The 57,326-nt window shown below is 65.8% G+C and carries 45 protein-coding genes (2 of these 45 running past the window's edge); 19 read left to right on the top strand and 26 right to left on the bottom strand.

What is annotated here, in order from left to right:
- A protein-coding gene (locus tag I2H31_RS05270) for a M61 family metallopeptidase (RefSeq protein WP_230687487.1) crosses the window boundary here: on the bottom strand, window positions 1-1,169 show its 5' portion. It extends 652 nt beyond the left edge of the window; the window shows 1,169 of its 1,821 coding nt (coding positions 1-1,169); its start codon is at window positions 1,167-1,169; its stop codon lies off the left edge, out of view.
- 129 nt (window positions 1,170-1,298) lie between these two features.
- Between I2H31_RS05270 and I2H31_RS05275 the strand changes: the two genes are divergently transcribed.
- The 3 genes from I2H31_RS05275 to I2H31_RS05285 all read left to right on the top strand — a co-directional run bounded on the left by I2H31_RS05275 (window position 1,299) and on the right by I2H31_RS05285 (window position 4,052).
- On the top strand, window positions 1,299-2,171 hold the full coding sequence (locus I2H31_RS05275) for a C40 family peptidase (protein WP_196291957.1): 873 nt from the start codon (window positions 1,299-1,301) through the stop codon (window positions 2,169-2,171).
- A 620-nt stretch (window positions 2,172-2,791) separates the two neighbouring features.
- Window positions 2,792-3,232: a DUF2147 domain-containing protein gene (locus tag I2H31_RS05280; RefSeq protein WP_196291958.1), complete on the top strand. Its 441-nt coding sequence runs from the start codon at window positions 2,792-2,794 to the stop codon at window positions 3,230-3,232.
- A 184-nt stretch (window positions 3,233-3,416) separates the two neighbouring features.
- Window positions 3,417-4,052, top strand: a complete 636-nt coding sequence (locus I2H31_RS05285) for a hypothetical protein (protein ID WP_196291959.1) — start codon at window positions 3,417-3,419, stop codon at window positions 4,050-4,052.
- A gap of 81 nt (window positions 4,053-4,133) precedes the next feature.
- Here I2H31_RS05285 and I2H31_RS05290 read toward each other — a convergent pair whose 3' ends face one another.
- Entirely contained in the window at window positions 4,134-6,200 is a 2,067-nt protein-coding gene (locus tag I2H31_RS05290; protein WP_196291960.1) for a M1 family aminopeptidase, read from the bottom strand.
- Between the two features lie 174 nt (window positions 6,201-6,374).
- Here I2H31_RS05290 and I2H31_RS05295 point away from each other — a divergent pair, with 174 nt between their 5' ends.
- Window positions 6,375-8,642, top strand: a complete 2,268-nt coding sequence (locus I2H31_RS05295) for a T9SS type B sorting domain-containing protein (protein ID WP_196291961.1) — start codon at window positions 6,375-6,377, stop codon at window positions 8,640-8,642.
- A 73-nt stretch (window positions 8,643-8,715) separates the two neighbouring features.
- On the opposite strand, the gene I2H31_RS05300 is transcribed toward I2H31_RS05295, so the two are convergent.
- From I2H31_RS05300 to I2H31_RS05315, 4 genes are all read right to left on the bottom strand, one after another.
- Window positions 8,716-9,369: a cytochrome c oxidase subunit 3 gene (locus I2H31_RS05300; protein ID WP_196291962.1), complete on the bottom strand. Its 654-nt coding sequence runs from the start codon at window positions 9,367-9,369 to the stop codon at window positions 8,716-8,718.
- An 86-nt stretch (window positions 9,370-9,455) separates the two neighbouring features.
- On the bottom strand, window positions 9,456-9,794 hold the full coding sequence (locus tag I2H31_RS05305) for a hypothetical protein (protein WP_196291963.1): 339 nt from the start codon (window positions 9,792-9,794) through the stop codon (window positions 9,456-9,458).
- Window positions 9,787-10,035: a hypothetical protein gene (locus I2H31_RS05310; RefSeq protein WP_196291964.1), complete on the bottom strand. Its 249-nt coding sequence runs from the start codon at window positions 10,033-10,035 to the stop codon at window positions 9,787-9,789. The genes I2H31_RS05305 and I2H31_RS05310 overlap by 8 nt, the downstream gene beginning before the upstream one ends.
- 121 nt (window positions 10,036-10,156) lie before the next feature.
- Window positions 10,157-11,527: a M23 family metallopeptidase gene (locus I2H31_RS05315; RefSeq protein ID WP_196291965.1), complete on the bottom strand. Its 1,371-nt coding sequence runs from the start codon at window positions 11,525-11,527 to the stop codon at window positions 10,157-10,159.
- Between the two features lie 118 nt (window positions 11,528-11,645).
- Here I2H31_RS05315 and I2H31_RS05320 point away from each other — a divergent pair, with 118 nt between their 5' ends.
- Both I2H31_RS05320 and I2H31_RS05325 read left to right on the top strand, forming a co-directional pair.
- A complete protein-coding gene (locus I2H31_RS05320; protein WP_196291966.1) occupies window positions 11,646-12,497 on the top strand; it encodes a hydroxymethylglutaryl-CoA lyase in 852 nt (283 codons plus the stop codon).
- Window positions 12,498-12,508: 11 nt separating this feature from the next.
- Entirely contained in the window at window positions 12,509-13,252 is a 744-nt protein-coding gene (locus tag I2H31_RS05325; protein WP_196291967.1) for a (Fe-S)-binding protein, read from the top strand.
- Between the two features lie 446 nt (window positions 13,253-13,698).
- Here I2H31_RS05325 and dapA read toward each other — a convergent pair whose 3' ends face one another.
- Entirely contained in the window at window positions 13,699-14,583 is an 885-nt protein-coding gene (gene dapA, locus I2H31_RS05330; protein WP_196291968.1) for a 4-hydroxy-tetrahydrodipicolinate synthase, read from the bottom strand.
- Window positions 14,584-14,717: 134 nt separating this feature from the next.
- On the opposite strand from dapA, the gene I2H31_RS05335 reads away from it, so the two are divergent.
- The gene (locus tag I2H31_RS05335; protein ID WP_196291969.1) at window positions 14,718-15,641 is read left to right on the top strand and encodes a polysaccharide deacetylase family protein; all 924 of its coding nucleotides are present in this window, start codon (window positions 14,718-14,720) and stop codon (window positions 15,639-15,641) included.
- 81 nt (window positions 15,642-15,722) lie between these two features.
- Here I2H31_RS05335 and I2H31_RS25035 read toward each other — a convergent pair whose 3' ends face one another.
- From I2H31_RS25035 to I2H31_RS05380, 9 genes are all read right to left on the bottom strand, one after another.
- Window positions 15,723-16,364 (bottom strand): IPT/TIG domain-containing protein, encoded by a 642-nt coding sequence (locus I2H31_RS25035; RefSeq protein WP_230687488.1) that lies wholly within the window; start codon window positions 16,362-16,364, stop codon window positions 15,723-15,725.
- A gap of 62 nt (window positions 16,365-16,426) precedes the next feature.
- Window positions 16,427-18,532 carry an NAD-dependent DNA ligase LigA gene (gene ligA / locus I2H31_RS05345; RefSeq protein ID WP_196291970.1) on the bottom strand — a complete coding sequence of 702 codons (2,106 nt, stop codon included), beginning with the start codon at window positions 18,530-18,532 and terminating at the stop codon, window positions 16,427-16,429.
- 184 nt (window positions 18,533-18,716) lie between these two features.
- A complete protein-coding gene (locus I2H31_RS25040) occupies window positions 18,717-19,325 on the bottom strand; it encodes a DUF4920 domain-containing protein (protein WP_230687489.1) in 609 nt (202 codons plus the stop codon).
- Between the two features lie 58 nt (window positions 19,326-19,383).
- Window positions 19,384-20,004, bottom strand: coding sequence for a hypothetical protein (locus I2H31_RS05355; RefSeq protein ID WP_196291971.1), 621 nt, complete (start codon window positions 20,002-20,004; stop codon window positions 19,384-19,386).
- Between the two features lie 144 nt (window positions 20,005-20,148).
- On the bottom strand, window positions 20,149-20,874 hold the full coding sequence (locus I2H31_RS05360; protein WP_196291972.1) for a hypothetical protein: 726 nt from the start codon (window positions 20,872-20,874) through the stop codon (window positions 20,149-20,151).
- A gap of 32 nt (window positions 20,875-20,906) precedes the next feature.
- Window positions 20,907-22,739, bottom strand: coding sequence for a S8 family serine peptidase (locus I2H31_RS05365; RefSeq protein ID WP_196291973.1), 1,833 nt, complete (start codon window positions 22,737-22,739; stop codon window positions 20,907-20,909).
- 47 nt (window positions 22,740-22,786) lie between these two features.
- A complete protein-coding gene (locus I2H31_RS05370; protein ID WP_196291974.1) occupies window positions 22,787-24,217 on the bottom strand; it encodes a M20/M25/M40 family metallo-hydrolase in 1,431 nt (476 codons plus the stop codon).
- 108 nt (window positions 24,218-24,325) lie between these two features.
- Window positions 24,326-24,868 (bottom strand): histidine phosphatase family protein, encoded by a 543-nt coding sequence (locus I2H31_RS05375; RefSeq protein ID WP_196291975.1) that lies wholly within the window; start codon window positions 24,866-24,868, stop codon window positions 24,326-24,328.
- A gap of 15 nt (window positions 24,869-24,883) precedes the next feature.
- Window positions 24,884-25,516 carry a histidine phosphatase family protein gene (locus I2H31_RS05380; protein ID WP_196291976.1) on the bottom strand — a complete coding sequence of 211 codons (633 nt, stop codon included), beginning with the start codon at window positions 25,514-25,516 and terminating at the stop codon, window positions 24,884-24,886.
- Between the two features lie 148 nt (window positions 25,517-25,664).
- Between I2H31_RS05380 and I2H31_RS05385 the strand changes: the two genes are divergently transcribed.
- The 3 genes from I2H31_RS05385 (at window position 25,665) to I2H31_RS05395 (ending at window position 28,103) form a co-directional block, all read left to right on the top strand.
- A complete protein-coding gene (locus I2H31_RS05385; protein WP_196291977.1) occupies window positions 25,665-26,345 on the top strand; it encodes a response regulator transcription factor in 681 nt (226 codons plus the stop codon).
- A 111-nt stretch (window positions 26,346-26,456) separates the two neighbouring features.
- Window positions 26,457-27,836, top strand: coding sequence for a sensor histidine kinase (locus I2H31_RS05390; protein ID WP_196291978.1), 1,380 nt, complete (start codon window positions 26,457-26,459; stop codon window positions 27,834-27,836).
- 36 nt (window positions 27,837-27,872) lie between these two features.
- Entirely contained in the window at window positions 27,873-28,103 is a 231-nt protein-coding gene (locus tag I2H31_RS05395) for a hypothetical protein (protein WP_196291979.1), read from the top strand.
- Between the two features lie 18 nt (window positions 28,104-28,121).
- Here the strand turns inward: I2H31_RS05395 and surE are convergent, their stop codons facing one another.
- Window positions 28,122-28,988: a 5'/3'-nucleotidase SurE gene (gene surE, locus I2H31_RS05400; RefSeq protein WP_196291980.1), complete on the bottom strand. Its 867-nt coding sequence runs from the start codon at window positions 28,986-28,988 to the stop codon at window positions 28,122-28,124.
- A 106-nt stretch (window positions 28,989-29,094) separates the two neighbouring features.
- On the opposite strand from surE, the gene I2H31_RS05405 reads away from it, so the two are divergent.
- Window positions 29,095-30,855 carry a M14 family metallopeptidase gene (locus I2H31_RS05405; protein ID WP_196291981.1) on the top strand — a complete coding sequence of 587 codons (1,761 nt, stop codon included), beginning with the start codon at window positions 29,095-29,097 and terminating at the stop codon, window positions 30,853-30,855.
- 102 nt (window positions 30,856-30,957) lie between these two features.
- On the opposite strand, the gene I2H31_RS05410 is transcribed toward I2H31_RS05405, so the two are convergent.
- On the bottom strand, window positions 30,958-31,452 hold the full coding sequence (locus I2H31_RS05410) for a DUF4112 domain-containing protein (RefSeq protein ID WP_196291982.1): 495 nt from the start codon (window positions 31,450-31,452) through the stop codon (window positions 30,958-30,960).
- A 196-nt stretch (window positions 31,453-31,648) separates the two neighbouring features.
- Between I2H31_RS05410 and I2H31_RS05415 the strand changes: the two genes are divergently transcribed.
- From I2H31_RS05415 to I2H31_RS05425, 3 genes are all read left to right on the top strand, one after another.
- Window positions 31,649-33,403, top strand: coding sequence for a T9SS type A sorting domain-containing protein (locus tag I2H31_RS05415; RefSeq protein ID WP_196291983.1), 1,755 nt, complete (start codon window positions 31,649-31,651; stop codon window positions 33,401-33,403).
- A 500-nt stretch (window positions 33,404-33,903) separates the two neighbouring features.
- Entirely contained in the window at window positions 33,904-35,364 is a 1,461-nt protein-coding gene (locus I2H31_RS05420; protein ID WP_196291984.1) for a tail fiber domain-containing protein, read from the top strand.
- A gap of 167 nt (window positions 35,365-35,531) precedes the next feature.
- A complete protein-coding gene (locus I2H31_RS05425) occupies window positions 35,532-36,011 on the top strand; it encodes a hypothetical protein (protein WP_196291985.1) in 480 nt (159 codons plus the stop codon).
- Between the two features lie 391 nt (window positions 36,012-36,402).
- Here the strand turns inward: I2H31_RS05425 and I2H31_RS05430 are convergent, their stop codons facing one another.
- Together I2H31_RS05430 and I2H31_RS05435 are read right to left on the bottom strand one after the other, a co-directional pair.
- Window positions 36,403-37,338 carry a TPM domain-containing protein gene (locus I2H31_RS05430; protein ID WP_196291986.1) on the bottom strand — a complete coding sequence of 312 codons (936 nt, stop codon included), beginning with the start codon at window positions 37,336-37,338 and terminating at the stop codon, window positions 36,403-36,405.
- A gap of 109 nt (window positions 37,339-37,447) precedes the next feature.
- A complete protein-coding gene (locus tag I2H31_RS05435) occupies window positions 37,448-38,971 on the bottom strand; it encodes a sigma 54-interacting transcriptional regulator (protein WP_196291987.1) in 1,524 nt (507 codons plus the stop codon).
- Between the two features lie 278 nt (window positions 38,972-39,249).
- Between I2H31_RS05435 and I2H31_RS05440 the strand changes: the two genes are divergently transcribed.
- Window positions 39,250-40,863 (top strand): S8 family serine peptidase, encoded by a 1,614-nt coding sequence (locus I2H31_RS05440; RefSeq protein WP_196291988.1) that lies wholly within the window; start codon window positions 39,250-39,252, stop codon window positions 40,861-40,863.
- A 50-nt stretch (window positions 40,864-40,913) separates the two neighbouring features.
- Window positions 40,914-41,129, top strand: a complete 216-nt coding sequence (locus I2H31_RS05445; RefSeq protein ID WP_196291989.1) for a hypothetical protein — start codon at window positions 40,914-40,916, stop codon at window positions 41,127-41,129.
- A gap of 150 nt (window positions 41,130-41,279) precedes the next feature.
- Here the strand turns inward: I2H31_RS05445 and I2H31_RS05450 are convergent, their stop codons facing one another.
- On the bottom strand, window positions 41,280-42,386 hold the full coding sequence (locus I2H31_RS05450) for a vWA domain-containing protein (RefSeq protein ID WP_196291990.1): 1,107 nt from the start codon (window positions 42,384-42,386) through the stop codon (window positions 41,280-41,282).
- A 162-nt stretch (window positions 42,387-42,548) separates the two neighbouring features.
- Between I2H31_RS05450 and I2H31_RS05455 the strand changes: the two genes are divergently transcribed.
- Window positions 42,549-42,830, top strand: a complete 282-nt coding sequence (locus tag I2H31_RS05455; protein WP_196291991.1) for a DUF427 domain-containing protein — start codon at window positions 42,549-42,551, stop codon at window positions 42,828-42,830.
- 83 nt (window positions 42,831-42,913) lie between these two features.
- Window positions 42,914-43,771, top strand: coding sequence for a bifunctional transcriptional activator/DNA repair enzyme AdaA (locus tag I2H31_RS05460; RefSeq protein WP_196291992.1), 858 nt, complete (start codon window positions 42,914-42,916; stop codon window positions 43,769-43,771).
- Between the two features lie 153 nt (window positions 43,772-43,924).
- On the opposite strand, the gene I2H31_RS05465 is transcribed toward I2H31_RS05460, so the two are convergent.
- The 3 genes from I2H31_RS05465 to I2H31_RS05475 form a co-directional block, all read right to left on the bottom strand.
- Window positions 43,925-45,358 (bottom strand): T9SS type A sorting domain-containing protein, encoded by a 1,434-nt coding sequence (locus I2H31_RS05465; RefSeq protein WP_196291993.1) that lies wholly within the window; start codon window positions 45,356-45,358, stop codon window positions 43,925-43,927.
- 42 nt (window positions 45,359-45,400) lie between these two features.
- Complete coding sequence (locus tag I2H31_RS05470) at window positions 45,401-47,413, bottom strand: beta strand repeat-containing protein (protein ID WP_196291994.1); 2,013 nt, start codon at window positions 47,411-47,413, stop codon at window positions 45,401-45,403.
- 138 nt (window positions 47,414-47,551) lie between these two features.
- Complete coding sequence (locus I2H31_RS05475) at window positions 47,552-52,306, bottom strand: IPT/TIG domain-containing protein (protein WP_196291995.1); 4,755 nt, start codon at window positions 52,304-52,306, stop codon at window positions 47,552-47,554.
- Between the two features lie 137 nt (window positions 52,307-52,443).
- Here I2H31_RS05475 and I2H31_RS05480 point away from each other — a divergent pair, with 137 nt between their 5' ends.
- A complete protein-coding gene (locus I2H31_RS05480) occupies window positions 52,444-53,091 on the top strand; it encodes a LuxR C-terminal-related transcriptional regulator (protein WP_196291996.1) in 648 nt (215 codons plus the stop codon).
- Window positions 53,092-53,259: 168 nt separating this feature from the next.
- On the opposite strand, the gene I2H31_RS05485 is transcribed toward I2H31_RS05480, so the two are convergent.
- Window positions 53,260-56,271: a sensor histidine kinase gene (locus I2H31_RS05485; protein ID WP_196291997.1), complete on the bottom strand. Its 3,012-nt coding sequence runs from the start codon at window positions 56,269-56,271 to the stop codon at window positions 53,260-53,262.
- Window positions 56,272-56,542: 271 nt separating this feature from the next.
- Window positions 56,543-57,326: the 3' portion of an acyl-ACP desaturase gene (locus tag I2H31_RS05490; protein WP_196291998.1), read on the bottom strand. 197 nt of this gene lie beyond the right edge of the window; only the last 784 of its 981 coding nucleotides appear in the window; its start codon lies off the right edge, out of view; the stop codon is at window positions 56,543-56,545.

Here is a 57,326-nt window from a genome sequence, read left to right on the forward strand (position 1 = left end):
CGGTAGTACTTAATCCAGGCGTCAAAGCTCGACTCGGCGGCCGACTGGATGCGATTGCCGGGCGTGTTTTCGACCTCGCCGATGGCGTTGGCCAGCTTGCCCAGGTACTCCTCGCGCGAGAGCACGCCCGCCCGCGCCAGGATTTGCTTGGAGTAGTATTCGGTCATGCCCTCGCTCACCCACAGCATATTGGTGTAGTTTTCCTCGTCGTAGTTGAACGGCCCCAGGGCCTTGGGCCGAATGCGCTTCACGTTCCAGAGGTGGAAATACTCGTGCGCTACCAGGCCCAGAAAGGATTTCATGCCCGCGTCGGTGTTGTAAGTGGTGCGGCCCACCTCCAGGGTGGTCGAGTACAGGTGCTCCAGCCCGCCGCCGCCGCGCTCCAGGTTGTGCACGATGAACAGGTAGTGGTCCAGCGGGTTCTGGCCCACCACGCGGTGCGCTTCCTCCACTACCTTCTTCATATCGGCCGCTATTTTGGCGTCGTCGGCCTGATAAGTGCCATACATGGCCACCTGGTGCGGGGTGCCGTTGGCGATGAATTCCAGCACTTTGTGGTTGCCGATTTCCATTGGCGAGTCGGCCAGCTCGTCGTAGCTGGCGGCTCGGTAGGTGAACTTGGCGCCGCCTGCGGCCGGGCGCAGGGCCGTGCTCACGGTGGCCCAGCCGGCGGCGGGCTGCACGGCCACGGTGCTGCCCAGCATCTTGTTGTCGGCCGGGTACATGAACACGCTGCTGCCGTTGAGGTAGCCGTGGTCGGCGTCGATGAACGAGGTGCGCACGCTCAGCTCAAACGCGTACACGCGGTAGCTCACCTGAAAATTAGCTTGCTTGGGGTGGCGCACCCGCCACGTGTTTTTGGAGAGCTTTTCCACCGCCAGGGCTTGCCCGCCGGCCGTGCGGGCCTGGAAGCCCTCCACGTTTTTCGAAAACTCGCGCACCAGGTACGAGCCCGGTGCCCACACCGGCATTTTCACGTCGGTGTACTCGGCCGGGAAGCCGCCCAACTCCATTTTCACTTCAAAATAATGCGTTTGGGGCGCCGGCATCGAGAGACTGTAGCGCAGGGTGGGCGCCGCGGCGGCGGGCGGGGTGGCGGCCACGGCCGGGCCGGCCAGCAACAGGGCCGCCGCGGCCTGGCAAAGCAACAAGGTGGAATTTCTGGGCATGAATACGGTTTGGATGGAAAGACGAGCACAAACGTACGCCGGTCGCCGCGGTTCAACCTACGGGGCGGGCGCACCGTTAGGCTCAATGGTGGCGCTTAGTTGTGCCCCTGGCTTTATCCATTTTACCTTATGCGCATTGTCTGGCTGGTTTTTGTGGGGCTGATTGCGGCCATGGCCCTGGTGTTGCCCCGGCTGAACCGGGCCCCCGGCCCCGCCGCACGCCCGGCCCCGCCCCGCGCCGCGCCCATGGCTCCCTCGTTTGCCGCCTTGCGCGAAGAACCGGCCCCGGCCCTGCTGGCCCGTGCCGACAGCGTGGTGGCCTTCGGGCTGGCGCAGCGGGGCACGCCGTATGTATTTGCCGGCGTGTCGCCCCTCACCGGGTTCGACTGCTCGGGGTTCATCATGTACACGTTTGCGCATTTCGGGGTGGCCGTGCCGCATTCCACGGCCCTGCTCATCGACGTGGGCCAGCCCGTGGCCCGCGAAGAAGCCCAGCCCGGCGACATTGTGGTGTTTACGGGCACGGCCAACCCCAGCACTACGCCCGGACACGCCGGCATCGTCATCTCGCCGCGGGGCGAGAAACCGCTGCGTTTCGTGCACGCCTCGTCCTCGCGCCGCGAGCCCTTCGTGAAGGTGAGCCAGGTGGAAGGCTCCGACTACGAGCGGCGCTTTATGCAGGTGCGCCGCGTGCTGGGCGGCAAGGCGGCGGCGGCGGCCAAAACGCCCGCTGCCAAGCCCTTGGCCGCGCCGCCCGTAGCGCCCTTGCCCACGCGCAAGGTGGCGGTGGAAGCAGCGCCCGAGTTGGCGGCCCTACCGAAGAAGCTGGCCACCCGGAAAGTGGCGGTGCATTCAACGGCCAGGAAGACCATCGCAAAAAAGCCAGCGCCCAGAAAGCCCGCTGCCAAAAAACCAGTGCCGAAGCAGAAGGCACCGGCCGCCAGACCCCAAAGCGCCATCAAAAGCACCCTCACCAGCGCTAAAAAGAATACCAGCCACTGAGCCAGCCCAGTCGGCCCGAACGCAGCGATGCCCGGCCTGCCTCTGCCGTCCCACTAAAGGGCGACTGGGCAAACCGGGCATCTAATCCTTCAAATCTTACCAAGCGGCGAAACTGGGGTACAGTTCCGGCGTCCACTTCTTACAGTAAGACCTGGCCGAATGTGGGAAGCCTTAGGAGCTGCCCCACGAAGCTGTTGTTAGGCGCGTACTGCGGTGAAGCGTACGACATTCGACAGGCATGGCAGGATTTGGTTGGGACTACTAGACATTTTGTACCTCCTTTCTTTACGTTCGACATAACACTTGCTCGCGCGGCCCAGCACCTTAGGGCTGCTTGAGCAAGGCCGTAGCACTCACTACTGAGCGGTAAAGTTAATAGCGGGCCGTAAGGTTCAAAATTTACCGGCTAAATTTTGCAGAAATAGGGGCTTGACAGGGCTTGCAGGCTGATTTACAGTGCTATTTATTTTAGCGCTTATGATGAAGAATTGCCCGCTGCGGGGCCGAATGGAAGTTGGCCGTAAACTTGCCTATTGCCAGGCGCAAACGTGCCCGGCGGGCCCTCCGGAAATTTTTTGCTTACCTTTTCCCTCCAAACCCATCCATTGCCCATTTCAACAATGAAAAAAACACTGCTCCTGCTCGTTGCCCTCGTGTTGGGCCTCACCCGCATGGCGTCGGCCCAAACCATGTCGCCGCTGGGCATTTGGACCAACGCCGAGAAGAAGGCCACGTTTGAGATATACAAGTGCGGCGACAAGCTGTGCGGCAAAATCGTGACCCTGACCGTGCCCAACGACCCGGCCACCGGCAAGCCCAAAACCGACTCGCAGAACCCCGACCCCAAGCTGCGCAGCCGCCCCCGCCTGGGCCTCGTGTTCATGCAGGGCTTCAAGTACGACGACGACAACAAGTGGGACGACGGCAAAATCTACGACCCCGAAAGCGGCAAGACCTACTCCTGCTACATGAAGATGGAAAACGCCAACACCATGGAAGTGAAGGGCTACATCGGCTTCTCGCTCATCGGCAAATCGCAGACCTGGACGCGGGTGAAGTAAGCGCCGCCGCTCAGTTTGCCCCTTACCAACCGCCAAAGCCGGCTTCCTTCGGGGCCGGCTTTTGCATGTGGCACGATATCGGCAAGCGCCGGCCGAAACCGGCCCAGCCGTGGCCCCAACCGTGCCGCGGCCGCCGAAACTATTTGCCCAACCGGGTGTTTCGACACCATTAACCTGCCGCCCCTTGTTCGATTTCCTCCAGAAACTGTTCCGCCCCCGGGCGAAAGCTGCGGGCGCTTGGCGCTCGGTGAAGCTGACGCCGGGCCAGGCCCGGCGCCACGCCCGCTGGGTGGAGCAGCGTGTGTTTCTGAACTGGCTCGGGCCGTACTACAAAGCCTACCACCTGCGCAAAGGCGGCGCCGGCGGCTGCCGCGGCCTGCGCGTGGAGCCGCTGCGGGAACACGGCCGCCAGGGCGTGCTGCTGTTTTTTGACGACAGCATCGGGCCCGGCAACTTCCGGCATTTCTATGAGCACCTCGGCGAGCGGGTGCTGGCCCTGGGCTACCACCGCGCCTGCGCCGACCGCGGCGTGCAACGCCGCGGCGGCCACACCGAAGCCACGCTCAAGCAGCTCTTCAAGCCCAACCCCACCGACTGCCCCAAAACCGGCCACTGCAACCAGCGCTTCGGCCTCATCACCATCGACCTGGTGGCGCTGAACGGCCAGCCCTTCTTCATCCGCCTCGCCACCAACGCCGTGCTTGACCCGTGCTTCACGCCGGCGCGCTCGTTTGAAGAGCTGTTGAAAACCCTGCTGGATGCCCCGCCCGCCGACCCGGCGACCCAGGCCCGCATCGGAGAATACCACGACTCTTTTTAAGATTTATTCGACAGGCATAAAAAAGGAAGCCGGCACTAGTGGCCGGCTTCCTTTTTTATGCCTGTTCAGTCACGTGGTAATTTATTCACGCACAAAGCGGCCCTGCCCCAGCAGCTGGCCGCCGGCTGCAAACAGGCGCAACTGGTAGAGGCCTGACGCCAGCGCGCGGGTATCGAGTTGCGGCTGGGCCGCGGGCACGGCCTGGCGCAGCACCACGCGGCCCGTGGCATCCAGCACCTGCGCGGTGGCAGCCCCAAAGTCGGGCAGTTGGAGTTGGTCGCGGCAGGGGTTGGGGTAGAGCGTGAGCACGGGGGCGGTGGCCGCGTCGCGGGAGGCCAGCAGGGTGTTGTCGCGCACCGGCGCCGGCCCCGGCAAGTCCAGTATCCACTGGTCGGGGTCGACGGCGACGCTGGTCACGGTGCCGCTCACGGTGAGCAGGTAGTTTTCGGTGGGGTTGGCCTGGTGCAGGCGCACGGTCTGGGTGGTGCCGTTCGAGAACGTGAGGCGGTAGTCGACGTCGGTTTCAAAGAACGGCGTGGTGCCCGGAACGGAGGCGGTTTCGGTCACGCGCAGCACGAAGTTGCTGCCGCCCTGGTTCCAGCGGCCGTTGAAGGTGGGGTAGCCGCGGCCCCGGAACCACTGTTGGAAGAAATAGCCCAGCGGCCGGCCGGCTTCGGCCTCGAACACGCGCTGCAGGTCGGCGGTGCGGGCCGTGGAGCCCCGGAACTGGTTTTGGTAGGTGCGCAAGGCCCGGAAGAATTTGGTGTCGTCGTTGAGCAGGTAGCGCAGCATGTGCACCACGCCCGCGCCCTTCTTGTAGGTCAGGTAATAATCGAAAATGCGGTTGACGTTGGTGGTGTCGGCCACGTAAATGCTGCCCGAAGAGGCTTGGGCGTAGGCGTGGGCGTTGTTCATCCAATTGCGGGCGTCGCCCGGCTGGCCGAACGCCTGTAGCGACAGGTACTCGCCGTAGGAGGCAAAGCTTTCGTTCAGCCAGATGTCTTCCCAGCTGGCGCAAGTCACGTTGTCGCCGAACCACTGGTGAAACAGCTCGTGGGCCGTGAGGGTGAACTCGAAGCCGTCCTGCGAGGTCATGGTCTGGTGTTCCATGCCACCGTAGATGGGCACCGTGGTGTGGCCGTACTTCTCGTTGGCAAACGGGTAGAGGCCGGCCAGGGTCGAGTAGTTTTCGATGAAGCCAGCCGTCAGGTTGATGTCGGACTGCCAGTAATTTAAGTAGCTCTGGTTGTAGACGTAGTTGACGATGGGGACGGCCGGCCCGCCCGCGGGGTGGGCCGTGGTGACGTATTCCACAAACGGCGCCACCGTCACCGAAATCAGGTAATAGTCGATGGGGTGGCGCTCCTTCCATTCGTAGCGCACCTTGTTGTTGGCCAGCGGCACGGTGCGCACCAGCACGCCGTTGGAGCCCACTTTGTTGGGCAAGGTGGTAGTTACCCACACGTCCGAAGAGTCGGCTTTGTCGGTGAGTACCTGCTTGCACGGAAACCACTCGTGGGCCGCGAAGGGCTCCGACAAGGACCACGTGATGTTGTAGGCGAAGGAGGGCGCGTTGGTGTAGGTGTCCAGGTGCACGGTATTGGTGTTGCTCAGGGCGTTGCCAATGGCGGCCGAATTGCCGCTGGGGGCCGTGCCGTGGTAGTAGATGCGGGCGTCGGCGAGGGTGCCGGCCGCCACGGGCTGGGCCAGGCCGGCCGTGGCGTCGTTGCCGATGCGGCGCAGCCCGGTGGCGCGGCGCCCGTTCACCACCACCGAGTCGACGAGGAGCGTGGGCGTGCCCGCGGGCGAGCCCACCGGCGCCTGGTACAGCTCAAACGCCAGCGAATCGAGGGCCTGCGCGCCGCGCACCAGCACGCGCATCCACACCATGCCGGCCACGTTCAGCGAGGTATTTTCCATCGCCACGTCCAGCTTGTAGTACTTCACGTCGTAGCGCTCCATTTTGGCGCGGTGGCGAATGGAAGCCGTAGCCGTGCGTGCCGCGACTTTAACGCGGCTGGCGGCGCACAGGCGGCCAGCGTTCAGGTCGAGGGCCGAGCCGGCCGTGCGCTGGGCCGACTGGGCGGCCGCTGGCAGCGTGCCCGCAAAAAGTTGGCTGATTACGAGAGCGTATAGAAATAAACGCATACGGGAAAGGGCGGTAACATTTTAAGTGAAAGGGTGGTTAGCCAACCGGGCGTTGGCCTTCCGAAGGTACGGCAAAGCGGCCCGTTGGCAAACGGCGCGGCTGGGCCGGAAGTTGGTGGAGGCGGCCGTATATTTCGACTTTAATTAGAAATTTTTACGCTTTTCCCGCTACCCATGTCTTTTTGCCTTCGTTTGCGGGGTGCGGCGCGGCTGGTTTTGCTGCTGCTTGTCGGGCTGCTGGCACTGGCCGGCCCGGCCCGGGCCACGCACATCGTGGGCGGCGAGATGGAACTGGTGCACAACTCGGGCGATTCGTACACGCTGCAGCTCAACCTGTATTTTGACGCCGTGCACGGCAGCGCCAGCGCCCTCGACGCCGACCTGACGGCCTCCATTTTCGACAAGGCCAACAACCAGCGAATGGCCAACGTGGTGCTGCCCCTCACCAGCAATACCTTCGTCAACTACACCAACCCCGCCTGCGCCGACGCCACCCTCAGCACCCGCAAGCTGGTTTACAGCAAAGCCATTACCCTCGCGGCCGGCACCTACAACAACCTGCTGGGCTACTACGTGGCGGTGGAGCGCTGCTGCCGCAACAACAGCATCAGCAACATTGTGGGGCCTGGCAACGCGGCCCAGGCCTTTTACCTCGAATTTCCGGCGGTGGTGCGCCGCGGCGCCCCGTTCTACGACTCGACGCCGCGCATCTTCCCGCCCCTGGCCGACTACGCCTGCCGCGGCGAGCTGTTTTACTACGACTTCGGCGGGCAGGATGCCGACGGCGACTCGCTGGTGTACGACCTGGTGACGCCCCTCAATGGCCACGCCAACACCAACACTCCCAAGCCCGCTGCGGCCGAGCCCGCCCCCTACGCGCCCATCACCTGGAACGCGGGGCTGGGCACGCTCAACCAGATTTTGGGCGCGCCCACGCTGAGCATCAACCGCGCCACCGGCCGCCTCACCGTGCGGCCCACCGACCTGGGCCTGTTCGTGTTTGGGGTGCGCTGCTCGGAATACCGGCGGGGCGAAAAAATTGGCGAAGCCCGCCGCGACTTTCAGCTCATGGTCATCAACTGCCCCACCAACAGCAAGCCTAGCCTGGCGCTGCTGCCGGCCCCCACGGGCTCGGTGCGCTACCGCCCGGGCCGCGACACGCTGAAGCTGGTGCCGGGCAGCAACCACTGCGTGCGCCTGCGCTTCACCGACCCCGACCTCAACTCCCGGCTCACGCTCTCGCTCAGCCCGGTGAATTTTTCGGGCTTGCTACCCAGTTTCAGCACGGCGTTCAGCGGCACGGTGCACGGGGTGGGCATGCCCGATACGCTCACGGCCACGCTCTGCTTTCCGGAATGCCTGAACACGCGCGGCAAGGTGTTTCTGCTGGACGTGGTGGTGGGCGACGACGGCTGCAGCCTGCCCCGGCGCGACACCGTGCGGGTGGCTTTCACGGCAGTGCCGCCGCCCAACTCCCCGCCCCTGCTCACCAGCACCGCGGGCCCCGCCCTGCCGCTGCGCGCGCGCATCGGCGACCTGATTAGCTTCGACCTGACCGGCACCGACCCCGACAACGACCCCGTGCAGCTGGAAATGACGGGCGTGGGTTTCAGCCCGCTGGGCCTGGGGGCCACGCTCTCGCAGAGCGCCGCCAGCCCGGGGCAGCGCGGCCGGTTCACCTGGCGCGTCGACTGCCGGGCCGTGGGGCCCGATTCGGTGTTTACTTTTCAGTTTGCGGCGGCCACGCAGCCCTGCAACGGCCAGCAGGCCGCCACGCTGAGCGTGCCCGTGGTGGTGCGCTACAGCAACCGGCCGCCCACCCTCGCCTCCGACCTGCCGGCGCTACAGCCGGGCCAGGACTTGCCGCTGGTGGAACTGCCGCTGGGCCGGCAGTACACGGCGCATTTCACGGGCTTCGACCCCGACCGCGACGGCCTGACGCTGCTGGCCACCGGCAACACCGGAGCCGGCAACGAAGGCGTGGACCTGGGCAGCGTGGGCATGCGCTTCGACGCCCGGAACGGAGCTGGTGCGGCCTCCGGCACGTTTCAATGGGACGTGAGCTGCGCGGCCGCCAACCTGCACCGCGACCTGGTGGTGACGTTTCAGCTCATCGACGCCACGTGCCGGCCCCTGCCCCAGCAGCAGCAGGTGCGCCTGCGGGTGCACAGCCCCGACACCGTGGCCGTGAAGCTCTACAACATCATCACGCCCAACAACGACCGGCAGAACGACGAGTTTCGCCTGCCTGAATTGCCGCCCAACTTCTGCGACTCGCAATTCATCGGCGTCAAGATATTCTCGCGCTGGGGCCAGCAGGTATTCGAGTCCGCTGACCGTGACTTCCGCTGGCCGGGCCAGGGCAGCAGCGGCATCTATTACTACTACATCACCTACACCGACGGCCGCCGGTTTCGGGGCTGGTTGGAGGTGAAGCCATAAGTCGGGATTGTGGCAAGTCGGGCATTACCGTTTTATTCGCGGCCGCTTGCTTGCATTCCCAGCACGTTACACGTTAGTAGAGAAACAGGAAGACGGCAAACAGCATCACCCACAGCACGTCGATAAAGTGCCAGTAGGTACCCAGCAGGCGCAGCTGGCGCCGGTAGTAGGGGTTGCGGATGAAAACCAGCGTGCGCACCGCGTCGCGCCCGTTGTGAATAACGCGCAGCATGAAAGCCAGCAAAAACAGCATGCCGCCGAGCAGGTGCGCCACGTGCAGCGCCGAAATCAGATAGATGAACTGGCCGCTGCTTTTGCTGCCGGGCCCGCCAAACGGCACGCCGTTCGCCAGCAGCTCGCGCCAGCCCAGCACCTGCAGGCCCGCAAACACGCAGCCCAGCAGCAGCGTGGCCCCCAGGCAGCGCCCGAGGCTGGCCAAATCGTCCTGCGCGTAGAGCCGGGGCGCCTGCGCAATGGTGTAGCTACTGAGCACCAGCACGATGGTGCTCAGCGAGAAATAGCGCGGCAGCGGGTGCAGCCCCGTGGGTACGCCGCTCTTCAGCCGGGCCGCCACGTAGGCCACCACCAGCACCACAAACATGACGGCAATGGCCAGCAGCGCCAGGTAAAGCACCATCACCAACGGCGGCATGCGCTCGATGCGGGCAAACGGCGAGGGACGTCGGCGGGCATCTACCCGGTTGTCATGGTTCGGTTCGGAGTTCATTGGGCGCGGGGCCAAGGGGTACATTCTCCAAACTAATCGGGGAAAAATTAGTTGCAAAATGCCCGAATTTGGCCCATCGCACCGCGCTATTTGAAAAACGAGCCGATTTTGCCCAGCACCGCGTTCAGCGTGATTTTGGGGGTGCGCTGCACGCCGAACGTGACGTAGGTTTTGCCGCCCACCCGCAGGTCCAGCACCCAGCCCAGCTGCCGGGCCAGGTCGTTGATTTGCTGCAAGGGGTCGGGACCCGGCGGCTTGGGGGCTTTGGGGGTTCCCGGCGCCTTGGGCGGGCCGGCCGTGAGCTGGTCGAGCACCTGCTGGCTGGGAATGTTCAGGATGAGGTAGGTGCCCGCCGCGGCGAGCTGCAGCGGGTGGCCGTTCCAGGTGATGACCAGCTGGGCATCGATTTCGAGGGCGCTAGGCACCGGGCTCGGCGGGGCTGGCCGGCAATTGGGGCGTGGCGGCACCCGCGGGCTGCTCGCCGCGCGTGCGAATGCGGAGCGAGCCGTTCAGCTTCCAGGTGGCGGCGGGGGCGTTAGGGTTCTGCGGGTTGGGCACTTGCAGCTCCATTTGTTCGAAGGCGCAGCTCAGCTCGACGCCGCCCGACAGCTTGCCGAGCAGGGAAGCGGCCATGTCGGCCCAGTTGGAGGAAGAAGTATCAGGCATGGGGAGGACGGGGGAATGATGGGGCGGCACAGCGCCGCCGGGCCGCAAAGTACGGCCCTGCTCCCGCTAACGCAACGCGCCAAGACGGGTTGTCGGGCTCACCGCCTAACGGACGCTCGCATTACAGCACCGCCCAGCCGGTTTCGCCCAGCGGGCCGCGCACCAAGCTATACGCGTTGGCCTGGCCCAGCACCGTCACCGCTGAATGCGCCGCCAGCGCCCCGATGGCCGGGGCCGCCGCTCCCGGCCCGTTCAGCAGCTCCGTAGCCGCCAGCAAGCTCAGGCGTCGGAGTGGCTTTTCGCGGGCGGCCACCACGGCTTTTGCGGCCACGTAGCCAGTTTGCCCGCCCGGCGTGAGCACCCGCAGCGCGGCTCCCTGCTGCCCCACCACCAGCAGCGGCACTTGCTTGGTGAGATGAGCTGCAGCGGATTTCTGCGTTTTTTTCAACGACGAAGTGGGTTGCAGCCAACTGGCTTCCCGCAGGCGCACAAACTCGCCCCGGCGGTCGGGGCCGGCGGTGGCCACGGCCGGGGCCTCGGCGTGCTGCACGAAAGGAAACGGGTCGACGGCGCCGCGCCCGCCGCGGTAGATGCCGAAGTGCAGGTGCGGCACCGTGGTGCGGGCGTTGCCGGTGTTGCCCACCAGGCCCAGCGTGTCGCCGGGCTGCACGTGCTGCCCAAGCGTTACCAACTGCTTGTCGAGGTGGGCGTAATACAGGTGTTCGTTGTGGGCCACATCGGTCAGCCACACCACACGGCCTCCCAGGGGCGTTTCGCCGGTGCGCGTCACGTAGCCCGCCACGGCGGCCACGGCGGCCGTGCCGCGCGGGGCGAAAATGTCGATGCCCTCGTGCCGGCGGGCGCCCCCGTCGCGGGCCGAGCCCCAGAAGCTGCCCACCGCCGCGTCGGTACGACCTTTCACGGGGAAGACGCTCACGCTGGGCTCGCGGCTCACTTTAAGGGTGTAGCGGCCAGCAGCCAGCAGCTCGGGCTGCACGCGCAGCAGGTGCTGGCCGTCGTTGTCGGCCCGATAGCGGAAGTCCAGCACCAGCGTGTCGGCGCTGATGATGGGCACCGGCACGCGGCCGGGCTCTACTTCAAAGGCGTCCAAAAACACGCGGGCGCTGGCGCCGGGGGCCAGGGCCAGGCTCACGTGCACCTGCTCGCCGGCCCGTACGGCGTAGCGGTAGCTGGCGGCCAGGGGCCGCTCGGGGCGGAAGTAACCGGTTTCGGCAAAGGGCAGGGTTACGACGAGCGAGTCGCGCAGGGCCTGGTCGGCCGCCGCCAACCAGGAGCGGCCCGCGGGCCGGCGGTCAAGGCCGGCTTGGTGCAGCTGGCGGGCGTAGGCTTCGTGCGGCGTGGCTTTCTGGAACAGCGCCTGTAGGGTTTGCTGCTTGCTACAGCCGCTGAGCAGTGAGGCCGCCGTGAGTAGCAAAAGCCAAAAGTAACTGGTGAGCAACCGTGGCGCGGGTTGCTGAGAAACTCTATCCATCTTGAAAAGCATGCCTCCAAACACTGGGCGACGGGTGGTAGTTCGGTATGCATTCCTCCCCGCGGCGCGGCCGGGCTGCTACCTTTGCGCGCCCATCCCGCCCCTCTTTCCTCGTTCCATGAAGCTCATCGAATGCCCGCGCGACGCCATGCAGGGCCTCCCCGATTTCATTCCCACCGCCACCAAAACCGCCTACCTCAACGCCCTGCTGCAAGTGGGTTTTGATACGTTGGATTTCGGTTCGTTTGTGTCGCCCAAAGCCATTCCGCAGCTGCGCGATACGGCCGAAGTGCTGGCCGGGCTCGATTTGAGCCAGACTTCGACCAAGCTTCTCGCCATCGTGGCCAACCTGCGCGGCGCCGAAACCGCGGCCCAGCACCCCGAAATCGCCTATCTGGGCTTCCCGCTGTCGGTGTCGGAAACCTTTCAGCGGCGCAACACCAACCAAACCACCGCCCAGGCCCTGGCCGACGTGGCGGCCATGCACAACCTGTGCGAGCGCACCGGCAAAAAGCTGGTGGCCTACCTCTCCATGGGCTTCGGCAACCCGTATGGCGATGCCTGGAGCCCGGAAATCGTGACCGATTTCACCGAGCACTTGGCGGCGCTGGGCGTGCCCATTGTGGCGCTGTCCGACACGGTGGGCGCCTCCTCGGCCGACACCATCGCGCCCTTGTTTTCGGCCCTGATTCCCGCGTTTCCCAATATTGAGTTCGGAGCCCACCTGCACACCACGCCCACCACCTGGCGCGAGAAAGTGACGGCCGCCTACGACGCCGGCTGCCGCCGTTTCGACGGCGCCATTGGCGGCATCGGCGGCTGCCCCATGGCGGCCGATGAGCTGACGGGCAACATGGCCACGGAGAATCTATTGGCTTTTCTGGCCGAGCGCGGCGTCGATACGGGCTTGGATATGGCGGCGTTTGGGAGCGCGCGGGAAGCGGCCGCCGGGGTGTTTGCCACTCACTAAGACTTGCCCCAATGTCCCTCACCGCCGACATTTTCATCCCCTGCTTCGTCGACCAGCTTTACCCCGCCACGGCCCTGAACATGGTGAAGGTGCTGGAACGGGTGGGCGTAACAGTCAACTACAACCCCGACCAAACCTGCTGCGGCCAGCCGGCCTATAACGCCGGCTACCACGACCAAAGCCGCACGGTAGCCGAGAAATTTCTGCATGACTTCGCCGCCCCGGCGCAAGACGCGGGCCGCTACATCGTCAGCCCCTCAGCCTCCTGCGTGGGCATGGTGCGCAACAGCTACAACGAGCTGTTTGCCGGCACGGCCCAGCAGCCCGCCTGCCGCGCCGTGCAAGGCCGCGTGTACGAGCTGACGGAATTTTTGGTCGATGTGCTCGGCATCGCGGCCATTCCCGGCGCCCGCCTGGCTGGCAAATACACCTACCACGACTCCTGCTCGGCCCTGCGCGAGTGCGGCATCCGGCCGCAGCCGCGCCAGCTGCTCGACGGCGTGGCCGGCCTGGAACGTGTCGAAATGGCTGAGACCACTACCTGCTGCGGTTTCGGTGGCACCTTCGCCGTGAAGTTTGAAGCCATTTCGGTGGCCATGGCCCAGCAAAAAGTGGAGCACGCCCTCGACACCGGCGCCGACTACCTCGTGAGCACCGACGTGAGCTGCCTCATGCACCTGGAGTCCTACATCAAGCGCGAAAAACTGCCCCTCAAGTGCCTGCACGTGGCCGACGTGCTGGCCAGCGGCTGGTGAGGCTGCGGTGAGCAATGGGTGGCGAGCGGCGCAAGCTATTCGCCCCGGCGGGCCGGTGCCGGCCGGCTTCATTGGCGGCCCAACGGCCCCAAGGCCCGCCAATGGCCGGCCCGAACCCGCGCAGTAGCCCAAAATGGCCTCCGCTGTATCGTAACCCACCGGCGTTGTATACAAAGTCGGGTCCTTTGTATACTAACACACCGTGGTTGGGCATAAAGTAGTACCCCGATGTATCGCAACACACCGCGGTTGTACATAAAGTCATACCACTATGTATCGCAACACAGTGCGGTTGTATACAAAGCCGCACCCAGATGTATCATAACCGCACGCGGTTGTATACAAACTACCTGTCTGTGTATCGTAACTGCACGCGGTTGTATACAAACCGTTAATCTGCGTATCGTAACCGCGTCGTGTGGAGCCGTTGGTGCCCCTCCTGAAGCCTACAATTCTTTCCTGATGCGTTCTTTGAGCCCGCCGGTGGCTTCGAGCAGCGGCAGGCGCACGGCCGCGCCGCACACGCCCAGGGCTTCCAGCGCGGCTTTTACGCCCACGGGGTTGCTTTCCTCATACATCAGGGGGTTGAGCGGAAGGAGGCGAAAGAGGCCGTCGCGGGCGGCGGCGAAATCGCCGGCCAGGGCGGCGCGGGTCAGGTCGGCGAAGCGCTTGGGGAAGGCGTTGGCGAGGACGGAGATGACGCCTTCGCCCCCGCAGGCGATGAGGGCGGGCGTGAGCATGTCGTCGCCCGACAGCAGCAAAAAGTCCTGGGGCTTGCGCGCGGCGATGGCGAGGCACTGCTCCATCAGGCCGCTGGCCTCCTTGATGCCGATGATGTTGGGGTGGTGCGCGAGGCGCAGCGTGGTTTCGGCCGTGAGGTTGGAGGCGGTGCGGCCGGGCACGTTGTAGAGGATAAGCGGCACGGGGCTGGCATCGGCCAACCGCTGGTAGTGCGCCACCAGGCCGGCCTGGCTGGGCTTGTTGTAGGCAGGGCTGGCCGAGAGCACGGCGGCAATGCCGTGCAAGTCGGTGGTGCGCAGGGCTTCTTCGGCGGCAGCCGTGTCGTTGCTGCCGATGCCGTAGACCAGCGGCACGCGGCCACTCACGTGCTCCTTGGCAACGCGCAGCAACTCGGTTTTCTCAGCCGCCGCGGTGGTGGGCGACTCGCCGGTGGTGCCGTTCACCACCAGGTAGTTCACGCCGCCCTCAATGCAGAAATCGAGCAGGCGGCGCCAGCCGGCGTAGTCCACGGCCAGCTTGGGCGTGAAGGGGGTGACGAGGGCCACGCCCGTGCCGTGAAAGAGCGGAAGGCGGGAATTTGTGTTGGTCATGCCGGGCATTGGGGAGTAGTTTTGTGCAAAGGTAGGGGCGCGTCGCACGCGCCCGGCCCGCCAGTGCCGGCGGCCACGCCCGTTTTTATGTTACCGCCCAGGTTGGCGGACGCGTGCGACGCGGCCCAGTTGCCATGAAATTTTCTTCCGCTTCCCTCCTGCTGGCCGCCCTCGCCGTGGCCGCTTGTGATTCCAAAACCGCCACCACCGGCGAAACCTCCACCAGCTCCGCCACCGTCGAGGCCGCCAACACCGACCCGGCCGCCGCCGAAACCTCCGGCACCAAAGCCATTGCCGAGGACGAGGCCAACGCCACCCCCGCGCCCGACCCCACCAGCATTCCGGCCGCCAGCGCCGGCAACGCGGCCGCCATTCTGGCCCGGCCGCAGGTGCCCATCCTCTGCTACCACCAGATTCGGGACTGGACGGCCCGCGACTCCAAAGGCGCCAAGGACTACATCGTGCCCATCGCCGCCTTCAAGGCCCAGATTAAGATGCTGGCCGACTCGGGCTACCACACCGTCTCGCCCGACCAGCTCTACGCCTACATGACCACCGGCGCCAAGCTGCCGAGCAAGCCCATCATGCTCACGTTTGACGACACGGATTTGGACCAGTTCACCATCGCGCGGCCCACGCTGGAGCAGTACGGCTACAAGGCCATGTACTTCGTGATGACCGTGAGCCTGGGCCGCCCCCACTACATGACCAAGGCCATGGTGAAGCAGCTGTCGGACGAGGGCAACGTCATCGGCTCGCACACCTGGGACCACCACAACGTGAAGAAGTACCAGGGCAAGGACTGGGAAACCCAAATCGACAAGCCCACCAAAACGCTGGAGGAAATCACGGGCAAGAAAATCAACTACTTCGCCTACCCCTTCGGCCTCTGGAACCCGCAGGCGTTCCCCGAGCTGAAGAAGCGCGGCTTCGTGGCGGCCTTCTCGCTGGCCGAGAAACGCGACCAGAACGACCCGCTGTTCACCATCCGCCGCATCATTGCCAGCGGCTACTGGTCGCCCAAGACGCTGCGGAATAATATCGTGCAAAGCTTCTAAGAACAGGCATTGCCGCGCAAAAAAGCCCGGCGCTGGTTCATCCAGCGCCGGGCTTTTTTGCGCGGCAATGCCTGGGTACGGCTACGGGGTTACGGTAAAATCAACGGGGCTCGATTGGGAAACATATTCCGCATCGGCCTGGCCGAATTCACCCTTCACGTACTTGTAGAGGTACAACGGGCCGGTTTTGGCGCCGGCCGGCACCACCACTTGCAGGGAGGTTGAGCTGGCTGCTGTAGGCGCTACCGGCACAGAAGACCAAAACAGAAGCCGGTTGCCCGCTATCGACGGGTTGAAATTCTTACCGGTGAGGGTGACGACGGTTCCGACGGGCCCGCTTGCCGGTTGAATGGCGGTTATCTGTGGGTAATCTTCCGAGAAAATCTGGGCCTGCCCGCCTTCACGCCCCTGTGATTTAACCATTACCTGCCCGTAAGGCTTGGTCTGGCTGTACACGCCGGCGGGCACGACAATGTCCAACCGCGTAGCTGACGATGCGGTAATAGCCGCCGCTACCCCGTTGATGAGCACCTGGTTGTTGCCGCCGGCGTCAAAATTGTAGCCCTCCAACGCAACGGCCGCCCCAACGGGCGCCACCGCTGGCGTCACTTTGTTCACCATGGGAGGACAATTGCAGTCGGGGGCCTCTTTGGAGCAGCTCACTAGCAAGGCCAGCACGCCAAGACTGGTGAAAGCCCGGGGAATTCTTGTTGGTTTCAACATGGCAGAAAGAGTTGTAATCAGCAGACCTGCTTACCAAAAACCGTGCAGTTTTGCATCGAAAATTACGAGAACAATGACCCTTGTTCCCTCGGTCCCGCCGTAATTGGCGCATCAATGGCAGCATCAGCGGCCGGAGATTCATCAGGGTTCGGCAGCAGCGCCATCAATTCGCTTTCCGAGATGATAGGCACCTTGAAGCCCAGCGCCTTTTCGCGCTTGGCGGGGCCCATGTTGTCGCCAGCCACCAAGTAGCTCAGCTTCTTGCTGATGGAGCCCGTGATTTTGCCGCCATTGGAGATAATGAGCTGCTGCAGCTCGTCGCGGCTGTGGTTCTCAAACACGCCGGAAATGACGAACGTCAGGCCCGCCAGGCGGTCCGACGCGGGCACGGGCGCTTCGCCGGTCACGGCCAGTTGCACGCCGGCCTGGCGCAGGCGCTCGATTAATTCGCGGTTTTCGGCCTGCTGAAACCAGTGGGCCGCGGCCACGGCAATCACGCCGCCCACTTCGGGCACGGCCGCCATTTCTTCGGCCGAGGCGGCCATCAGGGCGTCGATGCTGCGGTAGTGCGCCGCCAGCTTCTGGGCCACGGTTTCGCCCACGTAGCGGATGCCGAGGCCAAACAACACGCGCGGAAACGGCACCTGCTTGCTGGCCTCGATGCCGGCAATGAGGTTGTCGATGCTTTTCTCACCCAGGCGTTCGAGCGTCACCAGCTCGGGCCGGCGGGCGGGCAGGTCGTAGATGTCGGCCACCGTTTTCACCATACCCAAATCGAAGAAGCGGCCCACGGTTTCAGCGCCCAGCCCATCGATGTTCAGGGCTTTGCGCGACACGTAATGCTCCAGCCGCGCCTTGAGCTGGGGCGGGCAGCCGCGCTCGTTGGGGCAGCGGAAGTGGGCCTCGCCCTCGGGCCGCACCAGCGGCGTGCCGCAGGCCGGGCACTCGGTGGGGTACTTGATGGGCGTGGCCTCAGCCGGCCGGGCCGAAAGGTCCACCCCGGTGATTTTGGGGATGATTTCGCCGCCTTTTTCCACGTACACGGTGTCGCCCAGGCGCAGGTCGAGCAGCTCAATCTGGTTGGCGTTGTGCAGGGTGGCGCGCTTCACCACGGTGCCGGCCAGCGGCACGGGCGTCAGCATGGCTACGGGCGTCACGGCCCCGGTGCGGCCCACGTTGTAAATGACTTCGTTGAGGCGCGTGCGCGCCGCCTCCGCCGGGTACTTGTAGGCAATGGCCCAGCGCGGGCTTTTGGCGGTATAGCCCAATTGGTCCTGTTGGCGCAAGTCGTCTACTTTGATGACGATGCCATCGGTAGCCACGGGCAGATCGAAGCGCTTTTTGGCCCAGTAATGCACGAATTCCAGCACTTCCTCAATGCCCGAAGCGCGGCGCCAGGTGTCCGATACCGGCAACCCGTAGCGGCTCAGCGCTTCCAAAGCGGCGCTGTGGCTGGCGAAGTGCCGGCCCGGCGTGAGCAGCGCGTAGGCGTAGAAGCGCAGCTTGCGAGCCGCCACTTGGGTGGAATCCTGCAGCTTGAGGGTGCCGCTGGCGGCATTGCGGGGGTTAGCCAGCAGGGCCTCGCCGTTTTGCTCGCGCTCGGCGTTGAGCTCAGCAAACACGGGCAGGGGCATAAACACCTCGCCGCGCACCTCGAAATCCTGGGGCTGGTCGGGGCCCGGGCGCAGGGCCAGCGGCAGTGTTTTGATGGTCCGCACGTTGGGCGTCACCACGTCGCCGCGAGTACCGTCGCCGCGCGTCACGCCCTGCGTGAGCTGGCCGTGCTCGTAGCTCAGGCTCATGGCCACGCCGTCGAACTTCAGCTCGCAGACGTAGCTGTAGGGCGCGCCTTCCAGCCCGCGCTGCACCCGCTCGTCGAACTCGCGCAGGTCATCCTCGGAGTAGGTATTGCCCAGGCTGAGCATGGGGTAGCGGTGCACCGCCGTCGGAAACTGCTTGGTGATGGTGCCGCCCACCCGGCGCGTGGGCGAGTTGGGCTGGGCCAGGTCGGGGTGCTCGGTTTCGAGCCGTTGCAATTCGGCCAGCAACTGGTCGAACTCCTGGTCCGAGACTTCGGACGTGTCCTGCTGGTAGTAGAGGTAGTTGAGGTGGTGCAGCCGCTCGGTGAGGGCCAGGATGCGTTGCTGAATGTCGGGCGTATCGGGCATGGGATGTCGGGGCGTCAGGATGTCGGAAAGGTGGTGCGAAATAAAACCAGAACGTCATGCCGAGCGCAGCCGAGGCATCTCGCATGCCGAAGTAATCCTGATTAATTGGATTACCATTGCACGCGAGATGCCTCGGCTACGCTCGGCATGACGTTCTGACGATTGCCTTCGAAGGCGGTGTGGTTTAGTTCACCACGCGCACGCCGTCGGCCATAAAGCTTACTTCCTGCTTGGGCTGGGTGATGGCAGCAATTTCCTTCTCGGGCTTGCCGGCGTCGCGCAGGTAGTGCTGCTGGTCGGCCACGCTGGTGGTGGTGCGGTGAGCCCAGCCGCTCACCACCACGTTGTGGCCGCTGAGGTCTTTGGGCACGAAAAACGCGTAATCCTTGAAGCGGACGCGCATTTGCTTGCCGTCGGCGGTGGGCAGCGTCATCCAGCAGCCTTTGGCTTGGCACACGGCCGAGGCCTTGCCCACCAGCTTCACCTGGGCCGAGTCGCGGGAGCCGAGGGCGGTGCTGAGGGCCGTCATCGGCAGGGCGCCGTCGGGGCTGATGGCCGCGCCGTAGGTCTGGCCGGGTGCTACCGGGGCCACGCTGGTGCTGCTGTGGCCCTCTTCGCCTTCCTCCTCAGCCGGCTCCTCGCCCGAGCCTTTGGGTACTTCGGCGTTGTGGCCATTTACTTCTTCCTGCCCCTGCTCCACGGGCAGCACCGGGTTGATGGGGGCCGAAGGCACGAAGCGAATAAAGAGCAGAATGGCAACGAGGACGCCAACGAAGGAGAGGAAGAATTTCATGAGAAACGGCTGAACAGAAAACGTGAATTTACCAGATAAAAAAGCGGCACCCAGCCAATTACTGGCTGATGATGACGGCTTTGCCAAGCTTGCGGGCGAAGGCAATGCGGTGCTCAGCCCCGCCGGCGCCCACGAAGTCGAAGCCCACGGTAGCGGGGTCTTCGCGCAGGGCGGCCCAGGTTTTGGTGTCCATTTCGGCGGGCTGCTCGGCCCCGGCCGCCACGGCCGGCTGAATGAAATGGCCGTCGGCGAAGAAGCTGTTCATGCCTTGCAGAATGGCAATTTCCTGGTCGCGCACGCTGGCGGCCTGCGGGTCGCTCAGCGCTTTCTCGGTGAGCAGGGCCCGCGCCGGCAGCACCTCGTGGCGCAGGGTGTCGCCCTTGCTGTTCGTCACGATGAGGTGAGCCTGGGCGGTGAGCACGCGCGGCCCGCGCAGCTCCAGAATGAAATTATCCGGGGCGCTGGGGTCCGAAAACGCGTGCGTGGTGCTCACGGTATTGAGCACGGTTTTGTTGGTCATGCGCACCCGCGAGCCGGCGGGCGGCGGGGTGTAGGTGCTGCGCGGGTCGACTTTGGAGCTGCTCACTTCCCGCTCGGTGCTGACGCACGACGAAAGCTGGAGCGCGCAACCGGCCGCCACGGCGAGTAAAGTAACTGATTTAGACAAGTAAGTTTTCATGTAGATATACCGGCACAAGGCCGCCGGAGGCACGAAGGTAAGGCAGGAAAACGAGGCCGGAGCCATGCGGCACCGCCGGGCAGGGCCGCCCGGCCCCATTTTTACGACAAACCGAAACCTTAGGATTTACCGGCCTTCCCCGGACTAGAACAGCCCGATTTCCAGGCCCAGCACCCAGCGCGGCAGTTCGGGCCAGGCATAGCCCGCGGCAAAGGCCGGCGACCAGCGCCGCCGCGCCGTGAAAGCGTAGCGGTCGAGGCCCAGGCGGGCGCCCGCCGTGCCCATCCAGCGGCGCAGGTACGGCAGGCCACGCTCCGTCACTTCCACCGAGCCGATGCCAGGGCCGGGTTCTTCTTCGGTGCTGTGGCTGGTGGCCGCCACCCAGCCGCCGCCGGCCAGCACGTCGAGGTAGCGGCCCACGGAATTGCCGCGGCGGCCGGCATTCAGCCGCAGGCTGATTTCGGAGTAGAGCTGGTGCCAGGCCAGGCTTTCCTGGCGGTGCAGCTGGGGCGTGGGCACGGTTTTCTGGTCGTTTTGGGCCAGCTCCAGGTGCTGGTAGGCATAGCCCAGGTCCAGATTCAGGGCCAGGCTTTGGGTGAAGCGCCTTTTGAGCCGGCCGCCCACCCGCAACTCGCCCGAGCGCAGGCCGTAGCGCACGGGAGCCCCCGCGCCCGCCCCTCCCGCCAGCAGGCCATAGCCCAGGTAGGCGTGCCCGAAATAGCGCCGGTTGGGCCCAAACGTGGTTTTGATGGTATCGTCGGCCACGTTGGCCTGCACCAGCACCTGCTGGGCCCGGGCCGGAAGCCCAGCCGCCAGCAGCAATACACCCAGCACCAAACCGCCGTGGAGGAATTTACGGCCGGTTTTCATGGCGAATTGGGTCAGTTTCATTCGGGCCTGGCTCATTCGGAGTAGCTGGCGGTATAGCCTTTGAAGTGCACCCGCAGCACATCGCCGCCCCGCAGCAGCCGGCGCGGCACCTGCACCACCAGGCGCTGCGTCACGGCGCGGGTTTCGTAGCGGTGCAGCACGCCGCGGTGGTCGGCAAGGTTCCAGTAGAGGTAGGCGGGGTAGTTGGGCTCGGGCAGGGGCGCCAGCGGCGCGGTGCCCGGCGGCAGGGGCTGCTCGCGGCCCACGCGGGGCGTGTTGGGTTCGGCGGGCGCTTTGCCCTCGTCGGCCAGCTCGGTGGGCAGCACCGTGCCGCTTTGCTCGGCCATGAGCGGCAGCACCTCGGCCGGGCGCACGGCGGCCTCGGGCCGAATCACCACGGCCACTAGGCTGTCGTGCGGCACAAAATCGAACGTCGGGCCCACCGCAGCCGCTCCCGGGGCTGCCTTGAAGCGGGCGTAGCGCGGCCGCCCGTAGCCGTGGGCGTAATCAAAATACGGGTACAGCTCGGCCGATTTTTGCAGGGCCTGAAACAGCTGCATGGCGGTGAGCTGCCGCTGCTGCTGCCACATGCAGGCCGCGAACCCGGCCAGCAGCGGCGACGAAAACGACGTGCCTTCCAGCCGCTCGTAGTCGTCGGAAGTGGTGGTGAGCACGATGCCGAAAGCGGCCACGTTGGGCTTGGGCCGGCGGTCGGCAGTGGGGCCATAGGAACTGAAATCGACGTGCAGACCGGTTTCCGGGTCGAGGCCGCCCACGGCCAGCACCGAGTCGGCATCGGCCGGCGTGCCGATGCGCACCCAGTCGTTGTCGCCGTCGTTGCCGGCGGCGCTCACCACCAGCAGGCCCTTGCGGGCCGCCAGGTTGGCCGCCCGCGCAATGAGGCTGCGGCGCCCGTCCATCTGCTCCGGAAAATAGCGCTGCTCGGTGTAGGCCAGGGACGAGTTGATGAGGTCGGCCCCGAGGCGGTCGGCCCATTCCACCGCGGCCAGCCAGGCTTCCTCCTCAGCGTAGCGCTCGCGGTGCAGCTGCTCGGTGCGGGCCAGCAGGAACTCGGCGGCGGGCGCCAGTCCCAGGGCCGGGCCCAGCAAGCCGTTCAGGCCCGGCAGCCGCCCGGCCAGGCAGCCCATCACCTCGGTGCCGTGGCTGCCGCCGATGAACACGTTGTCGCCGTGGCGCAGGAAGTCGTGGGTGGCGATGATGCGCTTGTCGGCTATCAATTCCCGAAAAGCAGGATGCGTGGGCAGCCCGCGAAAGCCCACGTCGAACACGGCAATGCGCAGGCCGCGACCGTCGAGGCCGGCGGCGCGCAAGGCCGGGCCATCAAGGTGAGCCGTTTGGCGGCGGGCCAGCAAGTAGTCGTTGGCCGACAACCCTTTGCGCGGGGGAGAGCCCGCTTCCGCAGCAGCGTCGTCGGCCGCGGCCGAAAACCGCGCCGCCTGCGCTTCCCGGAACGGCCACGGCGTGACGGCGCGCACGCCGGGCAGTTCCTGCAAGGCCCGCGCCTGCCGGGCCGTGGCGCGGCAAGCCACGGCGTTGAACCACCGGCTTACCAGCGTCACGGTGTCGACGCGGGCGGCCACGGCGGCCACGTAATCGGGCCGCACCGGCAGGTCGGTGGCGTCGTAGGCGGGCAGGTGCTGGCGGGCGCGGCGGGCACGAGCGGCAGCGGAGAAGTACTGGTCGGGGTCGAAATTCACGCCGTTTTTGTCGCGCAGCGTCACCCAATAGCGGGCCGTGAGTTCGGCGCCTATCCCCTGCCCAAAGGCCGAATTAGCAAATGCCGGCCCCAGGCCCAGGGCCACCCACAGGCAGAGCCGCAGCTTATTGAAAGGGCTTTTGTTCACAACTGAATTCACGTTTTCGAGGCACCCCGGGGCCGGGCGCCGGGGGCTTACAGCCCGTATTTGCTCAACAGATAAATCAGCGAGGCCATGCTGGCGCCCCCCAGCTCCAGCTCGCGCCGGTTCACTTTGTCGAAGGTGTCGGCGGCGGTGTGGTGAATGTCGAAGTAGCGCTGTGAGTCGCACTTGTAGCCGATGAGGGCTTTGGGGTGGACAGTGGCTTGCAGGGGCTCGATGTCGGTACCGCTGTGGCCGGCCTGAATGTCGTCGACGCCGTAGGGCTGGAGCAGCGGGGCCCATTTCGCCACTTTGGCGAGGGTGGCGGCGTCGGCTTCGAGGTTGAAGCCGCGAGGTGTGAAGCCGCCGCCGTCCGACTCGATGGCCGCAACGTGGGTTTCCTTGTTTTGGGCGGCTAGGCGGGCGTATTCGGTGCCGCCGCGGGCGCCGTTTTCTTCGTTCATAAACAGCACCGCGCGGATGGTGCGCTCGGGCTTGAAGCCGGCCGCGCGCAGCAGGCGCAGGGCCTCAATGCTTTGCACGCAGCCCGTACCGTCGTCGTGCGCGCCCTGGGCCAGGTCCCAGGAATCGAGGTGGCCGCCCACGGTGATGATTTCCTGCGGGAATTTGCTGCCCCGGATTTCGCCCACCACGTTGTAGCTCTTCTCGTCGGGCAGGGTGGTGCATTCCATCTCCAGCTCAAACTGCAGCTCCGGGCTGGCCTTGAGCAGCTGGCTGAGCTGGTCGGCGGCCATGGTGCTGAGGGCCGCGCCGGGAATGGTGGCCGGCCGCATGGTGCCGGTGTGCGGGTTGTCGTCGCGGGCGCTGGTCATGGAGCGCACCAGGGCGCCCACGGCCCCGCGTTTGGCCGCTTCGGCCGCGCCCAGGGCGCGCTGGTCCACGGCCCCGCCGTAGGCGGCGCCCGGCTCAATCAGGGCGTCGTTGAAGGGACGGTTGTAGAACACGAATTTGCCTTTCACGGCCTCGTCGGGCAGGTTTTTCAGCTCCTCGAAGCTGTGCACTTCCACCACGCCGGCCTTCAGCTTGCCGCCGGTGCCCACCGAGCCGCCCAGCGCGCACACCGCCACCCTGATTTCCTTGCCCTTGTTGCCCACGATTTCGCCCTTCTCCTTGCCGCCGCGCACCCAGTGCGGCACCATCACCTCCTGCAGGTACACGCGGTCGAAGCCGGCTTTTTCCATGGTGGCCTTGCCCCAGTCCACGGCCTGCTGGGCCTGGGGCGAGCCGGAAAGGCGCGGCCCGATGGTGTTGGTGAGGTAGCGCAGGTTTTCGTAGCTCTCGCCGCGCAGCAGGGCCTCGTCGAAGAGCTTGCGCAAAGCCAGCGAGTCGGTTTTGTCGGCTTTGGCCGGGGCGGCGGCCGGCGCGGGTTTGGCCTTGCGGCGAACCTGGGCCTGAGCGGCGGGCGCGCTCAACGCCAACACCACCACGGCGCTGGCCAACAATCGGGGAACGGAATTCAGCATAAGATAACAACCGAAAGCGCCCGCCAGTGGGGCCGGGCCGGGGCGAAAGTACGGCAGCGGCCCCGCGCGGGGTGCGTCGGCGGCCGTTTTGCCCGGTCGGCGCCTGGGCTACTGGCCGTATTTGCTCACGGTCACCGCCGGCGCCGCGCCGTCGGCCATGCTCACTTTGAAGAGGTAGTTGTATTCGCTTTCGGCGATATCGGCCACTGGCCGGGCGACGCCCAAGGCTTCAATCTGCGGCAGCAGGGTGTTGGAATGGCCCACCACCACCACCGTTCTCCCGGCGTACTGCGTCCGGATGAGGGCGGCCAGGGTGACGGGCTGCAGGGCGTCGTACAACTGCGGCACCACGCCGGTGGCCGCAGCCAACGGGGCCAGGGTGGCCCGCGTGCGCTTGAAGTCGGTGGTGAACAGGGCCGCGGGGGTCGTGCCCGCCAGCACTTTGCTTAACTCCTGCGCCCGCGCTTCGCCCGCAACTGACAGCGTAGGGTCGGCGGGGTTGGAGGCGTTGTCCTTTTCGGCGTGGCGCACGAGGTACACGGTGGTCACGGGCACGGGCGGAGTGGGCGGCACGTATTTCTTGGAAGAACAGCCGGATAGGGCCAGGGCGCTGCTCAGAAACAACGCGGCCAGCAGTCGTAAGGCGGTCATGGCCGGAAGCGGGCGCTATTTGTTGGGGGCCGCGGGCGTCATCGGGGCCATGGCGGCCGGGGCGGCTTTGGCCTTGTTCAGGGGCTTCCGCTCGGCGCCGTAGCCACGGGTTTCCACGGTGGGCGACACGCCGTCGGCCACGCGCACCGTGAACAGGTAGTCGTACTCGTTTTCGCCGATTTCGTCGACCGGCGGCACCGCCCCGAAGTCATCGATTAGCGAGAGCAGGGTGTTGGAATGGCCCACCACCACCACCGACTTGCCGGCGTACTGCTTCAGGATGAGGTCGGCCAGGTCGCGGCCGCGGCGCGGGTCGTACTCCTGCGGCTCCAGCTTGGTGGCGGCGGCCAGCGGCGCCAGCGTGGTGCGCGTGCGCGTGGTGTTGGTGGTGAAGAGGGCGGCCGGGTGGCGCTTCTCCAGGGTCTGGCGCAGGGCCAGGGCCCGTGCCTGGCCCGCGGCCGAGAGCGTGGGGTCGGCGGGGTTGGACGTGGAATCTTTTTCGGCGTGACGCACGATGTACACCGTCGTGACGACGGGCTTCTCTTTGGTCTTGACCTTGACTTTGGTCTGGGCCGAGGCGGAACGGCTGGCGAACGCCGCGAAAACGGCGAGCAACAGGAAGATACGGAACGGAAAACGTGCAGTCATAGCCAAAATACGAGAAGGTAAAAGTTGCCCGAGCAAATTACGCCACAATCCCGAAACGGCCGCGGCCGGCCGGCTTCATGCGGCCTTCAGGCGGCCGTGCCGTATGTTGCACCCGCGTAATTCATTAATGGCTTCACCGCCCCGCCCCATGCACGTTCTGCTCATCGAAGACGAAAAAAGCCTGCACCAGGAAATGCGGCAATTCCTGCTCCAGGCCCAGTACCTGGTCGATTCGGCCTACACCTACGCGGAAGCTTCCGAGAAGCTCTACGTGAGCAGCTACGATTTCGTGCTGCTCGACCTGGGCCTGCCCGGCGGCGACGGCCTGGACCTGCTCAAAGAAGCCCGCCTCAACGAAAACCAGGAGGCCTCCTTCATCATCCTCACCGCCCGCGGCGCCCTCGACGACCGCATTCGCGGCCTCGACCTCGGCGCCGACGACTACCTGCCCAAGCCCTTTTCGCTGCTGGAGCTCACCAGCCGGATGCAGGCCATCACGCGCCGCAAGTTCAACCTCAAGCGGCCCGAAATCACCTTCGGCCAGGGCTTTAGCATGGACCCCAACGCCCGGCTGGTGCGCCACAACGGCCAGGAAGTGCCCCTCACCAAGAAGGAGTTCGACCTGCTGCACTACCTGCTGCTGCACCGCGGCCGGGTGCTCACGCGCCTGCAGCTCGGCGAGCACCTGTGGGGCAACGTGCTGGAAGACGACTCCGACTCGAACTACATCGACGTACACATCAAGAACGTGCGCAAAAAGCTGGCCCAGTTCGGCCCCGCCGACTTCCTAGAAACGGTGCGCGGCATCGGCTACCGCGCGGCGGAGTGATTTTCATTTAACATTTATCAATTAACATCTAACAGCCGTGCTGGCGGCTTTCTAAAAAGCCGGTCAAGCTCCAGCCGAGTGTTAAATGATAAATGTTAATTGTTAAATGAAATGAGACTCGAAGCCAAGCTGGCCTTCTCCAATGCCATTTCCAAGCTGCTGCTAGTGCTGCTCGGGGCCCTGGTGATTCCGCCCATCGTGCAGCGGGTGGCCGTGGCGCACACCGATTTCCGCCTGCGCGACCAGCAGCGCCGGGTGCTGGCCCTCATCGCCCGCGACGGCCTCGTGGCCTTCGAACGCGGCGAGCGGGCCGAAACCTACGCCGACTACAACATCTTCAAGCAGGAATACATCACCCTGACGCCGCTGCCGGCCGGGGCCGCGCTGCCGCCCGAGCGCATTTTTGAGGAGCCCCGGCAGGTCGACCAGCAGGTAGAAGACTTCCGGATTCTCAGCTTTGCCCGCCCGCCCGGCGGGGCCGCCTACCGCGCCTTTCGGGTCGAAATAGGGTCTTCGCTGGAGACGGTGGAGCTGCTCACGGCCACGCTGCGGCAGCTGGCGCTGTGGGTGCTGGTGGCGGCCTCGCTGCTCACGGTGGTGTCGGATGCGGCGGTGGCGCACTACCTGCTGGCGCCCCTGCGGGAGCTGATAGTGCGCAAGCTGCGCGGCATTCGTCAGCCGTCGGATTTCAACTTTCAACCCGTTGATACCGATACCACTGATTTCCGCCGGCTCGACGACCGGTTGAACTCGCTGATGCGGCAGGTACAGTCGGCGTTTGCCAAGGAACGGGAATTTATGAGCAACGTCAGCCACGAGCTGCTCACGCCGGTCAGCATCCTGCAGTCGCGCTTCGAGAATATGCTGCAGGACCCCACCCTGCCCGAGGCGCACGCCCAGCAGATTGTGGAATCGCAGCGCACGCTCTACCGCCTGCGCAACACGGTGCGCACCCTGCTGCTCATCGCCAACATCGAAAACGAGCAGTACCTGCGCGACGCCCCCGTGCGCCTGTCGGCTGCCGTGGCCGACGTGGCCGAGGAGCTGGACGACCGCCGGCAGCAGCGCGACATTTCCCTCGAAGTCGACATCCAGGGCGACGACGTGCGGCCCCACGCCAACGCCAGCCTGATGCACACGCTGCTGCGCAACCTGCTCAGCAACGCCATCAAATACAACCACGAGGGCGGCCGCATCCGGGTGCTGGGCCGCCCGGCCGAGCGCGGCGGCTACACCCTGCGCGTGGAGGACACCGGCCCCGGCATTGCCGCCGACCACCTGCCGTTTTTGTTCGACCGGTTCCGGCGCTTCCACGCCAACGCGCCGAACTCGCCGGAGGGCTACGGCCTGGGGCTGCCCATCGCCAAAACCATTGCCGCCTTCCACGGCGCCACCCTGGAGGCCGAGTCGACGGTGGGCCAGGGCACGGCGTTCGTGCTGCATTTTGGCGCCGAGACGGGCACGGCGGCCGGGTTCATTCCGCCTTCATAGGCCGGAAAGTAACTTCGGGGAGTAATTAAAGTCTCCGTGCGTACTCTGCTGAAAATCTTGATTTCGGGCCTGCTGCTGGTGCTGGCCGTGGCGGTAGGGGCCGAAGTGGTGGCCCTGCGCCGCCTCAGCTCTCTGGCGGACGCCACCGCCGGCACATCGGCGCCTACCGTGGTGGTGCGCAAGGCCGCGCACGTGCCCGCGCCGACCAAATCGGTGCGCTCGCTGCCGGTGGGCAAGCGCGGCGCCCGGCGCCATTCCGGTTCCTAGCTTCGGGCCGCGGCGCGCCTACTCCTGCGCCGCCACGCCGTAGTCTTCCGACGCAATGGGCTGGGGCGGGGCCTGTACTTCAGAGGCTTCGGGCAGCGGCAGCTGCCAGTTCTGGCTGAGCTGGGCCAGGCCGTGAGCGGCGGTGAGGTCGAATTTGCAGGGCACTACGGAAACGTAGTTGTGGGCCAGGGCCCACTCGTCGGTGTCGGTGCCGTGGTCGAGGTTGACGAACGAACCGATGAGCCAGTAGTACGGGCGCTGGTAGGGGTCGAGGCGGCAGTCGAACTCTTCCTGCCACTTGGCACGGGCCTGGCGGGCCAGGCGCAGGCCGGCAATGGGCGTAGCGGAGTTTTTGGGGATGTTCACGTTCAGGGCCGTGCCGGCGGGAATGCCGTGGGCCAGGGCGTGGCGGCACACCTGGCTTACCCATTCGGCCACGTGCGAGAAATCGGCCTGCGGGCCGTACTCGCAGAGCGAGAAGCCGATGGCGGGCAGGCCTTCAATGGCCGCTTCAATGGCCGCCGACATGGTGCCGGAGTACAGCACGTTCACCGAGGCGTTGGAGCCGTGGTTGATGCCGGACACCACGAGGTCGGGGGTGCGGCCTTTCAGCACATAGTGCTTGGCAATTTTGACGCAGTCGGCCGGGGTACCGGAGCACTCGTAGGCCTCCACGTCGGGCCCGAACACCGGATTTTTGCTCAGGCGCAGCGCGTGGCCGATGGTGATGGCGTGCCCCATGCCCGACTGCGGCGAATCGGGCGCCACCACCACGACTTCGGCGCCCAGAGCCTGCACGATTTCGACCAGGTTACGAATGCCGGGGGCGGTGATGCCGTCGTCGTTGGAAACCAAAATGAGCGGGCGGGCGGGGGCGTCAGACATGCAGCAGCAAATGGGTGAATTTGGCCAAAGGTACGGCGCCTCCGGGGCGGGGTTCGGGTTTTGGTGTGAATTTGCGGCCATGTTTACCATTCTGCTCGCTTCGCTGATGTCCCTCGCCCCCACCCCCCCGCCAGCCGCCTGGCGCACCCCGTTTGAAAACGACCCCGCCGGCAACACCACGGCCACCTACGCCGAGTGCATCGCCTACTACCAAAAGCTGGCCGCGGCCTACCCGCAGCACCTGCACCTGGCCGAAGCCGGGCTCACCGACGCGGGCCTGCCGCTGCACGAAGTAGTGCTGAGCAGTGCCGTAAGCTTCAGCATGCCGTCGACTGACCAAGGCCGGGCGAACAGCGGCAAGCTGAATCTGGCCGCCCGCAAACCTGTCGTTTTTATTCAGAACGGCATCCACCCCGGCGAGCCCGAGGGCATCGACGCCAGCATGATGCTGGCCCGCGACCTGCTGCAGCAAAAGCCGCTGCTGAAGCTGCTGAGCCAGGTGACGGTGGTCATCGTGCCCGTGTACAACATCGACGGCATGCTGAACCGTAACTCGACCACCCGCGTGAACCAGAACGGGCCGGCGCAATACGGCTTCCGGGGCAATGCCCGGCACCTGGATTTGAACCGCGACTACATCAAGCAGGAATCGCGCAATGCGCAGTCGTTTGCCGCCTTGTTTCAGAAATGGCAGCCCGATGTGTTTGTGGAAACCCACACGTCCAACGGGGCCGACTACCAGTACACCATGACCCTGATTGCCACCCAGCACAGCAAGCTGGCGCCGGCCCTGGGCACGTACCTGCAGGGGCAACTGCTGCCCGCGCTGTACCAGGGCATGGAGCAAAAAAAGTGGCCCATGACGCCCTACGTCGACTTTGAGGGCCGGACGCCGGAGAGCGGCCTGCAGGCTTTTCTGGAGAGCCCGCGCTATTCTACCGGCTACGCGGCCCTGTTCAACACCATCGGCTTCATGCCCGAGACGCACATGCTCAAGGCCTTCGCGCCGCGCGTGCACTCCACCTACGACTTCCTGAAAACAGTGCTGGAAACCGTGGAACAGCAGGCGGCCGCGCTGGCGGCGGCCCGCGCCACGGCGGCAGTCGATATGGCGGCCCAAACCACCTTTCCCCTCACCTGGGCCCTGGACGACTCCCAGCACGAAACCGTGCAGTTCCGGGGCTATGAGGGCCGAATGAAGCCCAGCGACGTGAGCGGCCAGCCGCGCCTCTACTACGACCGCGCCGCGCCGTTTACCCGGCCGGTTAAATACTTCAACACCTACCGGCCCACCACCACGGCCACCCGGCCCACGGCCTACCTCCTGCCCAAAGCCTGGACGGAAGTGGCCGACCTGCTGCGGCGCAACGGCGCTACATTGGAGGCCTTAACCCAGGAAGTGAGCGTGCCCGTGGAAACCTACTACTTCGAGGACTACAAGACCACAGCCAAGCCCTTTGAGGGGCACTACGTGCACAGCCAGGTGCAGCTGCGCACCGTGCGGGAAACGGCCACCTTTCAGCCCGGCGACTTCGTGGTGTACCTCAGCGAAGCCGCGCCCATCCGCTACCTGATGGAAACCCTGGAGCCGCAGGCCACCGATTCTTTCTTTGCCTGGGGCTTCTTTGACAGCGTGCTGCAACAGAAAGAGCATTTCTCCGACTACGTATTCGAGGACCTGGCTGCCGACCTGCTCCGCCGCGAGCCCGCGCTGCGCGAGCGGCTGGAGAAGCTGAAGCAAGGCAACCCTGCTTTTGCCGCCAACGGCCCGGCCCAGCTGGAATGGGTGTACCTGAACTCCGCCTACCACGAGCCGGGCCACAACCGCTACCCGGTGGCGCGGTGGCTGGGCGAAGGGGAGCTATGAGTTAAGAGTTAAGAGTTGGTAGTTAGGAGTTGAGGGAAAGGGGTTTCGTGCGTTTAACTCTTAGTCGCTCACGCTTAACTCTTAACTCCCAACTCTTAACTCTTAACTGAACTGCTGCCAGCCCCACTTGAGCAGCACCACGCTGCCCCAGCCCACCAGCGCCACTACGGCGGCCAGAAACAGCAGCAGAAGCAGCACCAGCCCCTTGCCGCTGCCCGGGTGGCGGCCCTCGGCGTAGTGAGCGCGCAGCAGGGCCACGTTGCGCTCGTTGCTTTTGTAGGCGAAGTCGAAGAGGTTGCCGAGGATGGGAATGCCGCCCACCACGGTGTCGATGAGGATGTTGAGGGCCATGCGCACCACCACGGCCCCGCTGGCCCCGTGCCGGAACATGGTCATCAGCAAGGCCACCGACACGACGGTGGTTGACAAGTCGCCCACCACGGGCAGCAGGCCCAGCAGCGGGTCGAGGCCGAAGCGGAAGCGGGTGCCGGGCAGCGCAAACTGGCTGTCCATGAGCTTGGCAATGCGCTCAACCCAACGCAGGCGCTCGTCGGCAGCGAAGGAAGTGGGAACGGCGGCGGAGGAGCGGGGGAGCATGGGCGCGGGCTTTGGGCGTGGTACGGCTTTGAGGCGCCCACGGCTGAAGGCCAAGCCCGCCACGCGGCCTTGACGCCAAGCCAGCGCCCTGCCCAAAGCTGCCAATAAATAAATATATTGGCCGGTTTCTGCTTCCCGAAAAGTTTGGTTATCATTGCTGACGCGAATTTTCCTTCCTTGTATCCTCTTGCTGGTCATGAAAAAAAACTACCCTTTTTTAGTCGCCGGAGCCATCTGGGCCCTGCTGCCCGGTGGGGCGGCGGCGCAGGCTCCTTATGCCAGTGGCTTTGTGCCGGCGCGCAATGACTTTGACGCGTCTCCGGTCGGCAGTGTTAACGTCACTTTTTCGCAGCCCGTGACGGGCGCCAGCGGCATCCGGGTTTTTGGCAGCCGGCGCGGTGGGCTTTTGAGTGGCAACGGTAGCGGCGACGGCACCACTCAGCTGCATTTCCAGGTGAGCCAAGGGTTGGGGTTGGGCGAAATGGTGAGCGTGACGGTGCCTTCCACCGTGCGCGGCACCAACGGCCTGCCCGTGCCGGGCACCGTGTACCAGTTCCGCACGCCGGTGAGCGGCAGCCAGTTCATCAACGCCTACCCGGGCACCGGCAGCCTGCCCGAAGTGGGCACCGCCCTCTACGACCCCACCCTAGCCGACGTCAACAACGACGGCAAAATCGACCTGCTGCTGGCCGATGCGCAAAACGACCGGGTGCGCCTGCGGCTGGGCAACAACGGCCCGGGCTTCTTCGATGCGGCCACGCTGCTGAGTACCGGCGAACAGCCCGGCAGCATTGCCGTGGCCGACATGAACAACGACGGCCAGCTGGACCTGCTCACCAGCTCGAACGGCGCCACCGTGCGCATGGTGTCGGTGGCGCTGGGCAACGGCATGGGCGGCTTTGGGGTGCCGGCGGCTGTGCCGGTGGCCGCGCCGCCCGGCAGGGTGCGGGTGGGCGACGTGAACGCCGACGGCAACCTCGACTTTGTGGTGCCGCTGCTGGTGCCCGCCACGCCGGGCGGCGCGCCGGCCTCCACGGTGCTGGCCGTGCGATTGGGCAACGGGCAGGGCGCCTTTGCCGCGGCCCCGGACGTGCCGCTGGACCCCAGCGCCAGCAGCCCGAACCTGCACTTGGCCGATTTTAACAACGACGGCCAGCTGGACTGCCTCGTGGGCAGCACCTCCACCAACCTGCTGAAAACCTACCTGGGCAACGGGCAGGGCGGCTTTGCGCTAGCGGGCACCACCCCCCTGGCCCGTACCGGCGCCACCGACGCGGCCGACGTGACCGGCGACGGCCTGCTGGACGTGGTGATGGCCGACGGACCCGGCAACGCCGTGCGCCTGTACCCCGGCACCGGCCAGGGCGGCTTTGGCACGCCCACGGTGTTTACGCTGGCCAGTCCCACTGGCGTGCTGGCGACCAGCATTCCGGGCGGTGTCGGAATTTTTGCGACCTACAATTCTGCGGCGGCCGGGGCGGGCACCGCGTTATGGGGCCGTTCAAGCAACGTCACCGGCACCGGTGCTTTCAACCCCAGGGCTTCGCTCATGAGCAATTGCGCCGGCACGTCGCTCGTCATGGGTTCCGTGTATACCTCGTTCCCGCTGCTGGTGATTGTTGATAATGGCACCAACGGCGCGGGCCCCAACGTCAAGGCACGCCTCGACCAGGTTGTTACCGCCAGCCGCCCTTCTGCCAAAACGCTCCCGGCCGCCTGCTTCCCCAACCCTGCCCACCAGAGCGTGCAAGTCGTGCTGCCCACCGGCGCCGCAGGGCTGCGGGCCGAGGTGTACAACGGCCTCGGCCAATGCGTGCGCCGGCAGGAGCTTGGGGCCGTGGCGGTGGGCTCAGCGGCCACGCTCAACGTGAGCGCGCTACCGGCCGGGCTCTACACGCTGCGCCTCGCGGCTGGGCCGCAAAGCAGCACCCAGGCGCTGGCCATCGAGTAAGCGGGCCGTTTGGTCCTGGCCAAGCCCCGCCCACCGCCCGGTGGGCGGGGCTTTTTGTTGGCGCACCGAAGCGCTGGGCGCGGCAGGGCAGCGGCTCACATACCAAATGCAGTCGTCTACTACCGTTTGCCCACCGTTGACAACCGATAGTGAATACGGCATCACGGCGGCGGATGGTTTTGTCACTGTCCATTCTTGCCCGCTGGCAGTGTCATGACCCAATTTCTCCGTTTTTTCGCCCTCTTCCTCCTGTTGTCACCCGCCGCCCGCGCCCAGACCGGCGGCGTGGGCATTGGCACCACCGCCCCCGACGCCTCGGCCGCCCTCGACGTGGTGAGTAGCGCCAAGGGGGCCCTGCTGCCCCGCCTCACGTCGGCCCAGCGCCTGGGCATGGGCCAGGGCGCGGTGCCGCCCCCCGCACCCGGCCTGCTGGTGTACCAGACCGACGCGCCCATCGCCGGGGCAGCGGCTGGCAGCCCTTTGCCAACTTCAGCATCAAGATGGGCACCACCACGGCCACGTCGGTGCCCGGGGCGTTTCCGGCGCCGGGCACGCTCACGCCGGTGCACGCCAGCACTTACACCACCACCGCGGGCCGCAACCTGCACCCCTTCAACCTGGGCAGCTTCCAGTGGGACGGCACCAGCAACCTGCTGGTGGAACTGTGCTTCGACAACAACGGCTACAGCACCAACGACCTGGTGGCCACCGAGGACACCAGCTACCCGGCCAGCTACGCCCAGGAGCTGGACGGCACCAACGGCTGCGCCCTCACCGGCGGCCTGCCGCACGCCCCCTCGAACGAGCGGCCCGTCACCTACTTCGTGCAAGAGGGCGACCGCGCCTACACCCTGCCTGCCCGGCCTGGCCAGCCTGGCCAAGTGCTCACGCAGCAGGCCAGCGGGGCCGTGGCCTTTGCCACCCCGCCCTGGCTGCAAAGCGGCAGTGCCGTGTACCTGAGCGCGTTCGGCGCCCGCGTGGGCATCGGCACCAGCACGCCCACCCAGAAGCTGGACGTGAACGGCAGCGCCGTGGTGAGCGGCACTCTGCAGCTGGGCCGGGCCGACGGCGACAAGATTTGCTACACGGACCAGGGCGCGGCCGGCCCCAAGCTGGGCCTCGGCACGAACTGGGGCGTGCTCGCCTACGCCGGGCCGGGCACCGCGCTGGTGACGGGCTACCACGCCTGGCTGACCACCGCCACCAGTGGCTACGTGGAGCGGATGCGCCTGAACGTGACCGGCCTGGGCATTGGCACCACCACCCCGCGCGGCACCCTCGACGTGGCCGGCCCGGGCAACACCTACCTGGTGAATGACCCCAACGTTGGCGTGCCGGACCAGAGCGTGTTCCTGCCCGGCCACCTCTACCTGGCGCCCTACGGCGGCACCTCGGGCACGGCTTACCTGCAGGCCCGGGTGCCCAACCCCGCCACCACCACCAACATCGGCCTGACGCTGCGCACCACCAGCAACGGCAACCTGGTGAATGCCCTGCGCCTGAACGCCGACGGCTCGGCCAACTTCCAGGGCACCGTGACGGCCGCCGGCGTGACCCTGACGTCGGACGCCCGCTTCAAGCAGCAGGTGCGCCCGCTGACGGGCGCGCTGGCCGCCGTGCAGCAGCTGCGCGGCGTGCGCTACCAGTGGAATGCGCTGGGCGTGCAGCGCGGCGGCACGGCCGGCCAGGAGCAGATTGGCCTGCTGGCCCAGGAGCTGGAGCAGTTCTACCCCGAGCTGGTGCGCACCGATGAAGCCGGCTACAAGAGCGTGAACTACGCCCGGCTCACGCCGGTGCTCCTCGAAGCCCTCAAGGAACTAGCCGCCAAGAATGCCGGCCTTGAAACCAGAAATAATGCCTTGGAAACGCAGGTGCAGCAACAGCAAGCCAGCCTCGGCAGCTTCGAGCAGCGCCTGCGGGCGCTGGAAGCGGGCGGCGCGCAGGCCCGCACGGGAAAGTAGCCCGGCAACTGGGCGGGGGCGCTGCCCCACGGCCCGCTGACCGGACCCGGGCCCGGTGAAAACAAAAAAATGCCGGTATGGAACGGACGGGCTTTTTCTACCTACCTTGCTCACGGCCCGGCTTGACGGTCAGGCACTTTTTCTACCCAACACCCCGTTTCCGTTTTATGGCAACCGTTACCACTCCCATCCCCGCCGCCGTCAAGAAGGACGTGCTGGCCCTGCTCCAGCAGGCCCTCGACAAGCTGCACCCCTACACCGTCACCCTCACCGACGCCGAGCAGAAAAGCCTCGCCTCCGGGGCCATGGGCCGCGAGAGCGTGCCCTTCGTGCAGGAAGCCACCAAGCTGCTGGCCAACTACCCGCAGGTGCTGCGCCGCACCATCACCGACGAAATGATTGCCGAGTACCCCACCTGGGCCACCACTTTCGCCGACGCCGACGAGCTGCTGACCAAAACCCAGGCCCTGGCCGCCCTGCTCGGCACGGTGCGCCTGGCCAGCGGCGCCCAGGCCATGGACCTGGCCCGCGACGCATACAAAGACGGCCAGCTGGACAAAGGCAAGACGCCCGGCGTGGCCGAAATCGACACCATGAGCAAACGCTTCCCCACAGGCCCCAAAACCAAGACGGACACTAAAAAATAGGGGTCCATTCGTGAAAACGGGGGATTGATTCGTGAATTTCACGAATCAATCCCCCGTTTTTGTTGATTCATCTCTGGATTTCAGGGATTGGTTGCTGGCAAATGGCAATCTGGCTACTGCTTGGAGGGATTGATTCCTGAGCATCGCCGCTCAGGGTGTGCCACGGGTGGCCGGGGCGGTGTCTTCATAAGCGTCGGTTCTCATTGCCGGTGAAGACCGCCTTCTATTGAAACGCCCGCAGGAAGTTACTTTTCCCACTGCCGCTAATGCACCAGCGCGTTCAGGTCCGGCTCCCGTTCCACGGTGCAATCGCCGAAGCCGAAGAAATTGACAAGGCGAACTGACTTAATCATGAGCGCGAATATAGGCGAAAGCCGCAGGCGCGCCGCTCCTACCAGCCCCCGCTGGCCCCGCCGCCGCCACTGCTGCCCCCGCCCCAGCTGCTACTGCTGCTAGAGCCGGAGCTACCCGAACTGCTACTGCCCGACGAGCCCGACGACCAATCGCGCCGGCTGCGCCCGCTGCCCGAGCCGCTGAGCCACCAGTCGCTCTTGGTCCAGGCCCACAGGCCGATGAGGCCGCCGTTGCGCCGGCACTGCCACAGCAGCAGCAGCCCCCACAGGCCAAACAGCCCCCCCTTCATCATCCCCTCGGTGAGGCCCGCCGCGAAGCCGCCCAGCGCGGCCGGCCGCGCAAACGAGGCCTCCTCGCCCCGCATCAGGCGCATGAGTTGGGCGGTGGCCGCGTCCAGCCCCACGTAGTATTTCCCCTGCTTGAAGGCCGGCTCCAGCACGTCGGTGATGAGGCGGTAGGCGGTGGCGTCGGGCACGGCGCCCTCCAGGCCGTAGCCCGTCTGGATGCGGATGCGGTGCTCGCGCCGGGCCACCAGCACCAGCAGGCCGTTGTTGGTTTCGCGCCGCCCGATGCCCCAGGTATTGAACAGGCGCTGGGCCACGTCCTCCAGCGGCTCGGCCCCGAGGCGGGGCACCGTGACGATGACCAGCTGGGCGGTGGTGGCTTTTTCGAACCGAAACAGCCGGGCGCGCAGGCTGTCTTCCTCGGCCGGTTGCAGCAGGGCTGCCGCGTCGGTCACGGGCTCGTAGCGCGGCGGCCGGGGCGGAACGATGCCGGGCAGCGCCGCCGGCTCGGCCGCCAGCGGCGCCCTGGTTTCGGTGAGCGCCGTGTAGGCCGCGCGCCCGCCCCACCATAGCAGCAGCACCAGCACGCCCACCAGCATGGCCTGCAGGAAGCGGATGAACAAGCTGCCCGCAATGCCGAACACGACGTTGAAGACGGAAAAGGTATTGGGCGGATAGGTTTTGGGCATAACGGGAGGGGCGTAAATACAAACGCCCCGCGTACCGGGGTACGCGGGGCGTTTGTGGTTGGTTGATGGTAGTACGAACCCCTGCGGGGCATTTATACTACCACCGGCTCTACCGCCGGCGGCGCGGCTTCTCCTCTTCTTCGTCCTCGTCGTCATCATCGCCGAAGCTCGGCATGGTGAACATCGACGACAACAGGTCCTTGAACTGCGCGCCCGAGGTGAGGCGGTTGCGCGAAATCAGGCTGTGCTCGCTCAGGCCGTGGAGCAGGAATTCCATGAGGAAGTAGGTGTGCTCGGGCGTCTCGTTGGGGTGCAACTCGGTCACGATGTCGCGCAGGCCGGGCACCTGGTCGAGGGCCTTTTTGTAGTCCTCGGTGCTGGCGTCGTGCAGCAGGTCCAGCGTGTGGCCGTTGCCGAACCACTCCTGCACCGTTTTGTAAGGCGAGGGGCGGTTTTTGAGCTTCTTGCTCTTGTCGGGGTCGGGGAAATAGTTCAGGAACAGCGTGCGGATGGCCTTGCCCATCAGCTTCTCGGCCACGATGCCGGCGCCCTCCTGCTCGCCCTCGTACACCAGTTCCACCTTGCCCGTCACGGCCGGTACGGCCGAAATGAAGTCGCCCAGGCGCACGTAGGTGTTGCTTTCGCCGTTCACCAGCGCCCGGCGCTCGGCGCCCGCAATCACCTGCTCGTAGGCCGATATGGTGAGACGGGCCGACACGCCCGACTTGGCGTCCACGAACTCGGAGCCGCGGGCCTCCACGGCCACCTGCTCCACGAGGTCGTGGATGATTTCGTTGCTCGTCACCATGCCGCGCTGCTCGTCTTTGATGCGGGCCTCCTGCTTGGTGATGCGCTTGCCGATTTCGATGGATTTCGGATAGTGCGTGATAATCTGGGCGTCAATCCGGTCCTTGAGCGGCGTCACGATGCTGCCGCGGTTGGTATAGTCCTCGGGGTTGGCCGTGAACACGAACTGAATATCCAGCGGCAGCCGCACCTTGAAGCCGCGAATCTGGATGTCGCCTTCCTGCAGAATGTTGAACAGCGACACCTGGATGCGCGCCTGCAGGTCGGGCAGCTCGTTAATCACGAAAATGCCGCGGTGCGCGCGCGGAATCAGCCCGAAGTGAATCACCCGCTCGTCGGAGTACGGCAGTTTCAGCGTGGCGGCTTTGATGGGGTCGGCGTCGCCGATGAGGTCGGCCACCGACACGTCGGGCGTGGCCAGCTTCTCGGTGTAGCGCTCGTTGCGGTGCATCCACGTCACGGGCGTATCGTCGCCTTTCTCGGCAATGAGGTTTTTGGCAAACACCGACAGCGGCTGCAGCGGGTCGTCGTTGAGCTCGGAGCCGGCCACCACGGGCATGTACTCATCGAGCAGGTTGATGAGCAGGCGCGCGATGCGGGTTTTGGCCTGGCCACGCAAGCCCAGCAGGTTGATGTGGTGCCCGGCCAGGATGGCGCGCTGCAGCTCCGGAATCACAGTTTCCTCGTAGCCGAAGATGCCGGGGAATACTTCTTCTTTGTTTTTGAGCTTCTGAATCAGGTTTTCCCGGAGCTCTTGTTTCACGCTGCGGGGCTGGTAACCACTGGCGCGAAGCTGGCCCAGGGTCTGGATGTTGTCGTGCTTCATAAAGGGCGTTGGCGGGAAACTGGCTTCCCAAGGTCTTTAACCGCGAAAGGGGGCCTGAGGTTCAGGCCGTGGCAGCGGTTGGCGCCGGGGCTTGCGGCAACCACGGAGAGCGCTGGGGTTTGGGCTTCCTAAAGGCCCTGAAGCAGGTTTTCACACCAGCTTTCGCGAAAAACCGGCCCCCGGCCCTAAATCAGCAACTGAATGCAACATGCGCGAAACAGTTGCTACCGTCGGCCGCCGTGCTTTGCAGCCGAAATCACGACTCAACTTATCCTTTCATGCCCCACACCTTCCGCTTTGCTTTCTCTCTTTGCCTGCTGTCCATTGCCAGCCACGCCCAAGACCCTCTGCCACAGTGGCACCACCTCGACCCCGCCGTCGACAAGGCCATGGGCATCAGCACCGACCGGGCTTACGAGCTACTGCGCGCTTTGCCGAACAAGCCAACCGCCCGCCCCCTCATCGTGGCCGTCATTGATGGCGGCATCGACACCGCGCACGTTGACCTGCGCCGTGTGCTGTGGCACAACCCCAACGAAATACCTGCCAACGGCCGCGACGACGACCACAACGGCTACGCCGACGACGTGTACGGCTGGAACTTCATGGGCGGGGCCGACGGCCGCAACGTCTTCGAGAGCCAGAAAGAAGAAACCCGCCTCTACGCCCGGCTAAAGCCGCTGTACGAAGGCAAAACCCTGGCCACGGTGCCGGCCGCCAAACAGGCGGAGTTCCGCCTGTATGAGCGCGCCAAAAAAACCTACGCCCTCAAGCGGGCCGAAGCCGAAGCCGCTTACCAGAAAGACGCTCAGGCCCTGGCCGAAGACCGCGCCCGCCTCGCCGCCCTCAAAAAAGGCTACGGCGTGGCCGTGCTCGATTCGGCCTTTCTGCACCGCCCGCCCGCCGCGGCCGATACGGCGCTGGCCCGCCAGGCGGCTTACTACTACCGGGGTATGCGCGGGCGCACGCCCAACACCGACTCGCTACTCAACCGCTACATCCGCTACAACGCGGAGCTGAAGCTGCGCCTCGACTACGCGTATAACCTGAACTACCGCCCGCAGCCGCTGGCCGGCGAGCATCCCGCCGACCTCACCGAGCGCCATTACGGCAACAACAACCTGCAAACCCGCCTCGATTACCACGGCACCGGGCACGGCACGCACTGCGCCGGCATCATCGCGGCCGACCGCGCCAACAACCTCGGCGTACGCGGCGTGGCCGAGCAGGTGCGCATTCTGAGCGTGCGCTGCATTCCTGATGGCGACGAACGTGACAAGGATGTGGCCAATGCCATCCGCTACGCCGTCGACAACGGCGCCAGCGTCGTCAGCATGAGCTTCGGCAAGTACTTCTCGCCCGATAAAAGCGTCGTCGACGAGGCCATCCGCTACGCCAACACCAAGGGCGTGCTGCTGGTGCACGCCGCCGGCAACGACCACCTCAACGTCGACAGCACGCTGCAATACCCCACGGGCCGCTACCTCAACGGCCAAACCATTCCAAACCTGATTACCGTAGGCGCCAGCGCCCGCACCAACGACGAACGCCTCGTGGCCCGGTTCTCAAACTACGGCCGGCAGGCGGTGGACGTGTTTGCGCCCGGCGTCGACATCGTGTCAACCTTTCCCGGCAACGAGTACCGCCCGATGAGTGGCACCAGCATGGCCACGCCGGCGGTGGCCGGCATGGCGGCCGTGCTCAAAGTCAATTTCCCGTACCTCACCCCCGCCGACCTCAAGCGCATCATTCTGGCGTCGGCCGCGCCGGTTCACACGCAGGTTCTCAAGCCCGGCACCAAGCAGCTGGTCGATTTTGCCACGCTCTCGCGCACCGGCGGCATCGTCAATCTATACGAAGCCGTGCGCCTGGCCAGCAGCCAGCACCCGTAGCGCCGGTGGGATAGTTAAAGCAACTGGCGTTCGTTTTCGTCTACTTCCGCATGAAAGCATCGACCGAACGCCAGCTGCTGCGGTGGTTCCACACGCTGGCCAGCATCCCCCTGGTGGGCTACATCTACGGCCCGGTGGCCAGCATCCCGGAAGCAGCGCGCATGGTGCGCTGGGTCCTCATGCCGCTGGTGATACTCAGCGGCCTGTGGATGTGGCGCGGGCACTGGGTGAAACAGCAGTGGCGCCGACTCACCCAGTCGCGTTAAGCGCAGTACCTATTGAGTGGCCCCGCCCCACTCGGTGGGGATAAACCAAGACATTCCAAACAACATGAGCATCGCATAGAGGAGCGTAACAGCAACCAGGCTCAAAATAATGACACTGCCTACACGTCCAAAAAGCTTTCTCATATCGAGTTACAGCGTCTTGCGGCGGTTCTTCTTATAGTCCTCGAACACCAGGTGCCCCAGCCCTTTAAGGCCGGAATAGTACGCTTTGCCCTGGTTCACCTCCGTGAATTCCTCCACGAACTTCTGTAAATACGGGTCGGAGGTAATCATGAAGGTGGTGATGGGAATCTTGACGCGGCGGGCAGCGGCGGCCAGGTTCAGGGTCTTGTTCACCACTTTGCGGTCGAGGCCGAAGGCGTTTTTGTAGTAGCCGTTGCCTTCCTTCAGGCAGGTGGGCTTGCCGTCGGTAATCATGAAAATCTGCTTGTTGGGCGTTTTGCGCTTGCGGAGCAGGTCCATGGCCAGTTCCAGGCCGGCCACGGTGTTGGTGTGGTAGGGGCCCACTTGCAGGTAGGGCAAGTCTTTCACCTCAATCTGCCAAGCGTCGTTGCCGAACACGATGACGTCGAGGAAGTCCTTGGGGTACTTCTGCTTCACGAGCTCGGCCAGGGCCATGGCCACCTTCTTGGCCGGCGTGATGCGGTCCTCGCCGTAGAGTATCATGGAGTGCGAGATGTCAATCATCAACACCGTGCTGGTCTGCGACTTGTGCTCGTTTTCGCGCACTTCGAGGTCGCCTTCGGTCAGCATGAAGTCGTCGCCGTCCATGCCGTGGTTGAGCTGGGCGTTGCGGATGGACTCGGACATCTGAATCTGCTCGAGCGAGTCGCCGAAGCGGAATTCGCGCAGGTCGGTGCTCTGCTCGTCGCCCTGGCCGGTGTGGGGGGTGCGGTGGTTGCCGGTGCTGCTCTTTTTCAGCTTGCCAAAAATCTCCTCCAAGGCACTCTTGCGGATGCCCTGCTCGGTTTTGGGCGTAATCTTGAATTCGCCCTTTTCCTGCTCGTTCTCATCGATGTAGCCTTTTTTCTTCAGGTCGTCGATGAAGTTGCCCATGCCGTAGTTGTCGTCGGTAAGGCCGTACTGCTTGTCGAGCTCGTTGAGCCACTGCAGGGCCTCGCCCACGTCGCCGGAGGTGATGGTAACGAGCTGCATAAACAGCTTAAACAACGACTCAAAGCCCTTTTCGGGCTGGTCTTCGGGCACAAAATCGCGGAAGCGGAAGCCAACGGCCATAATATTCTTCTTTCAGGTAGGACTGCGAAAACAAGCGCGGCGCGGGCAATGTTCAATCAGACGTAGCGCGAAGCTCCAGCTTCACGTTTCGGCCGCGCAATTTGCCTACGCCGCTTTTGTTCAACGACACGCGAAGCTGGAGTTTCGCGCTACTTCCCACCCATGAAAGCCATCTGGAACAACACCGTCATCGCCGAAAGCGACGACACCGTCGTGGTTGAAAACAACCATTATTTCCCCGCTGAAGCCATCAAAAAAGAATTTTTCGAGGACAGCATCGCCCAAACTACCTGCCCCTGGAAAGGCCGCGCCAGCTACTACTCCCTGAACGTGAACGGCGAGAAAAACAAAGACGCCGCCTGGTACTACCCCGAGCCCAAAGACGCCGCCAAGGAAATTAAGGGCCGCGTGGCGTTTTGGAAGGGCGTAAAAATCGAGAAATAGGCCTGCAAGAAAGAGCGCAAGAATCGGGTTTGGGGCGCAGAGCGGCCGCGCGAATTTTGTAGTCACTCCACCCCCAAAGTGCCATGACTGACTACCAACGTATCGCCGCTGCCCTGACCTACCTGCGCGCCAATTTCCAGGCCCAACCCGGCTTGGAAGAATTGGCCGAACAGGCCCATTGGAGCCCGTTTCACTTTCAGCGCAAGTTTCAGGAGTGGGCCGGGGTGTCGCCCAAGAAATTTCTGCAGTATCTCAGCCTCGACCACGCCAAGCAGATGCTGCGCCAACAAGCCTCGGTAGCCGATGCAGCTTATGAAACGGGCCTGTCCGGCACCGGCCGCCTGCACGACCTGTTCGTGACGCTGGAGGCCATGACACCCGGCGAATACCGCCACGGCGGCGCCGCGCTGGCCATTCAGTACAGCTTCGGCGAGAGTCCGTTTGGGACGTACCTGGTGGCTTCCACCGCCAAAGGCATCTGCAAGCTGGTATTCGTCGAAGACGAACAGGCTGCCCTGGCCGAGCTCCGGCTGGAATGGCCCAACGCCTTGCTCATGCAGGCCGAAACCGCCGCCCACGCACAAGTAGCGCGGTTTTTCGCCCGTGACTTCGCTCCTACCGACCGGCTGCATTTGCACCTGAAAGGCACCGCGTTTCAGCTCAAAATCTGGGAGTCGCTGCTGCGCATCCCGGAGGGCCAGCTGCGCACCTATTCGCAGCTCGCCGTGGCGGCGGAGAACAGTGCGGCCGTGCGCGCCGCCGGCACTGCCATTGGGGCCAACCCAGTGGGCTACCTCATCCCCTGCCACCGCGTCATTCGCGGCACGGGAGAATTTGGCCAGTACCGCTGGGGGGCGCCGCGCAAAGCCGTGATGCTGGGCTGGGAAGCCGCCCGCACCAGCGCCGAAACCACGGTTCCGATGACTACGGCAGCGGCTTAGCGCCGTTGGAAAGTAGCGCGAACTGTGCAGTTCGCGTCCCCGCGCCGTTCGGCTAAATCGTTCTGCCACGCGAACTACAACGTTCGCGCTGCTCACAGGAAAGCCGCTTCCCAGGCTCTGAGAAGCGGCTTTCCTGTTGCGAGAAGCTTGTTCTTACTCCACTACCAGCCGGCGCGCTTCGGCACTGGTGCGCACCACGTACACGCCGGCGGGAAGGTGTTCGGGCAGGGCGAGGTGGGCGGTGCCAGTGGCATCGGTGGTGGCGCGGGCCACGCGGCGGCCGGTGGCATCCAGCACTTCGACGAGGGCGTTGGCGGGCAGGCCGGCGGCCGTGGTGGCGCGCTGGGCCGGGTTGGGATAGAGCACGAAACTGGGCTTGGCTGCCCCGGCGAATTGCACCATACGGATGGCGGAGTAGCTGGTGGAGCCGTCGGTATCCACCTGGCGCAAGCGGTAGTAGAGCACGGGCGCGTCGGCCGGCAGTTTCGTATCAAGTAGGGTATAGTCGTGGCGGGTAGTGGCGCTACCCGCGCCCGCCACCGTGCCGATGTTCGTGAACGATTGCCCGTCAAGGCTGCGCTCGACGGTGAAGCCGGCGTTATTAAGCTCCGTGGCGGTGGCCCAGCGCAGGCGCACGGCGGCCGGGCCTTCGGACTGGGCCGTGAACTCGACCAGGGTCACGGGCAGCGGCGCATCGGCGGTGCCCACCGTGAAGAAGGAGAAGCTGCCAGCGGCCGGCACCGTGCCGGTGGCGGTGCGGGTAGCGGCCGCGTTCTGCGAAGCACTGATGCGGGCCCAGCCGGCGCCTGCCACCGGCGCGGCCGCGCGCGCCCACACCTGGGTACTGGCGAAGTTGGTGAGGCCCCGGTCGTTGGCCGACAGCCAGGTGAGCTGCACCGTGACGTCGGTGAGCGGGGCCGAAGTGCGCCAGATTTGGTCGATGCCCGCGGTGGTGCCGCCGGCGTTGGTGCCGTAGCTGAGCTGGGCAGTGCTGAGGCCGGCCGTGCGGGTCACGGTCAGGTTGGTGAGGGTGGCGGCTGGGGTGAGGGTGAAGCCGTTGGGGAAGGCGGTGGCGGCCCCGCCCGGCACGTTGGCCTTCACGGCAACTAGGTTGCCAGCCACGTAGCGGGTACTGGTTTCGCCCGAGAGCGTGGCCCCGTTCAGCAGCCGCAGGGTGGCTGATGGGGCGGTGGTGACTAGGCCGCTGGTGAGCGTGAGCGTCCCGGCCACGTCGGCGTTGCTGCTGGCGGGCAGGGTCACGCCAGCGCTGGTGTTGCTCACCGTGAGGTTGGCCAGCCCGGCCCCCTGGAGGTCGAGCTGCTGGGCGGCCGTGCCATTGAGGGTGACGGTGCTGGCGCTGCCGGGCACGAGGGTGGCGCCGCTGGCGTTTAGCAGGTTGCCGCCCACGTAGAGCTGGTTGGCGCCGCTGCTCAGGTCGAGCGTGCCGCTGGCGTTGTGGAGCGTGCCGCTGGTGGAGAGGATGGCCCCGCCGGTGAGCGTTAGGGTAGCGCCGTTGTTGGTCAGGTCCTGGGCGTGAGCGGCGCGAACCCCGCCCAGGAGCAGCGCAAGCAGAAGCAGTTGTTTCATGGGAATCTCCATCAGGAACGAAATTTTCGGGCAGGCCACGACCTAGATGCCGGCGCGGATGATAATCCAGTTTGTGCCATCGGAGATGGCCGTGACGACCTTGGACGAGCCCGTGGTGCTCATGTCGAAGGTGTTGCCGCTGCTGATGGTGTTCGTGCCATCGAAGATAGAGCTGTTGCTGGAGAGTTTGGCCGCGATGCTGCCGCCGTTGCGCAGGTAGTAGATTCGGCCCGTGCAGGAGTTGGCATTAGGCAGGAAGTAGTGTTGGTTGCTGGTGCTGCTGGGCGCCAGGCCATAATAGCTGCCCCCGATGGCCGACTGGTTAACCGGGCCCTGGTCCAGGCCGTTGGCGCCGGCGCCGGGGCCGCCGCCACCGCCGTAGCTGGTCTGCACGCCCACGGCAAAGGTGCCGTTTACCTGCAGGCTGCTGTTGGGCGCCGACGTGCCGATGCCCACGCTGACGGCGTTGTTGGTGCCTTTCGCGGCGCCGATAACCAGCGAGTTGCTCTGGGTGACGGTGGCCCCGGCGCCGATGGCGTAGGCATCGTAGAGGCCGGCGCTGGCGTTGGAGCTGCTGCCCAGCAGGATGTTGTTGGTGTTGGTGGTCAGCCCGTTCCCAGCGCTGCCCCCCACCACGACGTTGCTGCTGCCGGTAATGGTCGTGCCGCTATTATAGGCCGCCTGGGTGCCGATGAATACGTTGTTGGTACCGGTGGTCAGCCGGTTGCCGGCGGAGGCGCCCAGCAGGGTATTGTCGCTGCCGGTTGTGCTCTGCCCCGCCCCGGAGCCGATGAAGGTGGCGTTGCCGGCGTTGAAGTCCTGCCCCGCCCTGGCCCCCACGAGGGTATTGTCCTGGCCGGTGGTCATGGCGGTGCCGGCGTTGAAGCCCAGCATCACCGACAAGGAGCTAGGTGAATTATTACCCAACGTCACCCGCCCGTTGCTGTACACCCGGAAGGCCTCCGCGCCGTTGCGCTTGAAAATCAGGTCTTCGTTGTTGTTCGAGCCTAGGAACTGATTGCCGTCGAGGGTGTTGCCGCTCAGGCTCCAGCCGCTGCTGCCGGGGATGGTGGCCCAGGAGTTGTCGCCGCGCAGGAAGGTGCTGCTGCTGGGCGTGCCGATGGCGCTCAGCTCGGCAATGCCAATGGCGTCGTCGGCTACTTTGGCATTAGTCACGGCGTTGTCGGCCAGCTTGGCGTTGTTAATGGCGTTATTAGCCACCGTGGGGTTGGGGTAGGTGCCCGTCAGGTCGCCGCCGGCCGCGCCGCTGGGGGTGCCGCTTGGAATGGCCTGGGTGCTCAGGTCGCCGTCGGCGTTGGCCACCACCATGCGGCTTCCGGTGCCGGCCAGGCCGCGCAGGCGGGTGCTGCCGTTCACGTCGAATTTGGCGAGGGGGTCGTTGGTGCCGATGCCTACGTTGCCGCCGGGCTCCAGAAAAAGGCGGTAGTCGGCCACCCCGCTTTCCGAGAAGTTCAGCGCGTTGCTGCTGCCGTTGGTGGTCAGGGCCAGGTGCCAGCGGTTGGTGCCGACGTTGTTGCGCAGCTGCACGGCGTCGTTCGTGCTGTTGCCCTGCACCGTCAGCGGCAGGTTGGCCGTGGTGGTGCCGATGCCCACGTTGCCGGTGCCCGAGAAGGTCAGGTCGTTGGTGCCCAGGGGCACGTCGGTATCGGCCGTGAGGGCGGTGCCGCCCAGGCGCACGGTAGTAGTGGAGCCGCTGGTGCTGGCGCTCAGGCCCGGGCCGGCAGCCACGGCGGGGGGAGTCGGGTTCAGGTACACCCAGGCGGCGGGGTTGCCGGCGTAGTACCAGAAGCCCGTTTGCGTGCCGCCACTGGCGGTGCCGTCGGTCTGATACACCATCAGGCCCTGCGGCGGGCTGGTGATGGCCGTGCGCTGGGCGGCCGTCAGGCGCGGCACCAGCAGGCCCTTGTCGGTGGCCCGGATGTCGAGGGCCGCTTTGGCGTTGGGTGTGGGCGTGCCGATGCCCACGTTTTGCGCCTGAACGGCAAAAGGAAGTGTAGCGGCCGCAGCAGCCAGTAAGGGTAAGTGAAGCTTCATATGAGGTGTTTGAATGAAAGCGCGTGAGAAGTAAAAGCTTGAATTCAGGCTGCGAAATTTCACTAGCGTCCCATAGGAACAAAAACCGGCTTGTACCCTAAACAGGGTACAAGCCGGTTTCAGACAGAGGAAGCAGGCTTACTCCACCACCAGGCGGCGGGCCAGGCTCCCACCACGCACCACGTACACGCCCGCGGCCAGCCCGGCGGGCAGCGTGAGGCGGGCCGTGCCATCGGCTTCGGCGGTGGCGTGGGCCACGGCGCGGCCCAGGGCGTCCAGCACTTCGACCTTCGTGCCGGCCGCCAGGCCGGCCACGGCTACGGCCGAGCGGGCCGGGTTAGGGTATAGCGTGAACGGGCCAGTTCCGCCAACGGTCACGGCGCGCACGGGCGAGTAGCTGAAGGTGCCGTCGGCGTCCACTTGCCGCAGGCGGTAGTAGACTAGGGCCGGCGACTTGGGCGTCTGGGCGTCGCGGAAGGCGTAGTCGGTAGCGCCGGCTTTGTCGCCCTGCGCCGCCACTTCGCCGATGCGGGCGAAAGTCTTGCCGTCCAGGCTGCGCTCGATTTCAAAGCGGGCGCTGTTTTTCTCGGAAGCCGTGCGCCAAATCAGTCTGGCCGTCGCGCCTTCGGCTTCGGCGGTGAAGGCGGTGAGTTCGACGGGCAGCGGCGTGCTGCTGCCGGTGAGGTAAAACTCGGAGAAGTGGTCGGGCACAAGGGCCTGGGCCACGAACCAGGCCACGCCATTGCCGGGGGTGCTGGCACTCAGCGTCAGGGTGCGCGACTCGCCGGTGGCGGCGTTGTTGCTCAGGCTGCAATCCTCATTCGGGCCGCTGTACTGGGTGCTTTTCAGGCTGGCGTAGCTCGCCACCGATGGGTCGGCGGCTTGCAGGCGGGCAAACTCGGAAGTCAGCCCGTAGAAGCGGACGTTGACAGTGCCACCTGTGAAGGTGGGATTGGTGGCACTCAGGCGCCAGTTGCGGTCGAGGTACTTGTGGGCGCGGCCGTCCTGGCGCACCGCGCTGGCCGTGCCGGCGACGAGAAACTGCACGCTTACTGCGCCCAGCGCGGCGCGGGTATCCTGCAGGGCGGCTACCACTTGGCCATTGCTGGCCAGCAGGTAGTGCCATTTGCTGTCGCCGGTGGTGGTGTAGGCCACCGTGCTCAGGCAGCTAGCCACGGCGTCGTACACTTTGAGCACGGCGAAGGCCGGGCTGCCGCTGCTGCTCACCCCGGTGGTGGTAACTACCACGGCGCTGCTGCCCACGGCCGCGCCCGCTGGCACCGTGGCCGTGAGCGAGGTAGCCGAATTAAACACCACGCTGCTGGCCGCCACCCCGCCGAACGTGACGGTGCTGCCATTAATAAAGCGCGTGCCCGTGATGGTGACGGGCATGCCCGGCAGCTCGGCGCTCACGCTCAGAGCCGTGATGGTGGGCGGCAGCGCGTAGGTGATGGTGAATTGGGTGGCGGCCGTGTTGTCGTTGCCGGCCGTATCCTGGGCTTTGGCCGCCCCCACGTTGACCGTGATGGTGGACGGCGCGCCGCTCGGCGTCACGGTGAAGGTGTACTGACCGGCGTTGACTATGGTCAGGGAGCTTTTGGTGCCGCCCGCCACCGTCACGTCGGCAATGGTGAAGTTCGCCACGCCTTCCGAAAACGTGATGGTGAACGGCACGGGACTGGTGCTGGTGCCGCTGCCCGAGGCCCCGGCCGAGCTGCTGATGACCACCGTCGGCGCCACGGTATCCACCGTGAAGGTGTTGGTGGCGCTGTTCAGGCTCACGGGCTGGCCGCTGGTTTGGGCCGTGGCGTAAACCGTGTGCGAGCCCTCGCTCAGGGCCGTGGCCTGGGTCTTGCTCCAGTTGCCGTTGCCATTGTTGGCCGTCACGGTACCGATGCTGACGCCGTCGACGTACACCGCCACGGTGCTGCCGGACACGGCCGTGCCGGTGTAGGTGGGCGTGTTGTCGTTGGTGCTGCTGCCGTCGTCAGGGGTGTCGACCTGCGGGGTGGCGGTGCGGGGCGCGATGGCAATGTTCTTGGTGGCGGCGGCGCTGGCCGCGCTGCCGTCATTGGCTACAAAACTCATGGTGCGGGTGGCCGTGTTGGGCGTGCCGGCGGTGTTGTTGTACGTAATGGCCCGCAAAGCCGCCTGCCACTGCGCCTTGGTGGCCGCGGCCCCGGCCGAAGTCAGCGTGAGAATGCCCGTGCCGGCGGCGTAGCTGGCGCTGATGTTGCCGTAGATGGTGCTGCTGGCGTTCGTGAAAGCCAGCACGTCCTGGGTGCTTTGGAAGTTGGTGGTCAGGCGCACCGAGGCCGAAGCCAAGGTATTGTTGTCGGTATCAGTCACGGTCAGACCGGCATCCACGGCCACGGGGCCGGCGCCCTGCGTCCAGGTGGTGTTGCCGCCGGTGGTGGCGACTGCCGGCGCGTCGTTCGTCGAGCCCACGGTGATGCTCACGATGTCCGAATCGGACAGGGCCCCGCCGCTGCCGGTGTTGCCCAGGTCATTGGCGGCCAGCGTCAGCGAGGCCGTGCCGTTGAAGTTGAGCGTGGGCGTGAACACCAGCCCGTTGAGGGCGGCGTTGATGTTCGTGAGCGTGCCCCGAAATTTCATCGAGGCATCGGCCGTGCCATCGCCAATGGTGAACGTCAGGCCCGTGGTGCGGCTGAGCGAGAAGGTGCCGTTGGCCCCCGTCAGGGTGATTTCCAGGTTGCCCGTGCCGGCGTCCACATCGGCCACGCTCAGCAGGTTGTTGTTGGCCGTGCTGAAGGTGAGGGGCGTGTCCTCGGCGGTGGTTTGGGTGGCGGGCACCGTGGCCACCGGCGCATCGTTCACGCCATTCACGGTGGTGTTATTGCTGGCCGAGTTGTTGGCCGGGTTCGGGTCGGAAGTGCTGCTGCTCACCGAGGCCGTGGCCGTGATGGTGCCGCCCTGGCCGGGCGCCTGAATCTGCACCGTGAGGACCGGCGCCGCCCCGACGGCGAGGCTGGTGCGGGTGGCCGTCACGGTACCGCCCGACTGCGAGGCCGCCCAGCCCGTGCCGGCGGCCGAGATAAACACCGCCCCGGCCGGCAGCCCCAGCGTGGCCGTGAGGCCACTGGCGCTGCTGGGCCCGGCGTTGCTCACCGTGAGGGTATAGGTAAGGGTGGCGTCCTCATTCACGGGGTTAGGCGCCGCGCTCAGCGTCACCGACAAGTCGGCCGATGTGCTCACCGTGAACGTGCCGGTGCTGGTGCCGAGCCCGTCGGCATTGGCCACCGAAATGGTGCCCGTGGTGGCGCCCGCGGGCACCGTGGCCGTAATCTGAGTATTGCTGTTCACCGTCACGGCGGTAGCGGTGGTGCCGTTGAACTTCACCGTAGCCGCGCCCGCGTCGTTGAAGTGGGTACCGGTAATAATGACCGAGGTGCCCACCGGCCCGGTGTTGGGGTTGAAGCCGGACACCGTCGGTATTTCGGCCACGTCAGTCACGCCGATGGTGAACGTCTCCTCGTAAAACAGCCCGCCCTGGTCGGTGGTGCGGATTTTGACGCTGTAGCTGTTCTTGGTTTCGTAGTCGAACACGCCATTAGTCGTAAGCGCGTTGCCGCTGATGTTGAACGAGCCGTTGTCGGCCCCGCCCACCGCAAAGGTGTAGGTGAAGGTGTTGCCCGCGTTCGGGTCGTTGCTGCTGAAGGTGCCCACCGTGGTGTTCAGGGGCTGGTTTTCGGCCGCGCTGGCGTTGCTCAGGCTGAGGTCGGTGGGGGCCGCGTTGGCGCCGACGCCCTGTTCGTAGCGGTCGATGGTACCGTCGGCGCGGCCCACCAACAGGTCCAGCATGCCGTCGCCGTCGATGTCCGTTACGCAGGGCTTGGCGTTGGTACCGGCCGAAATGCCGTTAAAATTGCTGGAAAGCTGGCTAACGGTGAAGCTGCCGGCCGCCACCTGCTCGTACCGGTAGAGGGTGCCGCCACTCACGCCCATCAGGATGTCGATGCGCCCGTTACCATCCAGGTCCACGCAAAACGGCGCGGCGTTGCCCGACAGCTGCAGGCTGTTGAAGTTGGTATCGATGCGGTAAAACTGGTCGGTATTCTCGAAGGTCTGCTGGGAGTGGCTGGTAATGCCGTCGCCCTTGCCCACCAGTAGCTCCAGCCGGCCGTCGACGTTGAGGTCGGTCATGCCGGGCACCGTGTTGCTGGTGGTCGAAATGCCCGAGAAGTTGTTCTGCACCAGCGCGAAGGTAGCGGCCCCCACGCCCGTTTGCTCGTACTCGCTCACGGTGCCGTCGCCGCGCCCCAGCAGCAGGTTGAAACGCCCGTTGCCTTCCAGGTCCACAATGGCCACCGTGGCCTGGGTGCCCATGTTGAGGTTGGCCGAACCCGTGCTCAGCAGGCCCAGGCTGGTGAAGGCCGTGCCGTTGGCGGTGGCTTGCTCGTAGCGCCCAATGGTGCCATCGGCCCGGCCCACCAGCAGGTCCAGCCGGCCGTCGCCGTCGAGGTCGGCCACGGCCGGCGCAGCGTTGTTCCCGGCGTTCACCCCGGCAAAGTTGCTGGCCACCAGGGTGTAGCTCACGCTGTTGCTGGCCCGCGTCACCGCAAAGGCGGCAGGCGAGAAAGCAAAACCGGCGCCGGTGGTCACGTTGAGGAGCTGCGTAGAGGCCGCCCGGGGCACCACGGCCGTAATCTGGGTACTGGAATTGACGGTGAACACCGCCGACAGTTCCCCAAAGCGCACGCTGGTAGCGCCGGTGAAGCCGCTGCCCGTGATGACGACGTTGCTGCCCGCCGCCCCGCTCGCGGGCGAGAGGCCCGTGATGGTGGGCTGGGCCCAGGCCGCCGCGCTGGTCAGCAGCAGGATAAACAGGAGCGGCAGCAGCGGCCGGCGCAGGAAAAGCGTAAAAATTCGCATAAAGTCAGGACGTAGAGGTTTAGCCACCACAAAACTCTGCCCGACGCGCACCCCGCGCCGCGCCGGGCTTGTACCCTAAACAGGGTACAAGCCCGGCGCCGGCCGGGAGCCCATTCGCCTGCACCTTTGCGGTAGATATGACAACCATTGCCTTTCCCATCAGCGTGGCCATCGTGGAAGACGATGCCCGGGTGCGCGAACTCCTCCGCGAGTACCTCTGCTACCAGCCCGAGTTCCGCTGCCCCATCGTGGTCGATTCCGTCGAGGCCCTGTGGAAAGAGCTGGACCTGGCCCTGCCGCCCCGCGTCATCCTGCTCGACGTGAGTTTGCCCGGCCAAACCGGCATCCAGGCCCTGCCCGCCCTCAAAAAACGCCTGCCCGATACCGACATCGTGCTGCAAACCATGCACGACGACCCCGAGCGCATCTTCCTGGCTCTGCGGGCCGGCGCCACCGGCTACGTCATCAAAAACGCCACCAGCCTGCCCCAGTACAAGCAGGCCATCCTCGACGTGCTCAACGGCGGGGCGGCCCTCTCCCCTTCCGTGGCCCGCAAGGCCTTGCAGCACTTCCAGCCCGCCCCCAGCCAGCAACCGGAGCTGTTGAGCGCCCGCGAGCAGCAGGTGTTGCAAGCCCTCACCGAAGGCCTCAGTGAAAAGCAAGTGGCCGCCCGCCTCAGCCTCTCGCCCGACACCGTGCACACCTACGTCAAGCGCCTTTATGAAAAGCTGCGCGTGAAGTCGCGCGGCGAACTGCTGAGTCGCGCCGCCAAGGGCGATTTGTAGCGTTGGCTTTGTTTAAAATGAAAAGAACGTCATGCAGAGCGCAGCGAAGCATCTCGCATGCCACCACTAATCCTGACGTTTGCACAATTAGATTGCTTCTGCATGCGAGATGCTTCGCTGCGCTCTGCATGACCAACGGGTTTTAAACTCCCGGCTCAACCCCAGCCCCTACGGCAGCTGCCGCAGCCGCACCAGCCAGCCGCCGGGCACGGGTCCCACGCTCAGCTCGGCCCGCAGCAGAGTGGCCCGGTGGCGCATGTTGCGCAGGCCCTGCCCCGCCCGGCCCACCGCGCCCGTTTCCCCGCCCGTGCTGCGGATGCTCAGCTCCAGCAGCGGCGTGTAACCCAGGCCCACGCGAATGGGCGTGCCCGGCGCCGAATATTTCAGGGCATTGTTCACCGCTTCCTTGAAGATGAGGTAGGTGTGCTGCCGCACCGTGGGCGGCAGCGGCTGCTCCTCAATGGCCGGCAAGTCCTCTTCCAGCAGCAGCTCGCGCCCGGTGGCCCGGGCCGTGGCGTCGAGGTGGTCGCGCATGCGGTCGACCAGCGCCGCCAGGGTGTCCACCCCCGCGTCCACGCTCCAGATGATGTCGCGCACGGTGCTGGCGGCCGCGCGGCTGTCTTCCACCAGCGTGGCGAGGCGGGCCGGCGGGCCCTGCTCCAGGGCGTGCAGCAGCTCGGCCTGCATGGTCACGCGGGTGAGCAGCGAGCCCACTTCGTCGTGCAAATCGGCCGCCAGGCGGGCCCGGAGTTCATTTTCGCGGCGCAGCTGGCGCAGGCGGCCGCGCTGCCAGCCATACACGGCGGCGCTGGTGGCCAGGGCGGCCAGCACCCAGGTGAGGGGCCGGTTCCACCACTCGGCCGTCACGGTCAGGGGCAGGCGCAGGGTGTTGGCGGCGGGCACGCCCTGGCTGCTTTCAGCCCGAATCTCGACGGTGTAGCGGCCGGGGGGCAGGCCTTGCAGGCGCAATTGCGGGGTGGTGCCCAGGCCCAGCCAGCGGTCGGCCAGCCAGCCGCGCACCCGGTAGGCGTAGCGCGCGCGGCCGGGGTCGGGGCTGTTGGTGAGGGCCAAATGCAGGTCCACCAGCGGCGTGTTGGGCGCCAAGTGCAGCGCGGGCGGGCCGTCGCTGGACAGCAGGTGGTGCGTACGGCTGGCCTCGGCCGTAGCACCGAGCGCCGTGAAGCCGGTGAGCAGCAGGCGCGGCAGCAGGCTACTGGGGCCCGGCACCTGGTCGGGGTACACGCGGTGCAGCCCGGCCACGCCCCCCACCAGCAGGGAGCCGTCGCGCGGGTCGGCGTAGGCGGCCCGGGCATTGCATTCGTCCGAAGCCAGCCCCTGCGCCGTGGTAAACACGGCCAGCTGCTCGCGCGCCGGCAGGTAGCGCACCAGTCCCTGGTACGTGCCCAGCCACAGGTAGCCGCCAGCGCTGGGCGTGATGGTGGCCACCGACGCATTGGGCAAGCCCTGGCCCAGCGACAGCGCGGTGCGGGCGCGGCCGGCCCCGTCTATCACGGCCAGGCCGTGGTCGCGCGTGCCCACCCAGAGCCGGCCATCGGGCGCCAGGTACAGGCAGCGGGCCCCGTCCACGGCCACCTGCCGCGGCGCGGGCGCCCCGGGGCCGTACACCTCGCGGCGGCCGGTGGCCAGGGTCAGGCGCTCCACGCCCTCGGGGGTGGCCAGCCAGAGGCGGCCCTGCCCGTCGGGGCACACGTCTTCGATGACGCGCCCGGCCAGGGGAGGCCGGTCGGTGGCCGGCTGGCCGGGCACCAGGTAAGGGCGGTAAGTCTGGGTGGCGGCGTCGTAGTAAAAAAGGCCCTGCTGCGTGCCGGCCCACACCCGCCCGCCCGGGGCCACGTCGCGTGTAAGGGCGCGCACGCCCGGCTCTCCCTGCGCCAGCCCCTCGATGGGCAGGCGGCCGAATGCTCCGGTTCGGGGGTTGAAGCGGAGCAAGGGATAAGCCCCGGCTGCCAGCCAGCTGCCGTCTGGCCCCAGCGAAGTCGGCACCAGCCCCATCAGCACGGGGGCGTTGCCGGCGGGCAAGGCGGCACTGCGCCAGCGCCGCAGCGGGGCCAGGGGCGAATCGGCGGCCTGGGTGAGGATGCCGGCTTCGTAGGTGCTTACCAGCAAGCGGCCGTCGGGCAGGCGCACGCTGGCGCGCACGCTGTAGGGGCTGCCGCCCGGCCCGGGCAGGGCATGAATAAAGGCCGGGGCCGCCGCGCGACGCCAGCAACCCCGGGTGCCCGAATCGAACAGCCACCACTGGCCCACGGCGTCGGCCCGCAGCTGGCCGCGCCACACGGCGGTGGGCCAGGGCGGCAGCGGCAATTCAAATTGCGGGCGCAGGCGCGGGTCGGGCCCGGCCGTCCACTCCAGTTGCTGCAGCTGCTGGGGCAGCAGCACCGTGAGCCCCCCCGCGCCTCGCAGCACCTCCACTTTGCCTTCCCGCTCGGCAGCGGCCCAGCGGAACTGCTCGGTGAGCTGGCCGCCGGGGCCCGGCCGGAAAGCCGCCGCGCTGCTCAGCAGCCAGGGCCGCCCCCGGGGGTCGAACACGGGGCGCAGACTGTTGCCCGGCCCGGTTGTCCACTCGCCCAGCACCTGGCCGGCCGCGCTCAGGTGCTGCGTGCTGCCGTCGCCGGTCAGCCACAGGCTGCCGTCGGGAGCCGCCGAGGCTTCGGCTATCTTCTCATTCCGAAACAGCGGCCCCACGCGCTGGCCGGCGAGATTGTACAGCTGCAGGGCCACGTGGTTTTGGACCACTAAAACGTGCTGGCCGTCCGGGGTCAGCGTTAGAGAAGCTATGTGGCTGCTGCTGCTGCCCGGCACGGGCAGCGGCAAGGCCTGTAGCGCCCCAGCGGGCCCAAAGCGGTAGAGCCCGGCCTCCGTGCCGAACCACAGCTGGCCATTGGGCAAGGGCAGCACGTTGTTGCAGGCCACGGCGGGCAGGGCCGGGCCGCCCCGCCGCAGGGCATTGATGGAAACGAGCCGGCTGCCATCGTAGCGGTACACGCCGTCGTCGGTGCCCACCCAAAGCAGGCCGTCCGGCGTGGGCGCCAGCGTGCGCAGCATCAGCTTGCGGAGGGCCTCGTCGGGCTGCCAGCCGCTGGTGGGCACCGGCTGGGCCCAGCTCATCAGCGGCAGCAACAATCCCCACAGTGCAACGATTAACCGCCACGCATTCATGGGGGCAAGTTACGGTCGGCAGAGGGCTTTCGGATTTAAGAATAGCGTTGTGATTGTATTAAAGCCGCCGTTTTGCTTCAAAATCAACGGGGCATCCCTGCTAGGCAGCGGCAAAAACGGCGTGAACCCGCCCCCGCTACACAAGCCCGTCCGATGGAATCGAAGACGAACCTATTGCCAGTAAGCAGCTGCGGTACAGCCGAAACCACGCAAGCAAAACGCCCCACCCGGCTGAGCCAGGTGGGGCGAAAACGTAGCGATTTCCGCAACGCTACGATATCCACTTAAACTTGTATTCCAGCTTGGGCACGGGCATGCGGTCGGCCACGCGGCGCAGGCGGTTGGGTAGGGCCATGATGTAGTCGCGGGCCTTTTCGGCTTCGCCGGTGAGGTCTTTGACGTTCGCAATGTCCCAATCCACAATGAGCGAATCCAGGATGTCGGTGTAGTCGTTGCTGGTGTACACGCCCAGGCGTTGGGCGGCGTCGGTGAAGTGGCCGAAGGTTTTGCCCATTTCCACGCCCATTTCGCGCATGTAGTGGGCCGGCATCACGATTTTCTTGCGCATCATGTCCTCAAAGGCCAGCATCATCTCGCTCGGGTCGAGCTCAAAAATCTTGCTCACGAAGGCCTTGTACACGCGGGCGTGGCGGGTTTCGTCGCCGGCAATCATGCCGCAGATTTTGGAAAGCTGGTCGTCGCCGGCCTTGCGGGCCAGCTGGCCCACGCGGCGGTGCGAAATGTTGGTGGCCTGCTCCTGGTAGCTCGTGTACACGAAGGCGCGGTAGGGGTCGTTGGCCGTGCCGAGGTCGAAGGCGTCGTTGATGAGGTACTGGGTGCTCACCTCAAACTCCCGCATGTTCACGCGGCCCGAGAGGTACAAATAGCGGTTCAGCAGGTCGCCGTGGCGGTTTTCTTCGGCCGTCCAGCCCCGAATCCACTCGGCCCAGCCGTTGTTGCGGTCGCGGTTGATGTTGTCGAGCTCGTGGAACCAGGCCTCGTAGTTGGGCAGGGCTTCCTCGGTGATGGTGTCGCCGATGAGCACGGCCAGCAGG

It is taken from the genome of Hymenobacter ruricola (genome assembly GCF_015694525.1).
In the GTDB taxonomy this organism is placed as follows: Bacteria; Bacteroidota; Bacteroidia; order Cytophagales; family Hymenobacteraceae; genus Hymenobacter; species Hymenobacter ruricola.

Coding starts and splice junctions, on each gene's coding strand:
- I2H31_RS05275 (WP_196291957.1), top strand. CDS start 1,299: ATGCGCATTGTCTGGCTGGTTTTTGTGGGGCTGATTGCGGCCATGGCC.
- I2H31_RS05280 (WP_196291958.1), top strand. CDS start 2,792: ATGAAAAAAACACTGCTCCTGCTCGTTGCCCTCGTGTTGGGCCTCACC.
- I2H31_RS05290 (WP_196291960.1), bottom strand. CDS start 6,200: ATGCGTTTATTTCTATACGCTCTCGTAATCAGCCAACTTTTTGCGGGC.
- I2H31_RS05295 (WP_196291961.1), top strand. CDS start 6,375: ATGTCTTTTTGCCTTCGTTTGCGGGGTGCGGCGCGGCTGGTTTTGCTG.
- I2H31_RS05300 (WP_196291962.1), bottom strand. CDS start 9,369: ATGAACTCCGAACCGAACCATGACAACCGGGTAGATGCCCGCCGACGT.
- I2H31_RS05310 (WP_196291964.1), bottom strand. CDS start 10,035: ATGCCTGATACTTCTTCCTCCAACTGGGCCGACATGGCCGCTTCCCTG.
- I2H31_RS05315 (WP_196291965.1), bottom strand. CDS start 11,527: ATGGATAGAGTTTCTCAGCAACCCGCGCCACGGTTGCTCACCAGTTAC.
- I2H31_RS05320 (WP_196291966.1), top strand. CDS start 11,646: ATGAAGCTCATCGAATGCCCGCGCGACGCCATGCAGGGCCTCCCCGAT.
- I2H31_RS05325 (WP_196291967.1), top strand. CDS start 12,509: ATGTCCCTCACCGCCGACATTTTCATCCCCTGCTTCGTCGACCAGCTT.
- dapA (WP_196291968.1), bottom strand. CDS start 14,583: ATGACCAACACAAATTCCCGCCTTCCGCTCTTTCACGGCACGGGCGTG.
- I2H31_RS05335 (WP_196291969.1), top strand. CDS start 14,718: ATGAAATTTTCTTCCGCTTCCCTCCTGCTGGCCGCCCTCGCCGTGGCC.
- I2H31_RS25035 (WP_230687488.1), bottom strand. CDS start 16,364: ATGTTGAAACCAACAAGAATTCCCCGGGCTTTCACCAGTCTTGGCGTG.
- ligA (WP_196291970.1), bottom strand. CDS start 18,532: ATGCCCGATACGCCCGACATTCAGCAACGCATCCTGGCCCTCACCGAG.
- I2H31_RS25040 (WP_230687489.1), bottom strand. CDS start 19,325: ATGAAATTCTTCCTCTCCTTCGTTGGCGTCCTCGTTGCCATTCTGCTC.
- I2H31_RS05355 (WP_196291971.1), bottom strand. CDS start 20,004: ATGAAAACTTACTTGTCTAAATCAGTTACTTTACTCGCCGTGGCGGCC.
- I2H31_RS05360 (WP_196291972.1), bottom strand. CDS start 20,874: ATGAAAACCGGCCGTAAATTCCTCCACGGCGGTTTGGTGCTGGGTGTA.
- I2H31_RS05370 (WP_196291974.1), bottom strand. CDS start 24,217: ATGCTGAATTCCGTTCCCCGATTGTTGGCCAGCGCCGTGGTGGTGTTG.
- I2H31_RS05375 (WP_196291975.1), bottom strand. CDS start 24,868: ATGACCGCCTTACGACTGCTGGCCGCGTTGTTTCTGAGCAGCGCCCTG.
- I2H31_RS05380 (WP_196291976.1), bottom strand. CDS start 25,516: ATGACTGCACGTTTTCCGTTCCGTATCTTCCTGTTGCTCGCCGTTTTC.
- I2H31_RS05385 (WP_196291977.1), top strand. CDS start 25,665: ATGCACGTTCTGCTCATCGAAGACGAAAAAAGCCTGCACCAGGAAATG.
- I2H31_RS05390 (WP_196291978.1), top strand. CDS start 26,457: ATGAGACTCGAAGCCAAGCTGGCCTTCTCCAATGCCATTTCCAAGCTG.
- surE (WP_196291980.1), bottom strand. CDS start 28,988: ATGTCTGACGCCCCCGCCCGCCCGCTCATTTTGGTTTCCAACGACGAC.
- I2H31_RS05405 (WP_196291981.1), top strand. CDS start 29,095: ATGTCCCTCGCCCCCACCCCCCCGCCAGCCGCCTGGCGCACCCCGTTT.
- I2H31_RS05410 (WP_196291982.1), bottom strand. CDS start 31,452: ATGCTCCCCCGCTCCTCCGCCGCCGTTCCCACTTCCTTCGCTGCCGAC.
- I2H31_RS05415 (WP_196291983.1), top strand. CDS start 31,649: ATGAAAAAAAACTACCCTTTTTTAGTCGCCGGAGCCATCTGGGCCCTG.
- I2H31_RS05420 (WP_196291984.1), top strand. CDS start 33,904: ATGGGCACCACCACGGCCACGTCGGTGCCCGGGGCGTTTCCGGCGCCG.
- I2H31_RS05425 (WP_196291985.1), top strand. CDS start 35,532: ATGGCAACCGTTACCACTCCCATCCCCGCCGCCGTCAAGAAGGACGTG.
- I2H31_RS05430 (WP_196291986.1), bottom strand. CDS start 37,338: ATGCCCAAAACCTATCCGCCCAATACCTTTTCCGTCTTCAACGTCGTG.
- I2H31_RS05435 (WP_196291987.1), bottom strand. CDS start 38,971: ATGAAGCACGACAACATCCAGACCCTGGGCCAGCTTCGCGCCAGTGGT.
- I2H31_RS05440 (WP_196291988.1), top strand. CDS start 39,250: ATGCCCCACACCTTCCGCTTTGCTTTCTCTCTTTGCCTGCTGTCCATT.
- I2H31_RS05445 (WP_196291989.1), top strand. CDS start 40,914: ATGAAAGCATCGACCGAACGCCAGCTGCTGCGGTGGTTCCACACGCTG.
- I2H31_RS05450 (WP_196291990.1), bottom strand. CDS start 42,386: ATGGCCGTTGGCTTCCGCTTCCGCGATTTTGTGCCCGAAGACCAGCCC.
- I2H31_RS05455 (WP_196291991.1), top strand. CDS start 42,549: ATGAAAGCCATCTGGAACAACACCGTCATCGCCGAAAGCGACGACACC.
- I2H31_RS05460 (WP_196291992.1), top strand. CDS start 42,914: ATGACTGACTACCAACGTATCGCCGCTGCCCTGACCTACCTGCGCGCC.
- I2H31_RS05465 (WP_196291993.1), bottom strand. CDS start 45,358: ATGAAACAACTGCTTCTGCTTGCGCTGCTCCTGGGCGGGGTTCGCGCC.
- I2H31_RS05470 (WP_196291994.1), bottom strand. CDS start 47,413: ATGAAGCTTCACTTACCCTTACTGGCTGCTGCGGCCGCTACACTTCCT.
- I2H31_RS05475 (WP_196291995.1), bottom strand. CDS start 52,306: ATGCGAATTTTTACGCTTTTCCTGCGCCGGCCGCTGCTGCCGCTCCTG.
- I2H31_RS05480 (WP_196291996.1), top strand. CDS start 52,444: ATGACAACCATTGCCTTTCCCATCAGCGTGGCCATCGTGGAAGACGAT.
- I2H31_RS05485 (WP_196291997.1), bottom strand. CDS start 56,271: ATGAATGCGTGGCGGTTAATCGTTGCACTGTGGGGATTGTTGCTGCCG.